The sequence below is a fragment of the Aeromicrobium sp. 50.2.37 genome, assembly GCF_024655735.1.
Taxonomy (GTDB): Bacteria; Actinomycetota; Actinomycetes; order Propionibacteriales; family Nocardioidaceae; genus Aeromicrobium.
In genome coordinates this window covers 57,672-104,959 of record NZ_JANLGG010000011.1, presented here as the reverse complement: position 1 = coordinate 104,959, position 47,288 = coordinate 57,672, and the positions used below count along the sequence as shown (strand labels likewise).

Genomic DNA, 47,288 nt, shown 5'->3' with positions numbered 1-47,288 from the left:
ATCCTCGGCGCCTGAGACCAACCCGTTGCACCCACGACACGAATCCGCCCATCAGCTGATGGGAATCACCGGGACGGGTCAGAGGTCGCTGGAGACGCTCCAGATGTTCACGCCGTCGACGGTGCCGGCGAGGTCGTCGATGCGCGACAGCTCGTCGTCGCTGAAGTCGACGTTCGCCGCGGCGGCGAGGTTCTCGTCCAGCTGCTCGGTCGAGGAGGCGCCGATGAGCGCCGACGTGACGCCGCCGGGCCGCAGCACCCACGAGATCGCGAGCTGGGCGAGGGTCTGGCCGCGCTCCTCGGCGATCGCGTTGAGCCCACGCAGACGCTCCACCATGTCGGGCGTGACGACGTCGTCGGTGAAGGAGCCGCGCTCGCCCGAGCGCTCCGCCGGCTCGTCGCCCAGGTACTTCGAGGTGAGCAGGCCCTGGGCGAGCGGGGTGAAGCCGATCGAGCCCATGCCGTGCTCGTCGAGGACCGACAGCAGGCTCGACCCACCCCCGGCGCCGGTCGCGCCGAACCCGGCGGGGCGCGCATCGGTGCTGCCGGACTCGATCCAGCGGTTGAGCATCGAGTACGACGGCTGGTGGATCACCAGCGGCGTGCCCAGGTCGCGGGCCACCGCGACCGCCTCCGCCGTCATCTCCGGCGAGTACGACGAGATGCCGACGTAGAGCGCCTTGCCCTGGCGGACCGCGGTGTCGAGCGCGCCGATCGTCTCCGCGACCGGCGTGCCGGGGTCGGTGCGGTGGGAGTAGAAGATGTCGACGTACTCGACGCTCATCCGCTCCAGCGACGCGTCGAGGCTGCTGAGCAGGTACTTGCGCGACCCGAGCTTGCCGTAGGGCCCCGGCCACATGTCCCAGCCGGCCTTGCTCGAGAGCACCAGCTCGTCGCGGTACGGCTTGAAGTCGGTGCGCATCATCCGCCCGAAGTTCTCCTCCGCCGAGCCGTACGGCGGGCCGTAGTTGTTGGCGAGGTCGAAGTGGGTGACGCCCTTGTCGAACGCGTGCCGCAGGATCTCCCGCTGCGTCGCGAACGGCCGGTCGTCACCGAAGTTCCACCACAGCCCCAGCGAGATCGGCGGCAGCAGCAGGCCGCTCGTGCCGACCCGGCGGTAGTCCAGGTGGGTGTACCGGTCCTCGGCGGCGACGTACGGACGGTGGGTCTCGGGCACGGCGTCGGCCCAGTAGCGCTCCTCGGTCATGACCCCGACGCTACCGAGGCACGCCACTCCTCACCCGTCGAGCCGATCGTGGGAGGGTGCGGGCATGGTCGTGGCGATCGCGGTGCTGGGCGCGCTGACGTTCCTGGCGGTGGTGAAGGTGCTGCAGCCCACCCTGCTGGCCCACCGTGCACGTGGGCTCGACGACGCCGAGCTGGAGCGTGCGGCACCGTTCCTGCGTCGTGACGACGCGGTGCTGCCCGCGAGCGCCTTCGCGGTGTGCGTGGTCGCCTGCGGTTCGGCCTTCGTGTCGCTCGACGGGTCCTGGGCCCTGTGGCTGGCGGCCGCGGGTGCGGCGGTGGCGCTCGGTGCGGCCGGGCGCGGATCGGCACCACGGGTCGACGCGGTGCTGCGGGCCCGCGGCGTGCCGCTCGGAGGTCGCCCTCGCTACGTCTGGCTCGACCTGACCACGGCGCTCTTCGCGACGACCTGGATCGTGCGGCTCCTGGCCACCCACGCCGCGTTCGAGCCCCTCGCCGTCACCCAGCTGGTGCTTCTGCCGGCCCTCACGGTCTGCGCCGGCGTCGCGGCGTGGGTGGCCCTCCGCGACCCGGCTCGGTGAGCGGCGTCCCAGCGTCTCGGGTGGAACGGGTTCCGACTCGACGTGACGGATCGCCCCCGAGCCGTCACCCTGGACCCATGAAGACGGTGATCGGGGTCGTGGTCGGCACCTGCGCCGTCGCGCTCGTCGCCGCCGCGGCGCTGGGGAAGGCGCCGCTCCTGGTGCTGCCGACCCCGTGGGGCGTCGGCCTCATCGGCGTGGCCATGCTCGCCGTCCTCGCCCAGCCGTCGGCGGCCCGGTCGGCCCGCACGGCCGCCGTGGGCCTGGCCACCGTCGGCTCCGCGGGTGCGGTCGTCGCATGGGTGGCCTGGCTACGCGGCTTCTCGCACGACAACGCGGTCGGTGGCGCTCCCGACGCGATCGACTCCATGGTCGACCTCGGCTCGTCCACCGCTGCGCTCGCCCTCGCCGCGCTGCTGGTGATCGCCGGCTCCGCCTCGTCGATGCCCGGACGCGACCGACCCGACGCCGAGACCACCCCGCTCAACGCCGGCGCCTGAGCTCCTGGACCAGCGGCCGGTCACGACGGGCCGCTTCCGATCAGGCTGGACCGATCAGTGAGGGCGCAGAACGACCAGCGGGACCGGCGTCTCCACACCCGGCCACGTGCCCTCGAGGACCGGCCCGCCCTCGGGCACGGCCTCGTCGAGCACCCGCCGCACGAGCAGGTCGCCGACGGACGTGACCACGACGGTCACGTCGCCCTCCTCGCGGACGTCGACCAGCCCGACCGAGCCGGGATGGGCCTCGTGGCCGGTCCCACGAACCCGGACCGAGGGGTCGACGACGCTCGACGTGCCGTCGGGGAGCTCGCGCACCAGCTCGGCCTGAGTGCCACCGGCGAGGACGGCCGCCGCGAGCGCCGCCACGTGGACGGGGTCGCCGCACCCGTCGTAGACCCACCGCTGACCGAGCACCGAGTGCTCCATGGTGGCCACGAGGTACGGGTCGGCGCCGGCCAGCGGCGCTCCTCGGTACGTCAACGGGACCTGCACGACCGTGCCGTCGGCAGTGCGGACGAGGTGCGTCTCGAGGCCGACCTCGCCGTCGGGATCCTCCAGCCGGTAGGCGCCGAGCACCTCGATCTCGCCGTCACCGGCCCAGGGCCGGTCCGCGAGGTAGGTCGCGAGGACCTCGGGCTTGGTCGGACGGATCTGCGCGCCGCCGTGCAGGAGTGCCATGGGGCGAACCTACGCTCCGGGGCTCACCGCAGGCGGGTGATCTCGACCGAGACGAACAGCTCGGACTCGCCCTGCGTGGAGTAGATGCCGCGCAGCGGGGTGCTGTCGGAGTAGTCGCGTCCACGGGCCACGAGCACGTGGCGCTCGCCGGGCACCACGGCGTTGGTCGGGTCGAAGCCGCGCCAGTCGCCGTCCCAGTACTCGATCCACGCGTGCGACTCGCCCTGCACCGTCTCGCCCACGACGGGCTCGGACGCCGGGTGCAGGTAGCCGGACACGTACCGGGCCGGGATGCCCGCCCGTCGCAGTGCGCCGACCGTCACGTGCGCGAGGTCCTGGCAGACGCCCGCACCGGCCCGCCACGCCTCGGCGGCGGTGGTGGACACGACCGTCGCCCCCGGCAGGTAGCGCAGGTGGCCGTGCACGAGGCCGAAGACCGCGGCCGCGTACTCGCCCGGCGTCGCCGAACCGGCCCGCAGGTCGTCGAGCTGCGCCTCGAGGGCGATGTCGGGCCGGACCCAGTCGTCCAGGACCAGGAACTCGCACCACTCGTCGGACACGGCCGGCAGGGCGTCCCAGCCCACCGTCGGCTCGTCGACCGGGTGCGGGGTGCTCTCGACCGTCGACGTCGCGACCACGGTGAGCGCGTCGTGCGGCTCGTGCACCTCGAACGCGGTGACCACGGTCCCCCAGTAGTCGCGGTACTCCTGCGACCAGGCCGTGGGGGTCACCTCGATGCGCGAGCGCAGCACGAACTGGTCGGACGTCGTCAGCGGCGTCAGGCGCGCCTCGTTGTAGGAGGCCGCCGCACCCTCGTCGTACGTGAAGCCGGTGACGTGGCGGATGCGCAGCTGCATGGGACGACCCGAGCCGCCGCCCTGCGTCTGGGACTGGACCTGACCGTTCACAGCGCCACCCCACCCGTCCACGCGTGGTTCTCCGAGTGCGAGAAGTAGCGCGCCGAGACCGCCTCGCTGGCCGCCCCGCAGGTGCGCTGGAGCCGCTCCATCTCGATCGGCATCGCCTCGACGATCTCGGCCAGGGGCCGGTACTCCAGCTCGGTGCGCGCCCGACCGAGCAGACGCTGCGCCTCGTCGCCGAACCCTGACCGCTGGCCACGGGCCTCGAGGCGGCTCAGTGCTCGTTCGGCCTCCATCAGCGCCGAGACCACCGACCGCGGGAACCAGCGGTCGAGCAGCAGGAACTCCGCCGCCTGGCGGTCGCCGTCGAGCCCGCGGTACGCCCGGATGAACGCCTCGTAGGCCCCGCAGGCGCGCAACGTCGTGGGCCACGCGACCTGGGTGTCCGACGCGAGCGCCGCGGTCGAGAGCAGCCGAGCGGTCATGTCGACCCGCTCGATGCTGCGACCGAGCACGAAGAAGTTCCAGCCCTCGTCGCGCGGCATGGTGCCGTCGGCGATGCCGTTGATCATGGCCGTGCGGTTGCGCACCCACGCGAACATGTCCGGCGGCCGCTTCGTGCGCGCCGACGGCAGCCCACGCCACATGGTGTTGATCGACGCCCAGATGTCGGTCGACAACGTCTCGCGGGCACCGCGGGCCCCCTCGCGCGCGGCCGTGATCGCCGCGGCGATCGAGCTGGGCGAGTCGACGTTGTGGGCCAGCAGGTCGAGGATCGTCCACCGGTTGATCGACCCGGCGTAGTCCTCGACGCCCATGACGCTCAGCAGCTGCTCGCACGACGCGGCCTCGTCGATGGCCGGGTCCTCCACCAGCACCTGCAGCTGGACGTCGAGGATGCGCGCGGTGTCATCGGCGCGCTCGAGGTAGCGGCCGATCCAGAACAACGACTCGGCAATGCGGCTCAGCATCCGCCCGCCACCTCTCGCTGGGGGTCATCGGCGGGCTCGAGGTAGCGGCCGATCCAGGACAACGACTCGGCGATGCGGCTCGGCATCAGGCACCTCCACCGATCTGGGACTGGGTCTGCCCGTCCTGGGTCTGCGTCTGGACGGACCGCTTGGGCACCTTGTCCGACACGTCGTCGTCCTCGTCGACCGTGTCCTTCGGGTCGGCGGGCGTGAAGGGGTCCGCCAGCACCCAGGTGTCCTTGGAGCCACCGCCGCGCGAGGAGTTCACGATCAGCTCGCCCTCGGGCAGCGCCACGCGCGTGAGGCCGCCGGGCAGCACGTACACGTCGTCGCCGTCGTTCACCGCGAACGGACGCAGGTCGACGTGCCGCGGCCGGATGCCCTGCTCCACGAGCGTCGGGACGGTCGACAGCGACACGACCGGCTGGGCGATCCACGCGCGCGGGTCGGCGTGGATCTTGCCGCGCAGCTCGTCGAGCTCCTCGGCCGACGCCGCCGGGCCGATGACGATGCCCTTGCCGCCGGACCCGTCCACCGGCTTGAGGACCAGCTCGTCGAGCCGGTCGAGGACCTCCTCGCGCTGGTCGGCATCGCCCAGGCGCCAGGTGTCGACGTTGGAGAGGATGGGGTCCTCGCCCAGGTAGTAGCGGATGAGGTCGGGGACGTAGGTGTAGATCAGCTTGTCGTCGGCCACGCCGTTGCCCACGGCGTTGGCGATCGTCACGTTGCCCGCGCGGGCCGCGTTCACGAGGCCGGGGACGCCGAGCACCGACTCGGGGACGAACTGCATCGGGTCGAGGTACTCGTCGTCGATGCGCCGGTAGATGACGTGCACCGGCTCCAGCCCGCGGGTGGTGCGCATGGACACGCGGCCCTGCTGGCAGACCAGGTCGCGGCCCTCGACCAGCTCGACACCCATCGTGCGCGCGAGCAGCGTGTGCTCGAAGTAGGCGGAGTTGTAGACGCCCGGGGTGAGCACCACGACGTTCGGGTCGCTCACGCCCGACGGTGCCGACGCCCGCAGCGCGGCGAGCAGGTTGCGCGAGTACTGCTGCACCGGGCGGATGCGGTGGTCCGCGAAGACCTCCGGCAGCGCGGCGGACATGGCCGGCCGGTTCGTCATGACGTAGGAGACGCCCGACGGGACGCGGCAGTTGTCCTCCAGCACCCGGAACCGGCCGTCGCCGTCGCGGATGAGGTCGATGCCGGAGATGTGCACCCGCACCCCGTTGGGAGGCTCCAGCCCGGCCACGACGCGGTGGTAGTGCGGCGACGTCAGCACCGTCTCGCGCGGGACGACGCCGTCGGTGAACACCTCGCCCGGGCCGTAGACGTCGGCCAGGAACGCCTCGAGCGCCTTGACCCGCTGCCGCACGCCCGTGTCGACGTGCGCCCAGTCGGCCGCCTCGATGATCCGGGGGACGATGTCGAGCGGGAAGGGCCGCTCCTCGCCCCCGACGCCGAACGTGACGCCCTGGTCGAGGTAGGCCGACGCGAGCGACTCCGCACGCGAGCGGATCTCCTCGTTGCCCATCTGCGAGAAGGCGGAGTGCACCCGGGCGTACTCGCTGCGCAGGCTGTCGCCGTCGAACATCTCGTCGAACCCGGCCACGGGTCCGTAGCCGTCGAAGAGGTGCGCGTCGCTCACGTGGCCACCCTAGGCAGAGGAGGTGTCGGTCGTGTTTCGTCTCCTGTCTAGCGGACCCGGCCCCGTCGTGCACCCCCGCCGGGGATCGCGCGGACGGCCACCGAGTCGCATCGAGGGCACAGGACTCCTAGGGTCGAGCCATGAGCGACGACGGGGGCGGACCGGACGAGAAGCCCGGCATCAAGGAGCGGATCGCTGCGACGAGCCCGTTCCTGGCCCACGTGATCCGGATGCTCGACCACTACGGACAGCGCCGCGGGAACCTGGCCGCCGGTGGGGCCACCTACTTCGGCTTCCTCAGCTTCTTCCCTCTCCTGGCGGTCTCGTTCGCGGTCGTCGGCCAGCTGGCCGAGGTCTACCCCGACGCCCAGCAGGACTTCGTCGACGCCCTCGGCGGCGTGCTGCCGGGGATCGTGTCGGTCGACCCGGCGCCCGGGCGCATCGCGCTCTCCGACATCGCCTCCAACGCGCCCGCCATCTACACGATCGGTCTGGCCACGGCGCTGTACGCCGGGCTCAACTGGGTCAGCGGGCTGCGCGACGGGCTCAACCAGATGCTCGACCTGCCCACCACGGAGGCCGGCAACATCGTCAAGGCCAAGGGAACCGACCTGGTGACCCTCGTCGTGCTGGGCTTGGTGCTCGTGGCGTCGGTGTCGATCGGTGGTCTGCCGGTCGCGCTCGGGTCGACGATCCTCGACGCGATCGGCCTGTCCGGCGTGGTCGGCACCGTGCTGCTGACGATCGTCTCGGTCGCGGTCGGCGTGGCCGTCAGCACCCTGCTGTTCTGGGCAATCTTCCGCCTGCTGCCGAAGCCCGACCTCCCGGCCGCTGCCCTGTGGCGCGGCGCGCTGTTCTCGGCGGTCGGCTTCGAGCTGATCAAGCAGTTCGCCAGCCTGATCCTCCGTGGCGCGAGCTCGGTGCCCGTCGCCTCGCTCGCGATCGCACTGACCCTGGTCGTCTGGATCTACTACTTCTCCCGGCTCGTGATGTACGGCGTCTCGTGGGCCTGCACCGACGAGGTGACCCTGGCCGAGATCGCCGCGCTCGAGGGCGCGACGCGCGGTGAGGACGGGCGCGACGGGGTGGTCGACGACGACGGGGCGTGGGTCGAGGACGACGTGGTGAAGGTCGAGCCGGCCGACGTCGGCTACGTGCGTCCGCTGGCCGTCGGGTTCGGCCTGGGCGCCCTGCTCGGTGGGTTCCTCGGCCGGTCCACGCGCGACGACTGAGCCGGGCCGTACCCTGGGGCGGTGAGCGACCAGGCCGAGGGCGACGTCCGGCGCGCGGTGTCCCGCACCATGAGCGCCGAGGAGACGGCCGCGCTGCAGAAGGTGCGCCGTCGCACGACCGCCATCTGCTTCTTCGTCGTGGCGATCCACGGCGTCATCGGTCTCGTGGTGGTGGCCGAGGTCATCGCCGGCCAGGACCGCCGCGGCGGGGCGATCGTGCTCGTGGTCATGTCGGCCCTGCTCGCCGTGGGCATCAGCATCGCCACCCGGGCGATCCTCGCCGCGACGCCCTACCTCTCGTGGCCGTGGGCGCTCGTCTCCCTCGTGCCCTCGGCCGCCGGGCTCTTCTGGGTGCTCTGACCACCCACCCGACACGTCGTCCTCGCCCCCCGAAGTCGGGCGCGGCGGCTACGCTGGTCGCGGAAAGGGTGCGCCCATGGCCGACCACGTGCTCGTCCTCAACGCCAGCTACGAGCCGCTGCAACGTGTCTCGCTGCGCCACGCCATCAAGATGCTCGTGCGCGAGGTGGCGGTCATCGAGGAGGAGGACGAGGGCACGTTCGGCCCGTTCCCCAAGCCCAAGGTGCTGCGGCTGGTGCGCTACGTCGTGACCCGCTGGCGACATCGCCGGGGTCACCTGTGCACCAAGTCGGCCGTCAAGGCGCGCGACAAGATGTGCGGGTACTGCGGTGGCCGGGCCGAGACCGTCGACCACATTGTCCCGCGCAGCCGCGGGGGCACGCTCAGCTGGGAGAACGCCGTGGCCGCGTGCCTGCGCTGCAACCACCGCAAGGCCGACCGAACCCCCGCCGAGGCCGGCATGACGCTGCTCGTCACCCCCGCCGTCCCGCCACCGGGGTTCCTCGTCGGCTGACCGGTCGTCCCGTCGCTGCGTGGCGCCCACCGGGCCAGGCGCCGCGTCCTACGATGGGAGCGCACACGGAAGAGGTGGCGATGACCGAGCGGCGGGCCCTGGGGGCCGGTGACGAGCTCGACGGGCGCTACGTGCTGCAGGACCTCGTCACCGAGAAGCTCGGCGCCAGCACCTGGCGTGCGCACGACACCGTCCTGGCGCGCAACGTCGGCATCGAGATGCTGCCGAGCACCGACCCGCGTGCCGACAACTTCCTCGAGGCCGCCCGCCAGTCGACCACCGTCACCGACCCCCGCTTCCTGCGCGTGCTCGACCTCGTGGAGTCCGACCACGACCACCACGTCGTCGTCCGGGAGTGGGCGCGGGCCTTCCCCCTCGACCAGCTGCTGCGGCAGTCGGCGCTGCCGAACCGCCGCGCGGCCACCGTGGTCGCCGAGGTCGCCGAGGCACTGGCCCACGCCCACGAGAAGAACCTCTTCCACCGACGACTGACCCCGCACCACGTGCTGCTCAAGCAGACCGGTGCCGTGCGCATCGTCGGTCTGGGGGTGGCCACCGCCCTCGCCCCCGCCGGTCATCGCGACACCTTCGACGACCTGCAGGCGTACGAGCAGATGGACGTCGAGGCCCTGGGCAAGCTGCTCTACGCCTGCCTGGTGAGCCGGTGGCCCGGAGTCCCCGTCGACGGCCTGCGGTCGGCCCCCGTCGAGCACGGCCGGCTCCTGCGCCCCCGACAGGTGAGGGCCGGCGTCTCGCGCGACGTCGACGCCGTGTGCGACCGGATCCTCGGCCGTCCGCCGATGCACCACCGCACCCCGCTGCGCACGGCCGCCGACATCGCCCGGGCCCTGCGGCTGACCGGTGAGGACGAGTCGGAGGTGGACGACCCGAGCCCGCTGCACATCTCGTCGCCCGACCTGCTGCGGCTCGACCCGGTGATCGTGCCGGCCGGGCCACCCCCGGGCCTGGAGCCGCCACGCCGCCGACCCAAGGCCTTCGAGCCGGCCCCGCCCACCACCTTCGAGCGGGGTGTCTCCCGCGCCAGGCGAGCCACGTCGACCGGTGATCGCAAGCTCGTGCTCGCCGGCATCGCCATGGTGCTCCTGATCGCTGCCGGACTGGCCTTCGTGGTCGGACGGTCCACCGACGACGACGCCCCCGTCGCCGGGACCACCACCGGTGGCGATCGCACCGCGGTCGAGACCCTGCCGGTGGTCGACGTCCGGGACCTCGATCCCCAGGGAGAGGACGGCGAGGAGAACCCGGACGAGGTGGCGCTGGCCGTCGACGGGGACCCCGACACGGCCTGGCGCACCTCGACCTACTTCAACCGCGCCGATCTCGGCGGCCTCAAGGACGGCGTCGGGCTGGTGCTCGACCTCGGTGGCCCGCGGGAGGTCGAGTCGGTGCGTGTGCTCCTCGGCGGTGCAGGCACGTCGCTGTCGGTGTACGCCTCCAGCCCCGGGGGCGACGTGCCCACGCGGCTCGCCGACCTGCAGCGCATCGCGGCGCTCGACGATGTCGGCAGCGACGTCACGGTGAGCTTCCCCGAGGGCACCTACACGCGTCGGATCGTCCTGTGGCTCACCCGGCTCCCCGAGGTCAGGCCCGGCGACTTCCAGGGCGAGGTGCGTGAGGTCACCGTGCAGGGCCGCCGCTGACCCGTGAGGTCGACGGTGCCTGGAATGTTCGGCACCTAGACTGCGTTGCAGCAGGAAGAGACTCGTCTACGAGAAGGCATCCATGAGCACCCAGTCGTCCACCGATGGCGTCCGCAACCTGATCATCATCGGCTCCGGCCCGTCCGGCTACACCGCGGCCGTGTACGCCGCCCGCGCCAACCTGGAGCCCCTCGTGTTCGAGGGCTCGGTCACCGCCGGTGGTGCCCTCATGAACACCACCGACGTCGAGAACTTCCCCGGCTTCCCCGACGGCATCATGGGCCCGGCCCTGATGGACAACTTCCGCGCCCAGGCCGAGCGCTTCGGCGCCGAGCTGATCTCCGACGACGTCACCGAGGTCGACCTCACCGGCGACGTCAAGACCGTGAGCCTGGCCGACGGGAGCACCTACCGTGCCCACGCCGTCGTGCTGGCCATGGGCTCGGGCTACCGCAAGCTCGGCGTCGACCGTGAGGACGAGCTGTCCGGCCACGGCGTGAGCTGGTGCGCCACGTGCGACGGCTTCTTCTTCCGCGAGCAGAACATCGTGGTCGTCGGTGGCGGTGACTCCGCCGTCGAGGAGGCCACCTTCCTCACCCGGTTCGCCTCCAAGGTCACGCTGGTGCACCGTCGCGACGAGCTGCGCGCGTCCAAGATCATGCAGGACCGGGCCATCGCCAACGACAAGATCGAGTTCGCCTGGAACTCCGAGGTCGCCGAGCTGCACGGCGAGGGCCGGCTCGAGAAGGTCACCCTGCGCGACACGGTGACCGGCGAGACCCGCGACCTCGACGCGACGGGCCTGTTCATCGCGATCGGCCACGACCCGCGCTCGGAGCTGCTCACCGGCCAGGTCGACCTCAACGACGAGGGCTACGTGCTGGTCAAGCCCGGCAGCACGGCGACGAACCTGCCCGGCGTGTTCGCCGCGGGGGACCTCGTCGACCACACCTACCGCCAGGCCATCACGGCCGCCGGCACCGGCTGCTCGGCCGCGCTCGACGCCGAGCGGTTCCTCGCCGACATGGAGCAGGCCGGACTGCCCGCTCCCGACGTCGCCATGGCCCAGTACGCCGAGTGACCTGCACGCCCACCGACCACCCCGACCCCACCTGCTGAAGGAGAACCCCATGCCTGACATCACCCCCGTCACCGACGCCGACTTCGACGAGAAGGTCCTCAAGGCCGACGGCCCCGTGCTCGTCGACTTCTGGGCCAGCTGGTGCGGCCCGTGCCGCCAGCTCGCCCCGATCCTCGAGGAGATCGCCGCCGAGAAGGGCGAGGCGCTCACCATCGTCAAGATGGACGCCGACGCCAACCCCGTCACCCCGTCGCAGTACCGGGTCACCGGCCTGCCGACGATGAACCTCTACTACAAGGGCGAGGTCGTGAAGTCGATCGTCGGCGTCCGCCCCAAGTCGGCCATCCTCGGCGAGCTGTCCGAGTACGCCTGACCCGCAGCACGACGCGAAGCCCCCGGTGCCACGGCGTCGGGGGCTTCGTCGTTCCCGGGGGACGTCCGGCAGGGACCTGGTGGACGCCGGGCTGCGCCTCGACCTCCGGATGCGCTGCTCCGGCTGGGCTCTCGCCTGCTGCTGCGTCGCTGTGGCGGCGCCTCGACCTCCGGCTGCGCTGCTCCGGCTGGACTCTCGCCTGCTGCTGCGCCGCTGTGGCTGCGAGCGGGCTCGTTCTCCGAAAGGGCCTCGACCGGAGCAGGGGCTCTGGGCCCGGGTGGGTCTGCGGAGCGCGGCCACGATTCTTCATCTGCGCGGGATCCACGCATGATTCGTCCTTCGCGTCGACCGTGCCTCGCGAAGGAAGCATCGTGGCGACGACCAGGGGCCCGGACGGGTAGGGATTCTCCCTTTCCGTGGAACGGTCCGCGCAAAGGGAGAATCCCTACCCCACCGCCGCGCACCATCGCCCCTACAGACGCAGGATTCTGCCTTCACGTGCACCAACCCGAACGATGCTGCGTTCACGACCGGATCCCGTAGCGAACGAAGCATCCTTCGACCCTTCACGCACGAACGCAGAACCTTGCGTCACCCCGAGCCACGCCCCCGAGAACCCAGCCGACCCCGGACCCATCCGCCGGTCGAGGCCCTTTCGGAGACCGACCCGCCTCGCAACCACAGCAACGCAGCAGCAGGAGAAGACCCAGCCGGAGCGACGCAGCAGTGGCTACATCCAGAGCGCGCCAGGACATCGACGAAACGTTAAAGCAATTTATCGATTTGTCGATTTATAGGCTTGTTGATCGGCAGATCAGTGGTTCCGCGGCGGGTCCATCATCGCCACGATGCGCTCCAGGTCGTCGATCGTCGCGAACTCCACGGTGATCTTGCCCTTGGCCTTGCCGAGGTCGACCTTCACCCGGGTGTCGTAGCGCTCGGACAGGCGGGAGGCGAGGTCGGCCAGGCGGGGTGCCGAGATGCTGCGGCCCTGGGTGCGGGACCGTGAGGACGCCTGGTCGTCCGTGTCGCCGAACTTCACGATCTCCTCGAGCGCCCGCACCGAGATGCCCTCGGCCACCACGCGGGCGGCCAGCCGGTCCTGCACCTCGGGGTTGCTCACCGAGAGCAGCGCACGAGCGTGACCGGCCGAGAGCACACCGGCCGCCACGCGTCGCTGGACCGCGGGCGGCAGCTTCATGAGGCGCAGCGTGTTGGTGACCTGAGGACGGGAGCGACCGATCCGGTCGGCCAGCTCCTCCTGCGTGCAGCCGAAGTCCTCGAGGAGCTGCTGGTACGCGGCCGCCTCCTCCAACGGGTTCAGCTGCGAACGGTGCAGGTTCTCCAGCAGCGCGTCGCGTAGCAGGTCCTCGTCGGTGGTGTCCCGCACGATCGCGCCGATGGTGTCGACGCCGGCGAGCCGGCTCGCGCGCCACCGGCGCTCGCCCATGATCAGCTCGAACGAGCCCGGGGACGCCTCACGCACGACCACCGGCTGGAGGAGGCCGACCTCCTTGATGGAGTGCACGAGCTCGGACATGTCCTGCTCGTCGAACACCTGACGCGGCTGGCGAGGGTTCGCCACGATGGCGTCCAGGGGCAGCTCGGCGAAGCGGGCGCCCGCGACCTCCTTGAGGCCCGACGCCTCGGCCTCGGCGGGGGTCGAGGGGATCAACGACTCCAGGCCTCGTCCGAGTCCACGGCGTGGTGCCATCATGCATCCCCTTCACTGGTGTGGGCGGCCTGCGCGATCTCGCGGGCCGCCTCGAGGTACGACAACGCCCCGGACGAACCGGGATCGTAGGTCAGGACCGTCTGCTGGTAGCTGGGTGCCTCCGAGATGCGCACCGAGCGCGGGATCGCCGTGGCCAGCACCTTCGGTCCGAAGTGCTCGCGCACCTGCTCGGCCACGCCGGCCGACAAGCGGGTGCGGGCATCGAACATGGTCAGCAGGATGGTCGAGATCTCGAGCCGCTGGTTCAGGTGGGCGCGCACAAGCTCGATGTTGCGCACCAGCTGACCGAGGCCCTCGAGCGCGTAGTACTCGCACTGGATCGGGATGAGGACCTCACGCGCCGCCACCAGGGCGTTCACCGTGAGCAGACCCAGGGACGGTGGGCAGTCGATGATCACGTAGTCGATACGGTCCCCCGCACGCTCCCGCTCCTGCAGGTGGGTCTCGAGCGCCCGCTTCAGCCTGGTCTCACGCGCCACGAGCGAGACGAGCTCGATCTCTGCGCCGGCGAGGTCGATGGTGGCGGGCAGGACGGTCAGTCCCTCGAGCTGTGGTGCGCGCTGCACCAGGTCGCTCATCGGCACGTCCTCCACGAGAGCCTCGTAGACCCCCGGTGTGCCCTCGCTGTGCGGGATGTCGAGGGCTGTCGACGCATTGCCCTGCGGATCGAGGTCCACCACGAGGATGCGCAGACCCTTCTGCGCCAGCGCGGCGGCCACGTTCACTGCGGTGGTCGTCTTCCCGACGCCACCCTTCTGGTTCGCGACGACGAAGACGCGGGTCGAGGACGGGCGCGGCAGCTGGCTGGTGCTGCGGGCGCGGCGGGCCAGGTCCACGTGGTCCTGGGCCTCGCGGGCCAAGGGCGTCGAGTCGTCCGGCAGCGGCGTCGCCGCGGCCGTCTCGGCCGCCGTGGCGGCGTAGCTCGATGCGGGGCTCGCCTGCTCGGAGATGCCGTGCAGCGGGTGTGTTTCACGTGAAACGCCACCACGATCGCCTCCACCGTCATGGGCGCTCACCTCGTCACCTCCACCACCGTCGTCGGGACCTCGACCTCACCGTACGTCCGGATCAGCGTATCGGTGGCACCGAGTCGTCCGAGCGTGCGCTTCGCGTCCTTGACCTCCTCGGGTGCCGACTGTCCCTTGAGTGCGAGCAGGACACCTCCCGGCTTCACCAGGGGCATGCACCACTTCGCCAGCTTCTCCAGGGCGGCCACCGCGCGAGCGGTCACGACGTCGAAGGTCTCGTCGACATCCTCGGCACGCGAGCGCAGCACGCGGACGTTGCTCAGACCGAGCTCTGCCACCACCTCGTCGAGGAAGGTCGTCCGACGCAGGAGCGGTTCGATCAGCGTCACGTCCAGGTCGGGCCGGCCGATCGCCCACACCAGACCCGGCAAGCCGGCCCCGGAGCCGACATCGGCCACGGTCGCTCCCTGCGGCAGGCGAGGCAGCACCACACCACTGTTCACCAGGTGCCGGTCCCACAGACGCGGCACCTCGCGGGGCCCGATCATTCCCCGCTCGACGCCGTCGGTCGCGAGGATGCCGGCGTACCGCGAGACCAGAGGCAGCTGGTCATGGAACACCCCCGCAGCCTCGACCGGCGGCGGGGGCGTTTCACGTGAAACAGTCATCCGTGGATCAGTCGTCCGATGCTGGCAGGACCACGATGTGGCGAGATCGATCGGCACCCTCGGACTCGCTCACCAGCCCGGCGGCTGCGACGGCGTCATGGACGACCTTGCGCTCGAACGGGCTCATCGGGTCGAGGGCCACGCGCGGCTCACCGGCGCGGACCCGTTCGATGGCACCAGCGGCCACGGACTCGAGTGCCGTACGACGCTGCGAACGGAACCCGCCGATGTCGAGCATGAGACGGCTGCGCTCACCGGTCTCGCGGTAGACCGCGAGACGCGTCAGCTCCTGCAGCGCCTCCAGCACCTCGCCGTCACGACCCACCAGCTGATCCAGGTCGCCGCCGACGATCGAGACCGACGCACGGTCGTTCTCCACGTCCATGTCGATGTCGCCGTCCAGGTCGGCGATGTCGAGCAGCTCCTCCAGGAAGTCCGCAGCGATGTCGCCCTCGGCCTCGAGCTTCTCTGCATCAGTCATGCGACGGTCACTTCCTCTTCTTCTTGTTCGGGCTGGGCCGAGACCCCGACGCACGCTGGTTGCGGGTCTGCTTCTTGGGCTGGTTGCGCGTCACGCCGGGGTGCGGCTTCTCCAGCTCCTTCAGGGGGTCCTCCGCCACGTTCTTGCCATGCTTGACGTCGCGCTCCTGCTTGGCCTTGAAGGCCGGCGTGCCGGGAGCGGGGTTGTTGCGGATCACGTAGAACTGCTGACCCATGGTCCAGAAGTTCGACGTGGTCCAGTAGATGAGGACACCGACGGGGAAGGCGATGCCACCGATCGCGAACACGAACGGGAGCACGTAGAGCAGCATCTTCTGCTGCTGGGCGTAGGGCCCCGACAGGGCGTCCGGCGGCATGTTCTTGCTCATGAGCTGGCGCTGCGTCAGGAACTGCGTGGCGCACATGGTGATGACCATGACCACGGCGATGATGCGCGTCTCGACGTGCGTCGCTCCCACGAGCGTGTCGGCGATGCGTCCGCCGAGGAAGATCGCGTCCTGCAGCTGCTCGGCGAGCTTCTCGGTCATGAAGCCGCGCGCGCCGTCGGCACCGTTCTTCGCGGCCTGGTCGATCACCCGGAAGAGTGCGAAGAACACCGGCATCTGCAGCAGCAGGGGCAGGCACGACGCGAACGGGTTGGTGTTGTGCTCCTTCCAGAGCTTCATCTGCTCCTGGGCGAGGCGCTCCCGGTCGTGCCCGTACTTCTTCTGCAGCTCCTTGATGTGGGGCTGCAGCAGCTGCATGTTGCGGCTGCTCTTGATCTGCTTGACGAACAGCGGGATCAGCAGCGCACGGATCGTCACGGTGAGGCCGACGATCGCGAGGGCCCACGACCAACCGCCGGCGGGGTCGAGCCCGATCCGGGTGAACAGCTCGTGCCAGACCAGCAGGATGCCGGACACCGCGTAGTACAGCGGCGTCATGATGGCCGAGCCGATCGAGCCTAGGAAGTCGAACATGGTTCTCCAGGGGTGGGGGTGGTCGCCGTCGCGACGGCGAGAGGATCAGGGGTGGTCGACCCACGGCGCGGGGGGACCGGGTCCACACCGCCGGCGGCCCACGGGTGGCAGCGACCGACTCGACGTGCCGCCAGCCAGGACCCGCGCAGCGCCCCGTGCGTCTCGACAGCCTCGAGAGCATAGGCCGAGCAGGTCGGGTAGTAGCGGCACACCTGGCCGTACAACGGGCTGATCGCGAAACGATAGGCCTTCAGCAGGGCCACCAGCACGGTCCTCATCGACCGGCTCCGGCCGGCATCCGCTGCTCGGCCTTGCGCACGGCCGTGGTGAGCGCGACACCGAGGTCGGCACCGAGCCGGACGCTGTCGGCACGGGCCGACGCCGGCAGGGCACGGACGACGAGCTTGGAGCCCTGAGGAACCGACGGAGACGCGCCGTCCACCAGGTGGGGCGCCACCAGGTGGCGCAGTCGACGCTTCACGCGGTTGCGCACCACCGCTGGACCCACGGCCTTGGACACGACGAAACCGACGGAGGTGTCTCCGTCGGTTCCGATCGAGAGATGCGCGACGAGGGTCGGCGTCGAGGCCTTGGCCCCGCGACGGACGGCGACCTTGAAGTCACCTGCCTCACGCATGCGGTGGGCCCGTCGGAGCACGACTCAGGCAGACAGCTTCGCGCGGCCCTTGCGGCGGCGGTTGGCCAAGATGGAGCGCCCCGCGCGGGTGCGCATGCGCAGGCGGAAGCCGTGCTTCTTGGCGCGACGGCGGTTGTTCGGCTGGTACGTACGCTTGCTCACGAGAATCAGGTCCTTCGACGTTTCGGGCCGGGGATCGACGGCCACCGCTTGCCCGCGGTGAGGATCTCGATCCGTGGGCATGCGGCAACGGTCGTGTTGCACGACTGCTCCACGGTACGGGGGCGCCGCACGCCGGTCAAACTGACCTCATAGGGCACGACGACGACGCGGGTCCAACCGACACGCCGCACGATCCACACGAATGTTCCGAAGTCGCTTGATCGAGCCTTGGCCCCGCTGCTAGCGTCGCCCGTCTGCGACTTTTCCACAGCACGCGACCATCGGGGAGCTGGATGCACACCGTGTGGAAAACCTTGTGGACCACACCACCATCCGGGAGAGATGCATGACCGAGGGCTCAGAGCCGAGCAATGAGGTCGGCGACCTCGCTGCCGCATGGGAGCAGGCGGTGTCCACGCTCTCGATGGGCGCCAAGGTCTGGGTCTACAACGCCGAACCGATCAGTCGGCACCCCGGGATCTTCATCGTCGGCGTGCCCGACGACCTGAGCCGCGCGCAGCTGGAGTCGCGGGTGCGGCCCGCCCTGGAGCACGCGCTCTCGGCCGAGCTCGGCGAGCAGGTCCGCCTCGTCGTCACGATCGAGCCGGCGCTGGGCGAGAAGTCCTCGGCGGCCACCGCGCAGCCCGACGAGCAGCGTGATCCGATCGACAGAAGTCCACAAGACGACAAGTCGACATATCCACTCACCTTGGTCAACCCGGCCCCGGACGAGGACGTCGAGGAGATCGACGCCGACGAGTTCAAGCCCAGCTGGGCCCAGGAGCCCGACCCCCACCAGCGACGCACGAGCGTGCACGAGGCGCGGCTCAACGCGCGCTACCTCTTCGAGAACTTCGTCATCGGCTCGTCCAACCGCTTCGCCCACGCCGCCGCCGTGGCGGCCGCCGAGGCGCCCGGCAAGGCCTACAACCCCCTCGTCATCCACGGTGACTCCGGCCTCGGCAAGACCCACCTGCTGCACGCCATCGGCCACTACGTCCTGAACCTCTACCCCTCCTCGCGCGTGCGCTACGTCAACAGCGAGGAGTTCACGAACGACGTGATCAACGCGATCCGCGAGAACCGCACGTCCGCGCTGCGCCAGAAGTACCGCGAGATCGACGTCCTGCTGGTCGACGACATCCAGTTCCTGGAGAACAAGGAGTCGACCCAGACGGAGTTCTTCCACACGTTCAACGCGCTGCACAACGCCAACAAGCAGATCGTCATGACGTCGGACCGCCCGCCCAAGAACCTGCGCACGCTCGAGGAGCGGCTGCGCAACCGGTTCGAGTGGGGCCTGCAGACCGAGATGCTGCCGCCGGACCTCGAGACGCGGATCGCGATCCTGCGCAAGAAGGCCGCCATCGAGAAGCTCACCGCCCCGGCCGACGTGCTGGAGTTCATCGCCAGCAAGGTGCAGACGAACATCCGCGAGCTCGAGGGCGCCCTCATCCGCGCCACGGCCTTCGCCAACCTGCAGGGGACCACGGTCGACCTTCAGCTGGCGCAGATCGTGCTGAAGGACCTGGTCGCCGAGGGTGAGGAGCCCGAGATCACCTCCGGCGTGATCCTCGCGCAGACCGCGGCCTACTCGGAGTTCTCCATCGAGGAGCTGTGCGGCACCAACCGCAGCCGCGACCTCGTGCTCGCCCGGCAGATCGCGATGTACCTGTGCCGTGAGCTCACGGACATGTCGCTGCCCAAGATCGGCGCCGACTTCGGCGGCCGTGACCACACCACCGTCATGCACGCCGATCGCAAGATCCGCAAGCTCATGGCCGAGAAGCACGCCGTCTACAACCAGGTCACGGAGCTGACCAACCGCATCAAGCAGCAGGCCCGCCAGAACTGACCTCGTCGCCTCACCACGGCCGACGCCCTGCACGGGCTCGGTCGCGTCCCGCTGCGCCCGAACGGTTCATGCACACCTGGGGACGACTCTGTGGGAAAGTCTCGACTCGAGGTGGACACACACGACGTCCGTGTGAACGACATGTGAACGGCGCCACGCGCTGCACAGGGCACGGGGAGCCGTCCACGGACCGCGCACAGGCCTGTCCACCGGCCCACACGGGACCTGACCTGCACGAACGACGGTTGTCCACCGAATCCACACCGGCTACGACGACGACGAGAGAGTTACATGTCCGGATGCTCCGCAAGAGTGTCCTGCGGGGTGGGATGTGGACGACCGACCCGACGGCCGAACCCGTCCTCTCCCGACCTACCTGTCCCACCGCGTCCGTGGCAGGATGCAGTCCTAGTCTCTTCATGCCCGAAAGGCCTCGATCCTTGAGATTCCGCATCGATCGCGACACGTTCGCCGACGCCGTGGCGTGGACCGCGCGCAGCCTGCCCACCCGGCCGAGCGTGCCGGTCCTCGCCGGCCTGCTCGTGGAGACGTCCGGTGACGGCCTCACGCTGTCGGGCTTCGACTACGAGACCTCCACGCGGGCGACCCTGCCCGCCGAGGTCGCCGACGACGGGCGCGCGCTGGTCTCGGGGCGTCTGCTCGCCGAGATCGTCAAGTCGCTGCCGGCCAAGCCGATCGACGTCAGCCTCGACGGCACCAAGGTCCAGGTCTCCTGCGGCAGTGCCCGGTTCAGCCTCTCGACCATGCCGGTCGAGGAGTACCCGCAGCTGCCCCAGATGCCCAGCGCGTCCGGGACGATCAAGGCCGACGAGTTCGCCACGGCGGTCGCCCAGGCCAGCGCCGCGGCCGGCCGCGACGAGATGCTTCCGCTGCTGACGGGCGTACGCCTCGAGATCGACGGCTCCACCATCTCGCTGATGGCGACCGACCGCTTCCGCGCGAGCCTGCGCGAGATGCAGTGGTTCCCCGAGGCGGGCGACGCCTCCGGCCACGCGCTGGTCCCCGCCCGCGTGCTCGGCGAGACCGCTCGCTCGCTGGTCTCCGGCTCCGACATCACGATCGCGATCTCCTCGGGCGAGGCCGGCGACGGCCTGATCGGCTTCGAGGGCACCGTGGGCAACGGCACCCGCCGCACCACCACCCGCCTGCTCGAGGGCGACTTCCCGCGGGTGCGCCAGCTGTTCCAGGCGCAGGCCGAGACGGTCGCGTACGTGCGCACGTCCGACCTGGTCGACGCCGTCAAGCGCGTGTCGCTGGTCGCGGAGCGCAACACCCCGGTGCGGCTCACCTTCTCCGAGGGCCAGGTCCTCCTCGAGGCCGGCAGCGGCGACGAGGCGCAGGCGTCGGAGTCGATCGAGGCCACCATCGACGGTGCCGACATCTCGATCGGGTTCAACCCCGGCTACCTGCTCGAGGGGCTCGGCGTCATGTCGGAGCCGGTCGTGCACCTCGCCTTCACCCAGCACACCAAGCCGGCTGCCATCTCGGGCGTCCGCGAGATCGGCGACTCACCCGACGGCGCCTTCCGCTACCTGATCATGCCGGTGCGTCTGCAGGGCTGACCTGCACGCACCACCTCGCACACCACGACTCCTGGGAGGGAGATCCATGCACCTCGGACTCGTCGGACTCGGCAAGATGGGCGGCAACATGCGGTCCCGGCTGCGCGACGGTGGTGTCACCGTCACGGGCTACGACCGCAACCCCGACGTCACCGACGTCGACTCGCTGGAGGCGCTCGTCGCCGAGCTCCCCTCGCCCAAGGTCGTCTGGGTGATGGTGCCCTCGGGCGAGATCACCCGCACCACGGTCGAGGAGCTCGTCGGGCTGCTCGGCGAGGGCGACGTCATCGTCGACGGCGGCAACTCCCGCTGGACCGACGACGAGAAGCACGCGGCCATGGCCGCCGAGAAGGGCATCGGCTACGTCGACTGCGGCGTGAGCGGCGGCGTGTGGGGCCTGGAGAACGGCTACGCGCTCATGGCCGGTGGCGACGCGCACGACATCGCAAAGGTGCAGCCCGCGTTCGACGTGCTCAAGCCCGAGGGTGAGTCCGGCTTCGTCCACGCGGGCCGCGTCGGCGCGGGGCACTTCTCCAAGATGGTCCACAACGGCATCGAGTACGCCATGATGCAGGCCTACGCCGAGGGTTTCGAGCTGCTCGAGAAGGCCGACCTGGTCGACAACGTCACCGAGGTCTTCGACTCCTGGCGGGTCGGCACGGTCGTGCGCTCCTGGCTGCTCGACCTCCTGGTCAAGGCCCTGCAGGACGACCCCGGCCTGTCGAAGATCCGCGGCTACGCCGAGGACTCCGGCGAGGGACGGTGGACCGTCGAGGCGGCCATCGACCACGCGGTGCCGACGCCCACGATCGCGGCGTCACTGTTCGCACGGTTCGTGTCGCGCCAGGACGAGTCGCCGACCATGCAGGCCGTCGCGGCCATGCGTCAGCAGTTCGGCGGTCACGCCGTGCAGGCTGCGTCCGAGGCCGGTCACGACCCGGCCGACATGGACGCACGCCGCTCCTGACGCATGCACGTCGCCCGTCTCTCGCTGCACGACTTCCGGTCCTACCCCGAGGTCGAGATCGTGCTGGAGCCGGGACCCACCGCGTTCATCGGGGCGAACGGCCAGGGCAAGACCAACCTCGTGGAGGCCGTGGACTACCTCTCGCGGCTCGACTCGCACCGCGTCTCGTCCGACACGCCCCTGGTGCGAGCCGGCACGGACCGTGCCGTGGTGCGGGCCGAGGTCGTGCGCGGTGATCGCACCGCCCTGCTGGAGCTGGAGATCACGCCGGGTCGGGCCAACCGGGCGCGGGTCAACCGCGCCGCGCTGCCGCGCACCCGCGACCTGGTCGGCGTGCTGCGCACGGTGACGTTCTCCCCCGAGGACCTGGCGCTGGTCAAGGGCGACCCGTCGGACCGGCGCCGGTTCCTCGACGGACTGCTCGTGCTGCGCACCCCGCGCCTCGCCGGCGTCAAGGCCGACTACGAGAGGGTGCTGCGTCAGCGCAACACCCTCCTCAAGTCGGCCCGCGCCGGACGCTTCTCGAATCGACAAGTCGACTTGTCTACTCTCGACATCTGGGATGACAAGCTGGCCACGCTGGGCGGCGAGCTGGTGGCCGCGCGCATCGCGCTGCTGCACGACCTGGCGCCGTTCCTCGTCGACTCCTACCGGACCGTCGCCACCGAGGCGGCGGCCGACCGGCGCGACGTGACCGCCCTCTACCGTGCGTCCACCCCGGCCGACGACGAGTCGCCCGCCGGGGTCCGGGAGGCGTTGCTCGCCGGTATGGAGGAGCGTCGACGCGACGAACTCGATCGAGCGGTCACCCTCGTCGGTCCGCACCGCGACGAGGTCGAGCTGGCCATCGGTACCTTGCCCGCCAAGGGCTACGCCAGCCACGGCGAGTCGTGGTCGCTCGCCCTCGCGCTGCGGCTCGCGTCGTTCACGCTCCTGCGCGACGACGACGGCGACGACCCCGTGCTGATCCTCGACGACGTCTTCGCCGAGCTCGACCAGGGTCGGCGCGAGCAGCTCGCCGAGCTGGTGGGCGACGCCGAGCAGGTGCTCGTCACGGCCGCCGTCGCCGAGGACGTGCCCAAGGCGCTCGCCGGGCAGCGGTTCGACGTCCACGGCGGACAGGTCACCGGAGCCTGACGTGAGCGGTCCCGACGACGACACCCCCGACGACCACACCCCCGGCGCGGACGGCCGCGACGCCGGCACCCCCGCGGATCCGTCCACGTCCGACGTGCCGGACACCGGGGCGGGCGAGCCCGACCCGCTCAGCCTGGCGCGCGAGATCGCCGACTCCTATCGCGGGACCGGAGCACCGGCTCGACCACGGCGACGTCGTGTCCACGGCTCCACCCCGACCCGGCGCAAGGGTCGCGAGGACCCGTCGTCGGTCGCCGACGCCTTGGGCGACCTCGTGCGCCAGCAGGGCTGGGACGGACGTCTCTCGGCCCAGCGCGTCTTCACCGACTGGGCCTCGATCGTCGGGCCCGAGATCGCCACGCACTCGGCGGTCGACGGCTACGCCGACGGGATCGTGCACGTGAAGACGGACTCCACGGCCTGGGCCACCCAGCTCCGCCTGCTCGCCCCGCGCCTCGTCGCGCGGCTGAATGAGGAGCTCGGCGACGGCTCGGTCCTGCGCATCGACGTGCGTGGCCCCCAGGCCCCGTCGTGGAAGCGTGGCCTCCGCTCGGTGAAGGGCCGCGGCCCCCGCGACACCTACGGCTGAGGCCACCGACCGGCGACGGCCCGCCGCACTACGACGTCGGCGTGACCCGGTTGGCAGCGGCGACGCCGAGGCCGAGTGCCACGCCGAGCGCACCGAGCACGAGGGCGGCGTCGGTGAAGCCGTCCCACCCGTACGAGGGGCGCACACCGATGGCGACGAGCGCGACGATCGCACCGATCGACCCGACGAGCGCGAGCAGCCACGTGCCGGGGACTCGTTCGTGGTCACTGCCCAGCAGCACCGAGACGGCGGCCGTCCAGGCGGTCGTGACCAGGACGGCACCCACGACGTCGGAGGGACGGTGCCAGCCGGCGACCACGGTCGAGGCGCCGGTCAGGGCGACGGCGAACGCGCCGACGGGGACCACGAGCGGGCGCATCCACCGCGGTGAGACCAGGCACAACGCCCCGACGCCCGAGGCGATGACGGTGGTGTGGCCGCTCGGGAAGCTGTTCGACGCCACGACGCCGTCGACGAGGTCGGCACGCTCGAGCAGCAGGCGCTTGAGCACCTGGGTCGTCACGTTCGCCCCGGCGATGATCGTCAGGGCCCCGATCGCCAGGGCAGCCCGCCCCCGCGACAGCGCGAGCGCCACGCAGACGATCGACACGAGTCCGATGGCTCCGATCGACACGTAGCCGAGCACGCTCAGCACCTGCAGCTGCGTCTCGCGCCCGGCGACCACGGTGTTCATGGCGCGCTCGTCGAGGCGCTGGCCCAACGGCGTCAGCAGGACGAACCAGGCGAGGACGCCCCCGAGGACCACGGCGGCGACGGCCACGAGAGCGGCCGGTCCCCGTACCGAGGAGCCGCGGTCCGGACGCTGCGGCGTCGGTACCGTGGTCGGGTCGGGTTCGGTGAGCGCCATGGCTCAACGATGACGCATGGCTGCAACCCCCGTCGAACGACGCCAGATCGGCCGCAGACGCCCGAAAAGGGGCGGCGCGCGATCCGGCCATGGGTGACCACCCTGCGCGAGGCTCCCAGGCGTGCTCTGCGGCCTCCCAGTGGCATCTGAGCGGGAAAAGTCCGCGGCTGACACTGGGGATGGTGCGCTGGGAGCCACAGAATCGCCCGTATACTGGTGTGGTGACCACAACTCCAGACGACGCCGCGACTCCTGAGAACCCAGCGCCGACGCACGAGGCCGCCGCTCCCGACGGCGGGACCGCCCTGCAGCACGGCGGCCCGGTGGCCGGCTCCTACGACGCCAGCAACATCCAGGTGCTCGAGGGCCTCGAGGCGGTCCGCAAGCGGCCTGGCATGTACATCGGCTCCACCGGTGAGCGCGGCCTCCACCACCTGGTCTACGAGGTCGTCGACAACTCCGTCGACGAGGCGCTGGCTGGTCACGCCTCCCACATCGAGGTCACGCTGCAGGCCGACGGCGGCGTCAAGGTCGTCGACGACGGCCGTGGCATCCCGGTCGACATCCACCCCACCGAGGGCATCCCCGCCGTCACGCTCGTGCTCACCTCGCTGCACGCGGGCGGCAAGTTCGGCGGTGGCGGCTACAAGGTGTCCGGTGGTCTGCACGGCGTCGGCATCTCCGTGGTCAACGCGCTGAGCACGACCATGCACACCGTGGTCAAGCGCGACGGCTTCGTCTGGCGGCAGACCTTCGACAACGGCGTTCCCACGGCCGAGCTCGAGAAGGGCGAGGCCACCGACGAGACCGGCACGACGCAGACCTTCTACGCGAACGCCGAGATCTTCGACTCCGTCGAGTACAGCTTCGACACGCTCAAGACTCGGTTCCGCGAGATGGCGTTCCTCAACAAGGGCCTCGAGATCCGCCTGCGCGACGACCGCGACGCCGCCGTCGAGGCCGCCGCCGACGACTCCGCCGTCGACGAGATCGAGCGCGAGGTGCAGTTCCGCTACGACCGCGGCCTCGTCGACTACGTCGAGCACATCAACGTCGGCAGCAAGTCGCCGATCCACCGCGAGGTCATCTCGATCGAGGCCGAGGACGAGGCCAAGGGGCTGTCGCTCGAGATCGCGATGCAGTGGAACGACTCCTTCACCGAGTCGGTGCACACCTTCGCCAACACGATCAACACCCACGAGGGCGGCACGCACGAGGAGGGCTTCCGGGCGGCGCTGACCACCACGGTCAACAAGTTCGCCACCGCGCAGGGCCTCATCAAGAAGGCCAGCGACAACCTCTCGGGCGAGGACATCCGCGAGGGTCTCACCGCGATCGTCTCCATCAAGCTGGAGGAGCCGCAGTTCGAGGGCCAGACCAAGACCAAGCTGGGCAACAGCGAGGCCCGGTCCTACGTGCAGTCGGTCGTCAACGACTACATCGGCGCCTGGTTCGAGCAGAACCCCGCCGAGGGCAAGGTCATCGTGCGCAAGTCGATCGACGCCGCCACGGCACGTCTCGCCGCGCGCAAGGCGCGTGACCTCGCCCGCAACCGCAAGGGCCTCATGGGCGGCGGTGGTCTGCCGGGCAAGCTGGCCGACTGCCAGTCCCGCAACCCCGAGGAGTGCGAGATCTTCATCGTCGAGGGCAACTCGGCCGGCGGCTCGGCCAAGGGTGGTCGCGACCCGTACGCGCAGGCGATCCTCCCGCTGCGCGGCAAGATCCTCAACGTCGAGAAGGCCCGGATCGACAAGATCCTGCAGAACGCCGAGGTCCAGGCGATCATCAGCGCGCTCGGCACCGGCGTCCACGACGACTTCGACATGGCGAAGCTGAGGTACCACAAGATCGTGCTGATGGCCGACGCCGACGTCGACGGCCAGCACATCTCCACCCTGCTGCTCACGCTGCTGTTCCGGTTCATGAAGCCGCTCATCGACGGCGGGCACGTCTACCTGGCGCAGCCGCCGCTGTACCGGATCAAGTGGACGAACTCGACCCACGAGCTGGCCTACACCGACAGCGAGCGCGACGGCCTGCTCGCGGCCGGTGCCGAGGCGGGCAAGCGTCTGCCCAAGGAGGCCCCGGTGCAGCGGTACAAGGGTCTGGGCGAGATGAACGACTCCGAGCTGTGGGACACCACGATGGACCCGGCGCAGCGGGTGCTGCGCCAGGTGACGCTCGAGGACGGCGCCATGGCCGACGAGATGTTCACGATCCTCATGGGCGAGGACGTGGAGCAGCGGCGCTCCTTCATCCAGCGCAACGCCAAAGACGTCCGCTTCCTCGACATCTAGGCCGGTCGCCGGCGCGGCCCCAGCCCCTCTCCGTGACTTCTTCGAAATGAGCACCGACCGATGACGCAGACCCCTCCCGAGCACGACCGCACCGAGCCCGTCGAGCTGCAAGTCGAGATGCAGCGCTCCTACATCGACTACGCCATGAGCGTGATCGTGTCGCGCGCGCTGCCCGACGTGCGCGACGGCCTCAAGCCCGTGCACCGTCGCGTGCTCTACGCGATGTACGACGGCGGCTACCGCCCCGACCGTGGGTTCTCCAAGTGCTCGCGCATCGTCGGTGACGTGATGGGTCAGTACCACCCGCACGGCGACACGGCGATCTACGACACCCTCGTGCGCCTCGCGCAGCACTGGGTCATGCGCGCGCCGATGATCTCGGGCCAGGGCAACTTCGGCTCGCCGGGCAACGACGGCGCCGCGGCCATGCGGTACACCGAGTGCAAGCTCGCGCCCATCGCCATGGAGATGGTGCGCGACATCGACAAGAACACCGTCGACTTCCGCCCCAACTACGACGGCCGCTCCCAGGAGCCGACGGTCCTGCCGGCCCGGTTCCCGAACCTGCTCGTCAACGGCTCGGCCGGCATCGCCGTCGGCATGGCCACCAACATCCCGCCGCACAACCTGCGCGAGGTCGCCGACGGCGCCCAGTGGGCGCTGGCGAACCCCGAGGCTGGCCGCGAGGAGCTCCTCGAGGCCCTCATGGAGCGGATCAAGGGCCCGGACTTCCCCACCCATGGCCTCATCGTCGGCACCCAGGGCATCGACACGATGTACCGCACGGGACGCGGATCGATCACGATGCGCGGCATCGTCGACATCGAGGAGGACACCAAGGGCGGCCTGAGCCTGGTCATCAAGGAGCTGCCGTACCAGGTCAACCCCGACAACCTCGCCGAGAAGATCGCCGACCTCGCCCTCACCGGACGGGTGCAGGGCATCGCCGACGTCAACGACGAGTCGTCCTCGCGCGTCGGTCGTCGTCTGGTCGTCAAGCTCCGCCGCGACGCGGTCGCCCGCGTGGTGCTCAACAACCTCTACAAGCACACCGAGCTGCAGTCGAACTTCAGCGCCAACATGCTGGCGATCGTCGACGACGTGCCTCGCACGCTCACCCTCGACGGCTTCATCACGCACTGGATCAGCCACCAGATCGAGGTCATCCAGCGACGCACCCAGTACCTGCTCGACGACGCCGAGGCGCGCGCCCACATCCTGCGCGGCCTGGTCAAGGCGCTCGACGCCCTCGACGACGTCATCGCGCTCATCCGTCGCAGCCCCACCGTGGAGGAGGCCCGCGACGGGCTGATCGGCCTGCTCGACATCGACGAGCTGCAGGCCCGCGCCATCCTCGAGATGCAGCTGCGTCGTCTCGCCGCCCTCGAGCGGCAGAAGATCATCGACGACCTCGCTGCGCTCGAGCGCGAGATCGCCGACTACAAGGACATCCTCGCCAAGCCGGAGCGCCAGCGGACCATCGTGTCCGAGGAGCTGGCCGAGATCGCCGACAAGTACGGCGACGACCGCCGGTCGCCCATCGTGGCCGCCGACGGCGACCTCTCGATGGAGGACCTCATCCCCGACGAGGACGTCGTCGTCACGATCACGCGCGGCGGCTACGCCAAGCGCACTCGCACCGACCTCTACCGGGTGCAGGGTCGTGGCGGCAAGGGCGTGCGCGGGGCCCAGCTGCGAGACGGCGACTTCGTCGAGCACCTGTTCCCGACCACGGCGCACCACTGGATCCTGTTCTTCACCACGGCGGGCCGCGTCTACCGCACCAAGGCCTACCAGCTGCCCGAGGCCGGGCGCGACGCCAAGGGTGGGCACGTGGCCGGTCTGCTGAGCTTCCAGCCCGACGAGGAGATCGCGCAGGTGCTGGCCATCCGCGACTACGAGCAGGCGCCGTACCTGGTGCTCGCCACGCGCAAGGGCCTGGTCAAGAAGACCCGCCTGGCCGACTACAACAGCCCGCGCCAGGCCGGCGTCATCGCGATCAACTTCCGCGACGACGACGACGCGCTCATCGGTGCCGACGTGGCCGGCCCCGACGACGACCTGCTGCTGATCAGCAAGAAGGCCCAGGCCATCCGCTTCCGGGCCGACGACGACCAGCTGCGGCCCATGGGTCGCGCCACGTCGGGCGTCACGGGCATGAAGTTCCGCGGCGACGACGCGCTGTTGTCGATGACGGTCATCCGTCACGAGCACGCCGACGTCGCCGTCGAGGACGTGCCCGAGGAGGACCGGCTCTACGTCTTCACCGTCACCGACGGTGGCTACGCCAAGAAGACGTCGATCGACGAGTACCGCCTGCAGGGCCGCGGTGGTCTGGGCATCAAGGCCATGCAGATCACCGAGAACCGCGGTGAGCTGGTCGGTGGCCTCGTGCTCAAGGACACCGACGACGTCATCTCGGTGACGGCCAGCGGCCAGGTCACGCGCAGCCAGGTGGCCGGGGTCCCGGCCAAGGGTCGCGGCACGATGGGCGTGACGTTCGTGAAGTTCAAGGGCTCCGACCGGGTGGTCACGATCGCCCGCAACACCGATCTGAGCGGCGCGGCGGAGCCCGACGCAGATGCCGAGGCGGCTGCTCCCGGTACGGTGGAATCCGTGACGCCCGAGGCCGACGCCGCTGGGCCCGACACGACCGACGAGGGGCAGGACGAGTGAGCGATCCGCAGAAGCCTGAGGACCGGGCTCCGCGCCCGGGCGCCGGCGACGCCGCGCGCACCCAGCAGATCCCCCGACTCGGTCGCGACGGCAAGCCCGTCCGTTCGCAGAAGACGGTGGCCGACGCGCTGAGAGAGGCGCGCCAGTCGCCGGAGGCGTCGACCAAGAACGAGTCCAACGGCACGTCCCGCCGTCCGGCGGGTCCGGCCCGTCCTGCCGCGAGCGGTCGGCCGTCGTCGTCCGCGAGCCCGTCGCAGAGCAGTGCCGCGAAGCCTGCACCGAAGACGCCCGCGGCCAAGCCGTCCGAGAAGCCCACCGACACGACCGCGCCGCGCGACAAGGCCGCACCCGGTGCACCGCGATCGGGTGCCGCGTCGGCGGCAGCGAAGCGCGCCGAGGCCAAGAAGGCCGCCGAGGCGAAGAAGACCTCGCAGTCTCCCAAGACCTCGGAGTCCACCCCGGCGAAGCCGCCTGCTTCGGGCTCGTCCACCGCGACGTCGTCCACCTCGTCCCGTTCGTCGACGCCGACGGCGGGCGACTACGCCCGCACCACGCGCCAGAGCCCGGACTCCACGGCCGTCATCCCGGCGGTCAAGGACGACGCTCCCGCAGCGACCAGCTCCGCTCCGGCCGCCTCCGCCGCGTCCACGTCGGGCCGCCAGGCCCGTCTGCGGCTCACGCACGTCGAGCCGTGGTCGGTGACGCGACTGGCCTTCGTCGTGTCGGTCGCGCTCATGATCGTCTCGGTCGTCGCGGTCACGATCTTCTGGGTCGTGCTCGACCTCACGGGCATCTGGGACCAGCTGAACGGCACGGTCACCAACGTGCTGTCCGACAGCGAGGGCAGCTTCGACCTCACCGACTACCTGGGCCTGGGTCGACTCGTGGGCCTGACCCTGGTGTTCAGTGCGATCAACGTGGTCCTCATGACGGCGATCGCCACGATCGCCGCGCACCTGTACAACCTCGCCGCCCAGCTCCTCGGTGGCATCCAGGTGACGTTCAGCGACGACTGACGCCACCAGCCCGGTGACGCTGACCCGATTGGTCCGGCACCGGGGCGGTGGGGTACAGTTCATCGCTGTTGCGGGCCCATAGCTCAGCTCGGTTAGAGCGCTTCCCTGATAAGGAAGAGGTCGCTGGTTCAAGTCCAGCTGGGCCCACCACCGGACGCACGAGGAGGACGCGATGAAGAAGCTTCTCGCTCTCGTCCTCGCCGCGCTCGGGGTGCTGTGGGTCCGGGCCCGTCGCGACGACGGAGTCGCGACCACGCGCACCACCTGGGAGCAGGCGACCGACCCGGTCTGATCCCGCGAGGGGCTGTGGCGCAATTGGTAGCGCACCTGCTTTGCAAGCAGGGGGTTAGGGGTTCGAGTCCCCTCAGCTCCACCACGACGCACCGCGAAGGACCGTGACGATGGCGATGGCGACGCCGGTGGATCTCGAGTCATGGCCACGTCGGACTCACTTCGAGCACTACCGCTCGAGCGTCGAGTGCATCGTGGCGATGACGGTCGAGATCGACGTGACCGCCCTCGTCGCGGCGCTCGCTGCGTCGTCACGCTCGGCCTACGTGACGCAGGTCTGGGCCCTCGCCCGTGTGGTGAACCGCCACGACGAGCTCAAGATGACCCTGCTCGAGGGGGCGCCGGCGGTGTGGGACGTCGTGCATCCCTCGGTCACGGTGCTCAACCCCGAACTCGAGACCTTCGCGAGCGTCTCGATCCCCTACGACGCCGACTTCACGACCTTCCACCGCGCAGCCCGTCGGGTGCTCGACGACCATCGCCACGCCACCGGGCTCTTTCCGCAGGGACCGCCGCCGCCCAACAGCTTCGACGTGTCGAGCCTGCCGTGGACGTCGTTCACCGGCTTCACCCTGAACGTCCGCGACGGCTTCGACCACCTGGCGCCGATCTTCACGATCGGTCGGTACACCGAGCGCGACGGCCGGACCCTGATGCCGCTCGCGATCCAGGTTCACCACGCGGCCGCCGACGGGTTCCACCTCGGCAGGCTCGTGCAGGAGCTGCAGGACCTGCTCGGCTCTCCCGACTGGCTCGACTGAGCCACGGGTCGGGGTCGAGCACCCCACCGACGAGCCGCAGGTCGTCCGCGACCATCACGGCGTCCGCCTCCTGACATCTGTCATGGCGAGGTCCTGACGTGCGGACGGGGTACGGAGGCCGGCACCGGACGATGCTCGGAGCATGAACCAGACCAGCACCGTCCCCCAGCAGGGGACGCCCGGGCACGACGCCGGGCCCGACGCGGTCCACCTCGAGCAGGTGCGCCGTTCGTTCGGCGACGTCGAGGCCGTCCGTGGCATCGACCTGACCGTCCGTCCGGGCGAGGTCGTCGCCTTCCTCGGCCCGAACGGGGCCGGCAAGACCACCACGATCGACATGATCCTCGGCCTCAGCAGGCCCACGTCCGGGTCGGTCCAGGTCCTGGGCCGCGATCCGCGCGACGCCGTCGCCAACGGGCTGGTGGCGGCCGTCATGCAGAGCGGTGGACTGCTGAAGGACCTCACCGTCGTGGAGACCGTCCGGTACGTGAAGAGCCTCTTCACCCACACGCGTCCGGTCGACGACGTGCTCGAACGGGCCGGGATCACCGGCCTGGCCGACCGCACGGTCGGACTCTGCTCGGGCGGTGAGCAGCAACGGCTGCGATTCGCGCTGGCGCTGCTCAGCGACCCCGAGCTGCTGCTGCTCGACGAGCCGACCACCGGGATGGACGTGGAAGGCCGTCGCGCGTTCTGGAACGCGATCCGCGACGACGCCCGCCACGGCCGCACCGTCATGTTCGCCACGCACTACCTGGAGGAGGCCGACGCCTACGCCGACCGCATCGTGCTCGTGAGCCGCGGCCGGATCGTTGCCGACGGCACCGCCGCACAGATCAAGGCACGGGCAGCCGGTCGCACCGTCCGCGCCACCTGCTCCGACCTCGACGACGCCGCCATCGCGCAGATCACCGCGCTCACCGGCGTCGAGGGTGTCGACCTGCGCGGCGAGACGCTGATCGTGCACGGCACCGACACCGACGCCGTGGCTCGTCACCTGCTCACCCGCACCGACGCGCACGACCTCGAGATCGTCGCGCGCGGCCTGGAGGACGCCTTCGTCGCCCTCACCGCCGACCCCGCCGGCGAACCGCTCGCCACCTCGTCCGACAGGAGCCTCGCATGAGCAGCACCGTCCCCACCCTCGACCAGTCCGTCGGCGCGAGCGTCGACCAGCGCCGCGTCCCGCGGCTCGGCGGCTTCAACACCACGCTGTTCGGGCTCGAGCTGCGCAGGATGCTGCGCAACAAGCGCACCCTCTTCTTCACGCTGCTGTTCCCGCCGGCGCTGCTCTTCGCGTTCGGCAGCGGCAGCGACATGAACGAGAGCGTGGGCCACGGCAACGTCTCGGCGTACATCATGGTCTCGATGGCCTTGTACGGCGCGGCGATCACGACGGCCGTGGCCGGCTCGTCGGTCGCCCTCGAGCGTGCGGTCGGATGGTCGCGCCAGCTGCGCCTGACCCCGCTGCACCCGATGGCCTACATCGCCACGAAGGCGCTCTGCGCGCTCGCGCTGGGTGCGCTCGCGGTCGGCGCGGTCAACGTGGCCGGCATCGCCCAGGGCAACGCCGACATGTCCGTCGCCCGGTGGGTCGCCTGCGCGGTCCTCGCCCTGCTGTGCTCGTCGGTGTTCGCCGCGCTGGGGCTGTTCGTCGGCTACGTGGTCCCGGGCGAGAACGCGATGCAGGTGCTCGGCCCCGGCCTGGCCGTGCTGGCCTTCCTCGGCAACGTGTTCATCCCGATCTCCGAAGGCACCGTCATGTGGCACGTGGCGTCCCTGACCCCGATGTTCGGCGTGGCCGAGATCAGCCGGGCGCCGCTGACCGGTGAGCTGCCCTGGTACGCCGTCGTCAACGCCCTCGTCTGGGTCAGCGTCTTCGTCGCCGGCGCGGCATGGCGGATGAGCAAGGACACGGGGCGCGTGTGAGTCGTACGCTGCCCGACGTGAGCACCACCGAGACCCAGCAGTCCACCCCGGGACGGCTGGGTCCGTGGTTCGCGCTGGTGTGGTTGTTCTTCCTGGGCGACCCGCTCCTCGCGGCCTGGGACCGACGCGACGAGCTCGCCGGCGTGGTCGGGTTGGTCGTCACCGTCGCCTTCGCCGCGCTGTACATGCTCACGTGGGTGCGGGTGCGCCGTGAGCGCTGGCTGACCCGGGGGACGTCGGAGGTGGTCGGCCGGTCGGCCCTCGTCCTGTTCGGGGGCCTGGTCGTGCTCGCCGGTCTCGACATCGCGCTGCTCGGCGAGGTCGGCCTGACCTGCGTGGTCTACGTCGCGATCTCCGCCGTCGTGCTCTTCCCCGGACGCATCGCCCTCGGCGTCGTCCTGGTGTGCGTGGTCGGGTCCCTCGGGCTGGGTGCCGTCGAGGACTGGGGCAGCCAGGCGGGCGTCGCGTTCGGCACGCTGGCGGGGTCGGTCGCCATCTTCGGCCTGCGGGCGCTGCTCGGCCGCAACGCCGACCTGCTCGTCGCGCAGCAGGAGAACGCCGAGCTCGCCGTGGAGAACGAGCGCAGCCGGTTCGCGCGCGACCTGCACGACATCCTCGGCCACTCGCTCACCGTCATCACCGTGAAGGCCGAGCTGGCCCGACGTCTGCTCGAGTCCGGCGACGCGGACGACCGTGACCGGGCCCGGGCCGAGGTGGCCGACCTGGAACGGCTCGGCCGCGACGCCCTGGCCGACGTGCGCCGTGCCGTGGAGGGGTACCGCGAGATCACGCTCCCCGGCGAGATCTCCCGCGCCCGCGAGGCGCTGCGGGCCGCCGGCGTCGAGGCGCACCTGCCGGGCACGGTCGAGGAGGTGTCCACCGAGCTGCGCGACCTGTTCGCCTGGACCGTGCGCGAAGGGGTCACGAACGTGGTGCGGCACGCCGACGCCCGCGCGTGCGTGGTCACGGTGGATGCCACGTCGGTCGAGGTGCGCGACGACGGCCAGGGACTGGCGTCCGCGCCGTCCGGCGACGGCCACGGACTCGCCGGGCTGCGGGAGCGCGCCGCGGAGGCCGGGGCCACCCTGGTGCTGCGCGACCTCGGGCCCGGGCTCAGCCTGCGCGTCGTCGCGGGAGGCGAGCGATGATCAGGATCCTGCTGGCCGACGACCAGGCCCTCGTGCGTGGAGCCCTCGCGGCGTTGCTCGACCTCGAGAAGGACCTGGAGGTCGTCGCGCAGGTCGGGTCGGGCGCCGACGTGCTGGCCGCCGTCCGCGAGCACGCCCCCGACGTCGCCCTCCTCGACATCGAGATGCCGGGTCTCGACGGCATCGAGGCCACCCGCGGCGTCGTCGCCGAGACCGCGACGCGCGTGCTGGTGGTCACCACCTTCGGACGGCCGGGCTACCTGCGCCGGGCGCTGCAGGCCGGCGCGTCCGGGTTCGTGGTGAAGGACGTCCCCGCGACGCAGCTGGCCGACGCCGTGCGCCGCGTGCACGCCGGGCTGAGGGTCGTGGACCCGACGCTGGCCGCCGACAGCCTGGTCAGCGGGGACTCACCCCTCACCGAGCGCGAGACGGAGGTGCTGCGGGAGGCGCGCGACGGCGCCAGCGTGGCCGCGATCGCCGCGCGGCTGCACCTGTCGCAGGGCACGGTGCGCAACCACCTGTCCGCCACCATCGGCAAGACCGGTGCGGCCAACCGGGCCGAGGCCGTGCGGGAGGCGGAGCGGCAAGGCTGGCTCTGACGGCCCCCAGCCGCGCTACCGTGTCCCGATCCGACGAGGAGGGGGTCAGTCGTGCAGGTCCGCAACGCCACGACCGAGGACCGGGCGTGGATCCACGAGCTCCGCCACCGGGTCTACGCCGAGGAGCTGGGCCAGCACCCGGTCAACGCCGACGGCGTGCTCGTCGACGCGCTCGACGGTCGCAACGTCTACCTGGTGGCCGCCGACGCCGACGGTCCCGTCGGGTTCGTCAGCCTCACGCCGCCCTGGGCGGGCAGCTTCGGTCTCGACAAGTACCTGACGCGCGCCGAGCTGCCGCTGCTCGAGGAACCCGACGTGTTCGAGGTCCGCATCCTCACCGTCGAGCCCGGGCATCGCTCGGCCGGGGTGGCCACGTTGCTCATGTACGCCGCGATGCGCTGGATCGCCGGCCGGGCCGGGCGCACCATCGTCGCGATGGGGCGCGACGACCTGCTGGGCCTGTACCGCGGCGTGGGTCTGGAGCCGACCGGCCGCGTCATCACGAGCGGGACGGTGCGCTTCGAGGTGATGACCGCGTCCGTGGCCGACCTGACGGCGCTCGCGCTCGGTCCGTTCGCGTCGCTGGTGCAGCAGTGGCACGACGAGGTCGACTGGCAGGTGGACACGCCGTTCGCGCCGCGCGCCGACGGGTGCGAGCACGGCGGTGCCTCGTTCGGCGCGATCGGCACCAACTTCCGCACGCTCGAGCGGCGACGCGAGGTGGTCGTGGCCGACGTCCTCGACGCGTGGTTCCCGCCGTCGCCCCACGCCCAGGCCGCGCTCACCGAGGACGTCGCCTGGATGACCCGCAGCTCACCGCCCACCGACGCCGGCGGGCTGATCGACGCGATCGCCGAGGCACGCGACCTCCCGGTCGAGTCGCTCGCCGTCGGGGCGGGCTCGTCGGACCTGGTCTTCCGCGCCTTCGGCCACTGGCTGACGCGCGACAGCCGGGTGCTCCTGGTCGACCCCGGCTACGGGGAGTACGCCCACGTGACGGAGCGGGTCGTCGGCTGCCGGGTCGACCGGTTCCGGCTGCACCACGCCGAGGGGTGGCGCCTCGACACCGAGCGGCTCGCCGCGACGGTGCGCGACGGGGCGTACGACCTCGTGGTCGTGGTGAACCCGAACAACCCGACCGGCCGGCACGCGCCGGCCGCCGAGCTGCGCGCCGCGATCGAGGCGTCGCCCGAGACGACGCGCTGGTGGGTCGACGAGGCCTACGTCGGCTACGTCGGCCTGCGCGAGTCGCTGGCGCCGTTCGCCGCCACCGACCCGCGCCTCGTGGTGTGCACGTCGATGTCGAAGATGTACGCGCTGTCGGGTGTGCGTGCGGCCTACCTGGTCGCCGAGCCCGGTGTGGCCGCGACGATGCGACGTCTCACCCCGCCCTGGCAGGTCGGCCTGCCCGCCCAGCTGGCGGCGGTCGCCGCGCTGCGCGACGTCGACCACTACCCGCCGCTGTGGCAGCGCACCCACGACCTGCGCGCGGCGCTGGTGGCCGACCTCGCCGTCCTCGACGAGGTGGAGGTCGAGTCGTCGGTCGCCAACTTCGTGTGCCTGCGCCTGCCGGCCGACGGTCCCAGCGCCGCGCGGTTCGTCGAGCAGTGTCGCCGGGACGACGTGTACCTCCGCGACCTGTCGCCGCTCTCGCCGTCGTACGAGGGTCGGACGGTGCGCATCGCCGTGCGCGAGGAGGCCGAGAACGCGCGGATCGTCGCGGCCTGCGTGCGGGCCCTGGAGGTCCTGCGCCCGTCGGTGCGGGCGGGCGCCCCCTGATGGTCGACGTCGTCGAGGTCGCCCCGTGGATCGGGGGCCTCATCGCGGTGGCCGGGCTCGCGATCGCGGTGTCGGGTCGGCGGGACCTGCTGCGCCGGTGGTGCCTGTGGGCGGTGGCGGTGCCGATCGTCCTGGCGCTCTTCTGGTGGGGCGAGCCCGGCCTGGCGCTGCTCGCCGTGGTGGTCGTGGTGGTGGCCGCGCTGGAGCTGGGCGCCATGCTCGACGTCCCGCGGCCCGACCGGCTGGTGCCCGCCGCCGCGCTCGTCGCGGTCGTGCTGACCGCCTGGCTCGCGCCCGAGCACGTCGTCCAGGTGGCGGGAGGTGGAGCCCTCGCCGTCGTCGCCGTGCCGGTCCTCACCGGCGACGTCGAGCACGGGCTGCGCAGGGTCCTGGCCGGGCTGCTCGGCCTGGCGTGGCTGGTCCCCCTGGCCGGGCTCGGGTCGCTCGGCACCACGGCGCTCGCCCTGTTCGTGGCGGTGTCGGTGGCCGACGTCGTCGCCTACTTCGCCGGCCCCCTGCTGAAGGGTCCGCGCCTCTCGCGCCTCTCCCCGGGGAAGCGGTGGAGCGGGACCCTCGCAGGATCACTCGCCGCGGTGGCCGCCCTGGCCGCGTTCGGTGCCCTCACCTGGCCGACCGCGGTCGCGGCAGCGGTGGGCGGACCGGTGGGTGACCTGTTCGAGTCCATGGTCAAGCGCGGCGCGAAGGTGAAGGACTCCGGCACGATGATGGCCGGTGCCGGCGGGCTGCTCGACCGCATCGACTCACTGCTGATGGCCCTGGCCGTCGTGCTGGTGCTGGGCTGATGCGGGGCTGATCCGGCGCTGGGCCGACCCTCGGGCACACTGGACCGACCCCGACGAGAGGACCACCCATGGCCGTCGATCCCACCGGCTCCGACCTCAAGGCGTTCCTGGCCGACGACGACGGTCGGCCGGTCACCATGCTCAACCTGCTGCGCTTCGCCCCCGGCGGCCGCGAGCTCTACGCCGAGTACTCCCGTGCCGTCGTCTCGACCTTCCTTCCGCGGGTCGGCGGTGAGGTCGTGTACGCCGGCCAGGGCCACGCAGCGCTCGTCGCGGAGGACGGTCAGGCCTGGGACGCCGTCCTCCTGGTCCGCTACCCCTCGCGCGCGGCCTTCGCCCGCATGGTGGCCGACCCGGAGTACCAGGAGGTCACCCACCTGCGCACCGAGGCGCTCACCGAGGCCGTGCTGCAGCCGACCTCGGCGTGGGGCTGACGGACCGGCTCAGGCCTCGTCCTCGCCGTCGGCCGACGTGAGGCCGGCCTTGACGATGTAGACGATGAGGGCCGACGAGATCACGAGGAAGCCCAGGACCCACAGCGGCGCCCACTTCTGCGTGGGCTCGTCCTCGACCTCGGTGATGGTCACGTCGTCCTGGGGGCTGCCGGAGGCACCGGCCGACGCCGAGGGCTCCGGGGCGCCCGCGTCGGCACTCAGCGTGAAGCCGACCTGGCCGCTCACGGCGTGGCCGTCGGCCGAGACGACGCGGTAGACGAGCCGGTAGGCGCCGGGCTGGGCGTCGGCGGTGCGCACGCCCACGAGGACCCGACGTCCGGCCACGGTCACCTCGCCGTCGTCGAGCCGGGTGCCCGAGGAGTCGAGCACGCGCAAGACCGCGCCACTGCCGATCTCCTCGTTCAACGTCACCGAGACGGTCTGCGGCAGCGCGCTCAGGGTGGCGCCGTCGGCAGGGTCGGACGACTCGACGGACGCGTGCGCGAGGGCCGGCGTCGGCACGGCGAGCAGCGCGAGGGTCGCGACGAGACCGAGGACGAACGAGCGCACGGGCTACCTCCAGGAGCGGCGACAGGAACAGGGTCGGCTACGACGCACTGTAGTAGCGCTCGCCTGAGCGCCGGGACGCAGTGCCGCTCCTCGTCGGTGGGTCGAGGGTGGCGGATCAGCGCCGTTCGTCGCTATCATCGTCACATGGCGATGAAGCATCATCCGTCCGACGGCCACGTCACCCGGCGGACCGGAGCGGGCGCGCGCACCCACGAGCTGCACCGGCACGCCGACCTCGACGACGGGACCGAGGCGAACGACCTCGTCGCCCGGCTGCTCCACGGCTTCGCCGACCCCGGTCGGCTGCGGATCCTCGAGCACCTCCGGCTCGGCGAGCACCGCGTGGTCGAGCTGACCGCCCACCTGGGGCTCGCCCAGTCCACGGTCTCGGCCCACCTCGCGTGCCTGCGCGACTGCGGCCTGCTCGACGTGCGCCACGAGGGCCGCTCGTCGTACTACCGGCTGGCCCACCCGGAGGCCACCGAGGCGCTCCTGCGGGCGAGCAGCCTGCTGCTCGACCGCACCGTCGGCGGAGCCCCGGGCCCCGACGCGACCGAGCCGACCGGAGTGGCCTGATGGGCCACGGCCACGCGCACGGTCACGCCGGGGGACCCGCCAGCGGTCGGCACCGCGGGCGGCTGACCGTGGTGTTCGTCCTCATCGCCACGTTCTTCGTCGTCGAGCTCGTCTACGGCATCCTCGCGTCGTCCCTCGCCCTGCTGTCCGACGCCGGTCACATGGCCGCCGACGTCGTCACGCTCGGTGCCGCGCTCGCCGCCACCAAGGTCGCCACCCGGCCCGACACGACCGGACGACGGACGTTCGGCTCCTACCGCGCCGAGGTCTTCGCGTCGGGGTTCGCCGTGCTCGTCATGCTCGGGGTCTCCGTCTACGTCGTGGTCGAGGCGCTGGCCCGGGTCGGCTCCACGGTCGACGTCCAGACCCGGCCGATGATCGTCGTCGGGACCCTCGGGCTGGTGGTCAACGTCGTCGCCCTCGGGATGCTGCGCGCCGGCGCCGGTGAGTCGCTCGTGATGCGCGGCGCCTATCTCGAGGTCGTCGCCGACACCGCCGGCTCCGTCGGCGTCGTGGTGGCGGGCGTCCTCGTGGCCACCACCGGACAGACCGGGTGGGACGCCGGCGTCGCGCTGGCCATCGGGGCGTTCGTGGCCGTGCGGGCGGTGCTGCTCGGCCGCCAGGTCCTCGCCGTGCTCGGCCAGCACGCCCCCGAGGGCCTCGACGTGGACGAGGTGGCCACCGACCTGCAGGCCATCGCGGGCGTCGGCGACGTGCACGACCTGCACGTCTGGGTGCTCACCTCCGGCATGAACGTGGCCACCGCCCACCTCGTGGCCGACGGCAGCGCCGACGTCGACGTGATCCTCGCCGAGGCCAGAGCCGCGCTGCGCGACCGGCACGACGTCGAGCACGCGACCCTGCAGGTCGAGGGCGCCCGCGCCCCGGAGTGCCACAGCGTCGACTGGTGAGTCCGTGCCACGCTGGTGGGTACCGCCCGCGAGCCGAAGCCAGGAGGTCTGCCGTGCCGATCTACCGCGCCGTCCTCGACGGCCACGTGGTCGCGGAGAGCGACGCGACGGTCGCGGTCGAGGGGAACCGGTACTTCCCGCTCGACGCCATCGGGCCTGGTGTGCTCGAGCCGACCTGGATGCGGTCGCTCTGCTACTGGAAGGGTGTCGCCCGCTACTTCCACGTGACGGCCGGCGGCCGTACTGTGCGCCACGCGGCCTGGACCTACCGGCACCCGTCCCCGCTGGCCCGGCGGATCAAGGGACACGTGGCGTTCTGGCCCGGCGACGTGCAGGTCGAGGTCGTCGACGGGACCTGAGCTTCAGTGTCAGGGCCAGGGGTTCTTCACGCAGCCCTGCAGGCCCTTGGTCTGCTGCAGCATGACGGGTGCCTTCGCGCCGGGCGCCGGGCAGCCGACGTGGTACTTGCCGAGGGCGTGCCCGACCTCGTGGTTCACGAGGTACGTGCGGTAGCCGCTCAGGTCGTCGCCGTAGTACTCGACGCCGAGCGCCCACCGCTTGACGTTGAGCACGACGCGCGAGCCGCTGCGGCACGAGACCTCGCCCCGGGTCAGCAGCGGGGCGCACAACCGGTCGACGGTGTCGGGGCTGGCCAGCATGACCTGGAAGTCTCCGCCGCCCTCGACCTGCTCGAAGGACCAGCCGTCGGAGCGCCAGCCGCGCTCGTCGCCCAGCACCTGGGCGACCTGGCGGGCGAAGCGAGCTGGGTCCTGGGGCAAGCCCTTCTCGACCTCGATCGAGTAGCGGCGGTTGCGCCCGGACCCGGCGCCTGCGACGTCGGCGACGGCAGCGGTGGTGAACGTGCCGTCACCGCTCTGTGGGAAGTCGGTCGGCTCCGGAGCGGGCGTGGTCCTCGTGGGGGTCGGCTTCGGTGCCGGGGTCAGCGTCGGCATGACCGCGTCGTCGGCCCACGACACGTTCGTGGCGGCCGCGGCGGCGGGTTCGTCCGACGAGGGGCGGACGGCGGCCAGCACCACCACGACGAGCGTGACGAGCACCGATCCACCGAGCGCTGCGGCCCGGCGGCGACGTCGACGCATGGCACGCTGCCTCGCCGCGCGGTGGCGACCCACGGCGGTGGAGCCCACGCGGCGCGAGGGGTCGGGCTCGCGCTCTGTCACCTGCACAGACTACGCGGAGCTACGCTGGCGACGACCGGTGACGCGACACGGCACGGTCACGACGAAGGGGTGGAGCAGCCCATGAGCAACACCGAGACATCGCCCGACGAGATGGTGTGCGGCGAGGACTCCGCGGCCGAGCTGCAGGTCCTCACCCCGCGCGACGTCCCGCTCGGCGGGCCGCGCGCCATGACCGTGCGCCGCACGCTGCCCCAGCGTCAGCGCTCCCTCATCGGCGCCTGGTGCTTCCTCGACCACTACGGGCCCGACGACGTGTCCGAGTCCGGCGGCATGGACGTGCCGCCCCACCCGCACACCGGGCTGCAGACCGTCAGCTGGTTGTTCTCGGGCACCATCGAGCACCGCGACAGCGCCGGGTTCCACGCCGACGTGCGCCCCGGCGAGCTCAACCTCATGACGTCGGGCCGCGGCATCAGCCACTCCGAGCGCTCCACGCGCGACACCACGGTGCTGCACGGTGCGCAGCTGTGGGTGGCACTGCCGCAGGAGGCACGCTTCGTCGACAAGACCTTCGAGCACTACGCCCCACCCACGCTCGAGGGCGGCACCGACGGAGGTGCTTGGCGGGCCCAGGTGTTCCTCGGAAGCCTGCTGGGATCCACGTCCCCGGTCTCCACCCACACCCCGCTGCTGGGAGCCGAGCTGCGCCTCGACGCCGGCACGGTGCTGGAGCTCGACGTCGACCCGACGTTCGAGCACGGCGTCCTCGTCGACACCGGCGCCGTCCTCGCCGACGCCGACCCGGTCGCGAAGGACGAGCTGGGCTACCTCGCCCCCGGCCGTGACCGCATCACGCTGCGCGCGAGCGAGGACAGCCGGGTGCTGCTCATCGGCGGGCCGCCGTTCGGCGAGCAGATCGTCATGTGGTGGAACTTCGTCGGACGCAGCCACGACGACGTGGTGGAGTACCGCGACGCGTGGATGGCCGAGATCGACGGCAAGGCCGCCGGTGCGTCGTCCGACGGTCCGTACGGCCTGCCCGAGGGCGACCCCGAGCGTGCGCTCCCCGCCCCCGAGCTGCCCAACGCCCGCATCAAGCCGCGCAGCTGAGGAGGACCCACCCATGGCACTCGAACCGATCGAGCACCGCGACGACCAGGGGCGGAGCGTCGTGGTGCGCCACGCGCCCGACCGCCACCGCTACGAGCTGGTCGACCCGACGCGGGACGATCTCGTCATCGGGCACACCGACTACCGGGAGCTCGGCGGAGAGGGTGTCCCCACGCACGGAACCGTCACGCACAGGGACTTCCTGCACACCGAGGTCGACGACGCCTACGGCGGGCGCGGCCTCGCGTCGGTGCTGGTGCGCTTCGCCCTCGACGACGTGCGCGACGACGGCCTGCGCATCGTGCCGCACTGCCCCTACGTCGCGGGCTGGATCCGCAAGCACGAGGGGACGTTCGACGACGTCGTCGACTGGCCCGCCTGAGGCGCGGCTCCGGTCTACGTCTCGGCGATCTCGCGCTCGACGTCGGCCATCGGTCGGCCGCGGAAGCGGCGGAAGCTGTAGACGATCGTGGCGAGCGCGATGAGCGCGGAGAAGATCAGCGTGGCGCCGGTGCCCCAGCCGCCGAGCAGCCACCAGGACTCGCGCAGCGGCCACCAGTCGGGCGCGGGCGGACGCAGCCCCCACACGACGCCGAGCCCTGCGAGCCAGACGACGCCGATCAGCGACAGCGCGATCCGCGGCCACGTCTGCACACCCTGCGCGGCCGTGCGCAGTGCCGCGTCCTTGACGGGTTCGACACGTCGTCGAGCCCACTCGTAGCGCTGCGACAGCAGGGCCAGGCCTCCGAACAGCAGCAGCAGGCCGGGGCCGGGCAGGAAGATCGCGGCGATGCCGAGCAGCACCATGATCCAGCCGAGCACCTCGAGCGCGAGGGCCTTGCCGTGGTGGAGGAGGCGCATGGAGTCCTTCCTGTCGTCGCTGGCCGGAGCGTAGCGGGTGGACCTGAACGACGCCCGCGGCCGGACGCGCTAGCGCTTGGTCATCGCCATCCGGACGAGGTAGATGACGGCCACGACCACGAGGATGAGCAGGACGATGCGCATGGAGGGCTCCTTCGCCCCGACACGTCGGTCGCGCCGGTGCCTGAACGGTAGACGGGTCCGGCTCGGTCTGCACGGCAGACGTCGCGCGGGACGGGGCCGAGCGGGGTGCCCATGCCTCCGCTAGCGTCGGCCGTGAGCCACGCCACCCCCCAGGAGGAACCCGATGCCGCAGACCGTCAAGGCCGTCGTCGCCCGCAGCAAGGGCGCACCCGTCACCGTCGAGAACATCGTCGTGCCCGACCCCGGGCCCGGTGAGGCCGTGGTCGCGATCCAGGCCTGCGGGGTGTGCCACACCGACCTGCACTACCGCGAGGGCGGCATCAACGACGAGTTCCCCTTCCTGCTCGGCCACGAGGCCGCGGGTGTCGTGGAGTCCGTCGGCGAGGGTGTCACCGAGGTGGCCCCGGGCGACTTCGTGGTGCTCAACTGGCGCGCCGTCTGCGGCGACTGCCGCGCGTGCCGGCGGGGTCGCCCGCAGTACTGCTTCGCCACCTTCAACGCCGAGCAGAAGATGACGCTAGAGGACGGCACCGAGCTGTCGCCCGCGCTCGGGATCGGCGCGTTCGCCGAGAAGACCCTCGTGGCCGCCGGCCAGTGCACCAAGGTCGACCCCGAGGCCGACCCGGCCGCCGTCGGCCTGCTCGGCTGTGGCGTGATGGCCGGCATCGGTGCCGCGATCAACACCGGCAACGTGGGTCGCGGCGACTCGGTGGCCGTCATCGGCTGCGGCGGCGTGGGCATCGCCGCGGTCGCCGGAGCGCGTCTGGCCGGAGCGGCCAAGATCATCGCCGTCGACCTCGACCCGCGCAAGCTCGAGCAGGCCACGGCCCTCGGCGCCACCCACACCGTGGACGCCTCGAAGGACGACGTGGTGGAGCGCATCCAGGAGCTCACCGACACCTTCGGCGCGGACGTCGTGATCGAGGCGGTCGGCCGTCCCGAGACCTGGGAGCAGGCCTTCTACGCCCGCGACCTCGCCGGCACCGTGGTCCTGGTCGGCGTCCCGACGCCGGACATGAAGGTCCCCGAGCTGCCGCTCATCGACGTGTTCGGCCGCGGCGGCTCGCTCAAGTCCAGCTGGTACGGCGACTGCCTGCCCAGCCGCGACTTCCCGATGCTCGTCGACCTGTACCGCCAGGGCCGGCTCGACCTCGACGCCTTCGTCACCGAGCGCATCGGCATCGACGACGTCGAGGCGGCGTTCGACAAGATGCACGGCGGCGACGTCCTGCGCTCGGTGGTGATGATCTGATGGCCGCACAGGTGACCAAGGTCGTCACGTCGGGGCAGTTCGCGCTCGACGGCGGCAGCTGGGACGTCGACAACAACGTGTGGATCGTCGGTGACGACAGCGAGGTCGTCGTCGTCGACGCACCGCACGACGCCGAGGCCATCGCCGCGGCGGTCGACGGTCGCACGGTGCGGGCCATCGTGCTCACGCACGGACACAACGACCACCTGAACGCCTCGGTGCAGCTGCGCGACCTCACCGGCGCCCCGATCTGGTTCCCGTCGGCCGACATGATGCTGTGGGAGGCCGAGCACGGCACCGACGTGCGACCGGACCACGACCTCACCGACGGCACGACCATCGAGGTGGCCGGCAGCACGTTGCGGGCCATCGCGACGCCCGGCCACTCCCCCGGCAGCACCTGCCTCTACAGCGAGGACCTCGGCGTCGTGTTCAGCGGTGACACGCTGTTCAACGGCGGGCCCGGTGCCACGGGACGCAGCTACTCCAGCTTCGACACGATCGTCGCGTCCATCCGCGACCACCTGCTGACGCTGCCCGACGACACCGTCGTGCACACGGGCCACGGTGACGACACGCGCATCGGCGACGAGGCGCCCCACCTGCAGGAGTGGATCGACCGGGGTCACTGAGCCTGTCGTCGGTTCAGGCGGTCGGCCAGCTGTCGAGCGCGCGGTGCAGCACGTCGACCACTCGGGTCCAGCTCGCGTCGGCCTCGGGGTCGCTGTGGTCGAAGGACCCGGTGGCCTCGAGGGCGATGAACCCGTGGACGGTGCTGCCGACCAGCCGCACGGCGTGCACGTGGTCCTCCTCGGGCACCCCGTAGCCGCGCAGCACCGAGGCGAGCAGCTCGGAGTGCCGTCGTCCCACCCCGACGCCGGTGTGGTCGGGGGCGAGCCGTCGTCGGGTCGCCGCGTACCGGCCGGGGTGGGCCCGCGCGTAGTCGCGGTAGGCGTCGGCGAGCGCGTGCAGCGCCGATCCGCCGGAGCGGCCGGCGACGTTCCTCGACGCGGCGTCGGCCATCTCGGCGAGCGCCAGCACCGTGATGCCGTCGCGGAGGTCCTCGGCGCCGTCGACGTGTGCGTACAGGCTCGGCGTGCGGATGCCCACGGCACGCGCGACGGCGGACGGCGTCACCGCGTCGAAGCCGACCTGGTCGGCCACGTCGGCAGCGGCATCGAGGACGCGTGAGCGGGTGAGTCCGGCGCGGGGCACGCAGTCAACCTATCACCACTAGGTGTATACCTAATAGTGTTAGGAACGATGAAGGGACGCACCATGCAACCGCTCTCCGCCGACCAGGTCCGCGCCTGCTTCGTGAACAGCTCACGCAGCAAGGTCGCCTCCATGACGCTGCCCGCGCCCTGGCCGCCCGACCGCCTCGACGAGCGCGACTACCTCGGCTGGGTCGACGCCAAGGCCCCGCAGCGCGCCTACGTCGTGCTGGGTGAGGACATCAGCGACGAGCCCGTGGGCATCGAGCTTCGGGTCGGGACGTCCGTCGGACCGGCGCGGACCACCCTGTGCGACTGGTGCCGCACCGACGACGGGACGTCGACGGCGCGGCTGCTGGTCGCGCGGCGCGCGGGTCCACGGGGACGCGCGGGCGACACGGTCGGGCAGTACGTCTGCGGCGACCTCGCCTGCTGGAAGCGCGTGCGCCGACCCCTCAAGCCGCACGAGAAGTCGGTCACGGGCGCGCCGGACCTTCGGGTGGACGACCTGCGCTCGCGGGTGCTCGAGTTCGTCGAGCGGGTGCGTGCGGCCTGAACGAGGTGGCTCAGCCGCGACGCAGCAGCACGACGCCGACGACCGCGGCCACGGCGGCCCCGGCCAGCACGGCGATGCGGCCCTTGTCGGCCTCGTCCACGGCGTCCTGCGCGCGCGACTTGACGTCGAGCTTGTCGCCCAGGGCGTCGACCGTCTCGGCCAGGTGCTCACGGGTGGCCGCGATCTCGGCCTCCAGCTGGTCGCGCTCGCTCATGACGGGTTCCCCTTCGCTGCGGCGACGTCGGCCTGCACGCTCTCGACGCGCGCCGCAGGTGCCTGCGCGACCTTCGAGACGTTGCTCTTGCCCAGCAGCGCGGCCACGCCGGCCACCACGAACAGGGCGACCGCGACGATGAGCGCGGCGAGCCACGGGTCGGTCACGTTGGCCAGACCCAGCACGGCGGCACTGAGGAGCACGCCGAGGCCGTAGAGCGCGATCACGCCGGCGGCGCCGAACAGGCCGGCACCCACGCCGACCCGCTTGCCGGCCTGTGCGAGATCGTCCTTGGCGAGGGCCATCTCGGCCCGGATCAAGGTCGAGATGTCCTCGGTGGCCTGCGCGATGAGGCGGCCGGTGGACTCGTCCTGCGGCGCCGCGGTCACGGGCGACCCAGGCGGTCTTCGGCGAGGTCGGCCGCCGTGGGCGGCGTGGTCACCGAGGGCGAGCTCGGGACCTCGGTGTCGGCCTCGGCCAGGTCGGCGTCGAGCTGGGGGTCGGCGACCTCGTCGATCGCGAACGACGGGTCGGCAGGATCGGCCGAGACGCCGTTGGAGGACGCGTCGTCGGACCGGTGGCCCTTGACCGCGTCGACGACCTTGGAGCCGGCGGCACTCGCGGCGCTGGAGGCGGCGTCGGCGGCAGCGCTGCCGGCCGCACCGGCGGCGCTCTTGGCGGCGTCGGCGGCATGGTCCACGCCGCTCTG

The 47,288-nt window shown here is 71.4% G+C and carries 53 protein-coding genes, 2 tRNA genes and 1 pseudogene (1 of these 56 only partly in view); 34 read left to right on the top strand and 22 right to left on the bottom strand.

The features are described from left to right. Window positions 1-78: 78 nt before the first annotated feature. Window positions 79-1,206: an aldo/keto reductase gene (locus NUV38_RS07950; RefSeq protein WP_257728607.1), complete on the bottom strand. Its 1,128-nt coding sequence runs from the start codon at window positions 1,204-1,206 to the stop codon at window positions 79-81. 64 nt (window positions 1,207-1,270) lie between these two features. On the opposite strand from NUV38_RS07950, the gene NUV38_RS07945 reads away from it, so the two are divergent. Both NUV38_RS07945 and NUV38_RS07940 read left to right on the top strand, forming a co-directional pair. After that, window positions 1,271-1,786, top strand: a complete 516-nt coding sequence (locus NUV38_RS07945) for a hypothetical protein (RefSeq protein ID WP_257728606.1) — start codon at window positions 1,271-1,273, stop codon at window positions 1,784-1,786. Between the two features lie 77 nt (window positions 1,787-1,863). Next, window positions 1,864-2,286 (top strand): hypothetical protein, encoded by a 423-nt coding sequence (locus NUV38_RS07940; protein WP_257728605.1) that lies wholly within the window; start codon window positions 1,864-1,866, stop codon window positions 2,284-2,286. Between the two features lie 54 nt (window positions 2,287-2,340). Here NUV38_RS07940 and NUV38_RS07935 read toward each other — a convergent pair whose 3' ends face one another. The 5 genes and pseudogenes from NUV38_RS07935 to NUV38_RS07915 form a co-directional block, all read right to left on the bottom strand. Then, the gene (locus NUV38_RS07935) at window positions 2,341-2,967 is read right to left on the bottom strand and encodes a hypothetical protein (protein ID WP_257728604.1); all 627 of its coding nucleotides are present in this window, start codon (window positions 2,965-2,967) and stop codon (window positions 2,341-2,343) included. A gap of 23 nt (window positions 2,968-2,990) precedes the next feature. Further along, a complete protein-coding gene (locus NUV38_RS07930) occupies window positions 2,991-3,824 on the bottom strand; it encodes a transglutaminase family protein (protein WP_257728603.1) in 834 nt (277 codons plus the stop codon). Between the two features lie 47 nt (window positions 3,825-3,871). Further along, window positions 3,872-4,798, bottom strand: a complete 927-nt coding sequence (locus tag NUV38_RS07925) for an alpha-E domain-containing protein (protein ID WP_055962403.1) — start codon at window positions 4,796-4,798, stop codon at window positions 3,872-3,874. After that, complete coding sequence (locus NUV38_RS07920) at window positions 4,792-4,884, bottom strand: alpha-E domain-containing protein (protein WP_257728602.1); 93 nt, start codon at window positions 4,882-4,884, stop codon at window positions 4,792-4,794. The genes NUV38_RS07925 and NUV38_RS07920 overlap by 7 nt, the downstream gene beginning before the upstream one ends. 131 nt (window positions 4,885-5,015) lie before the next feature. Next, window positions 5,016-6,392 (bottom strand): annotated as a pseudogene (locus NUV38_RS07915) (circularly permuted type 2 ATP-grasp protein); the annotation flags it as partial. A 194-nt stretch (window positions 6,393-6,586) separates the two neighbouring features. Between NUV38_RS07915 and NUV38_RS07910 the strand changes: the two are divergent. The 6 genes from NUV38_RS07910 (at window position 6,587) to trxA (ending at window position 11,667) form a co-directional block, all read left to right on the top strand. Then, window positions 6,587-7,678, top strand: coding sequence for a YihY/virulence factor BrkB family protein (locus NUV38_RS07910; RefSeq protein WP_257728600.1), 1,092 nt, complete (start codon window positions 6,587-6,589; stop codon window positions 7,676-7,678). Between the two features lie 21 nt (window positions 7,679-7,699). Then, window positions 7,700-8,038: a hypothetical protein gene (locus NUV38_RS07905; RefSeq protein WP_257728599.1), complete on the top strand. Its 339-nt coding sequence runs from the start codon at window positions 7,700-7,702 to the stop codon at window positions 8,036-8,038. A gap of 76 nt (window positions 8,039-8,114) precedes the next feature. Continuing rightward, window positions 8,115-8,552, top strand: coding sequence for an HNH endonuclease (locus NUV38_RS07900; protein WP_257728598.1), 438 nt, complete (start codon window positions 8,115-8,117; stop codon window positions 8,550-8,552). A gap of 80 nt (window positions 8,553-8,632) precedes the next feature. Then, window positions 8,633-10,213, top strand: coding sequence for a protein kinase family protein (locus tag NUV38_RS07895; RefSeq protein ID WP_257728597.1), 1,581 nt, complete (start codon window positions 8,633-8,635; stop codon window positions 10,211-10,213). Window positions 10,214-10,295: 82 nt separating this feature from the next. Then, window positions 10,296-11,294 (top strand): thioredoxin-disulfide reductase, encoded by a 999-nt coding sequence (gene trxB / locus NUV38_RS07890; protein WP_257728596.1) that lies wholly within the window; start codon window positions 10,296-10,298, stop codon window positions 11,292-11,294. Between the two features lie 49 nt (window positions 11,295-11,343). Further along, window positions 11,344-11,667, top strand: a complete 324-nt coding sequence (gene trxA, locus NUV38_RS07885; protein WP_055966076.1) for a thioredoxin — start codon at window positions 11,344-11,346, stop codon at window positions 11,665-11,667. A gap of 814 nt (window positions 11,668-12,481) precedes the next feature. Here the strand turns inward: trxA and NUV38_RS07880 are convergent. Genes NUV38_RS07880 through rpmH form a run of 8 tightly spaced genes read right to left on the bottom strand, consistent with a single transcriptional unit; the run spans window position 12,482 to window position 17,297 of the window. After that, window positions 12,482-13,384 carry a ParB/RepB/Spo0J family partition protein gene (locus NUV38_RS07880; RefSeq protein ID WP_374626491.1) on the bottom strand — a complete coding sequence of 301 codons (903 nt, stop codon included), beginning with the start codon at window positions 13,382-13,384 and terminating at the stop codon, window positions 12,482-12,484. Beyond that, a complete protein-coding gene (locus NUV38_RS07875) occupies window positions 13,381-14,418 on the bottom strand; it encodes a ParA family protein (protein WP_374626488.1) in 1,038 nt (345 codons plus the stop codon). The genes NUV38_RS07880 and NUV38_RS07875 overlap by 4 nt, the downstream gene beginning before the upstream one ends. Further along, window positions 14,415-14,990, bottom strand: a complete 576-nt coding sequence (gene rsmG, locus NUV38_RS07870) for a 16S rRNA (guanine(527)-N(7))-methyltransferase RsmG (protein WP_308219668.1) — start codon at window positions 14,988-14,990, stop codon at window positions 14,415-14,417. The genes NUV38_RS07875 and rsmG overlap by 4 nt, the downstream gene beginning before the upstream one ends. 55 nt (window positions 14,991-15,045) lie before the next feature. After that, a complete protein-coding gene (locus NUV38_RS07865; protein ID WP_257728594.1) occupies window positions 15,046-15,519 on the bottom strand; it encodes a R3H domain-containing nucleic acid-binding protein in 474 nt (157 codons plus the stop codon). Between the two features lie 7 nt (window positions 15,520-15,526). Further along, entirely contained in the window at window positions 15,527-16,498 is a 972-nt protein-coding gene (gene yidC, locus NUV38_RS07860) for a membrane protein insertase YidC (protein WP_257728593.1), read from the bottom strand. Then, complete coding sequence (gene yidD, locus NUV38_RS07855; protein ID WP_257728592.1) at window positions 16,483-16,776, bottom strand: membrane protein insertion efficiency factor YidD; 294 nt, start codon at window positions 16,774-16,776, stop codon at window positions 16,483-16,485. The genes yidC and yidD overlap by 16 nt, the downstream gene beginning before the upstream one ends. Next, a complete protein-coding gene (gene rnpA / locus NUV38_RS07850; RefSeq protein ID WP_257728591.1) occupies window positions 16,773-17,156 on the bottom strand; it encodes a ribonuclease P protein component in 384 nt (127 codons plus the stop codon). The genes yidD and rnpA overlap by 4 nt, the downstream gene beginning before the upstream one ends. A 3-nt stretch (window positions 17,157-17,159) precedes the next feature. Further along, entirely contained in the window at window positions 17,160-17,297 is a 138-nt protein-coding gene (gene rpmH / locus NUV38_RS07845; RefSeq protein WP_055962443.1) for a 50S ribosomal protein L34, read from the bottom strand. A 346-nt stretch (window positions 17,298-17,643) separates the two neighbouring features. Between rpmH and dnaA the strand changes: the two genes are divergently transcribed. From dnaA to NUV38_RS07820, 5 genes are all read left to right on the top strand, one after another. Further along, the gene (gene dnaA / locus NUV38_RS07840; protein WP_257728590.1) at window positions 17,644-19,152 is read left to right on the top strand and encodes a chromosomal replication initiator protein DnaA; all 1,509 of its coding nucleotides are present in this window, start codon (window positions 17,644-17,646) and stop codon (window positions 19,150-19,152) included. Window positions 19,153-19,592: 440 nt separating this feature from the next. Further along, window positions 19,593-20,735: a DNA polymerase III subunit beta gene (gene dnaN / locus NUV38_RS07835; protein ID WP_257728589.1), complete on the top strand. Its 1,143-nt coding sequence runs from the start codon at window positions 19,593-19,595 to the stop codon at window positions 20,733-20,735. A 46-nt stretch (window positions 20,736-20,781) separates the two neighbouring features. Next, window positions 20,782-21,702, top strand: a complete 921-nt coding sequence (gene gnd / locus NUV38_RS07830) for a phosphogluconate dehydrogenase (NAD(+)-dependent, decarboxylating) (protein WP_257728588.1) — start codon at window positions 20,782-20,784, stop codon at window positions 21,700-21,702. Window positions 21,703-21,705: 3 nt separating this feature from the next. After that, window positions 21,706-22,839 (top strand): DNA replication/repair protein RecF, encoded by a 1,134-nt coding sequence (gene recF, locus NUV38_RS07825; RefSeq protein WP_257728587.1) that lies wholly within the window; start codon window positions 21,706-21,708, stop codon window positions 22,837-22,839. A 1-nt stretch (window position 22,840) separates the two neighbouring features. After that, window positions 22,841-23,428: a DUF721 domain-containing protein gene (locus tag NUV38_RS07820; protein WP_257728586.1), complete on the top strand. Its 588-nt coding sequence runs from the start codon at window positions 22,841-22,843 to the stop codon at window positions 23,426-23,428. A 28-nt stretch (window positions 23,429-23,456) separates the two neighbouring features. Here NUV38_RS07820 and NUV38_RS07815 read toward each other — a convergent pair whose 3' ends face one another. Next, window positions 23,457-24,296, bottom strand: a complete 840-nt coding sequence (locus NUV38_RS07815; RefSeq protein WP_257728585.1) for a phosphatase PAP2 family protein — start codon at window positions 24,294-24,296, stop codon at window positions 23,457-23,459. 221 nt (window positions 24,297-24,517) lie between these two features. Between NUV38_RS07815 and gyrB the strand changes: the two genes are divergently transcribed. From gyrB to NUV38_RS07750, 13 genes are all read left to right on the top strand, one after another. After that, on the top strand, window positions 24,518-26,593 hold the full coding sequence (gene gyrB, locus NUV38_RS07810) for a DNA topoisomerase (ATP-hydrolyzing) subunit B (protein WP_374626477.1): 2,076 nt from the start codon (window positions 24,518-24,520) through the stop codon (window positions 26,591-26,593). Window positions 26,594-26,653: 60 nt separating this feature from the next. Further along, the gene (gyrA, locus tag NUV38_RS07805; RefSeq protein WP_257728584.1) at window positions 26,654-29,269 is read left to right on the top strand and encodes a DNA gyrase subunit A; all 2,616 of its coding nucleotides are present in this window, start codon (window positions 26,654-26,656) and stop codon (window positions 29,267-29,269) included. After that, window positions 29,266-30,285 (top strand): DUF3566 domain-containing protein, encoded by a 1,020-nt coding sequence (locus NUV38_RS07800; RefSeq protein ID WP_257728583.1) that lies wholly within the window; start codon window positions 29,266-29,268, stop codon window positions 30,283-30,285. The genes gyrA and NUV38_RS07800 overlap by 4 nt, the downstream gene beginning before the upstream one ends. A 72-nt stretch (window positions 30,286-30,357) precedes the next feature. Continuing rightward, window positions 30,358-30,435 (top strand) — tRNA-Ile (locus tag NUV38_RS07795). A gap of 150 nt (window positions 30,436-30,585) precedes the next feature. Continuing rightward, a tRNA-Ala gene (locus tag NUV38_RS07790) sits at window positions 30,586-30,661 on the top strand. 25 nt (window positions 30,662-30,686) lie between these two features. Next, entirely contained in the window at window positions 30,687-31,337 is a 651-nt protein-coding gene (locus NUV38_RS07785) for a CatA-like O-acetyltransferase (protein WP_308219667.1), read from the top strand. A 142-nt stretch (window positions 31,338-31,479) separates the two neighbouring features. After that, entirely contained in the window at window positions 31,480-32,463 is a 984-nt protein-coding gene (locus tag NUV38_RS07780) for an ABC transporter ATP-binding protein (protein WP_257728581.1), read from the top strand. After that, window positions 32,460-33,266, top strand: coding sequence for an ABC transporter permease (locus NUV38_RS07775; protein WP_257728580.1), 807 nt, complete (start codon window positions 32,460-32,462; stop codon window positions 33,264-33,266). The genes NUV38_RS07780 and NUV38_RS07775 overlap by 4 nt, the downstream gene beginning before the upstream one ends. A 17-nt stretch (window positions 33,267-33,283) precedes the next feature. Then, the gene (locus NUV38_RS07770; protein ID WP_257728579.1) at window positions 33,284-34,414 is read left to right on the top strand and encodes a sensor histidine kinase; all 1,131 of its coding nucleotides are present in this window, start codon (window positions 33,284-33,286) and stop codon (window positions 34,412-34,414) included. Continuing rightward, complete coding sequence (locus tag NUV38_RS07765) at window positions 34,411-35,013, top strand: response regulator transcription factor (RefSeq protein WP_257728578.1); 603 nt, start codon at window positions 34,411-34,413, stop codon at window positions 35,011-35,013. The genes NUV38_RS07770 and NUV38_RS07765 overlap by 4 nt, the downstream gene beginning before the upstream one ends. Window positions 35,014-35,064: 51 nt before the next feature. Further along, window positions 35,065-36,792 carry an aminotransferase class I/II-fold pyridoxal phosphate-dependent enzyme gene (locus tag NUV38_RS07760; protein WP_257728577.1) on the top strand — a complete coding sequence of 576 codons (1,728 nt, stop codon included), beginning with the start codon at window positions 35,065-35,067 and terminating at the stop codon, window positions 36,790-36,792. After that, entirely contained in the window at window positions 36,792-37,595 is an 804-nt protein-coding gene (locus tag NUV38_RS07755) for a phosphatidate cytidylyltransferase (RefSeq protein WP_257728576.1), read from the top strand. The genes NUV38_RS07760 and NUV38_RS07755 overlap by 1 nt, the downstream gene beginning before the upstream one ends. A 68-nt stretch (window positions 37,596-37,663) precedes the next feature. Further along, window positions 37,664-38,029, top strand: coding sequence for a DUF1330 domain-containing protein (locus tag NUV38_RS07750; protein WP_257728575.1), 366 nt, complete (start codon window positions 37,664-37,666; stop codon window positions 38,027-38,029). 9 nt (window positions 38,030-38,038) lie between these two features. Here the strand turns inward: NUV38_RS07750 and NUV38_RS07745 are convergent, their stop codons facing one another. Then, window positions 38,039-38,599 carry a copper resistance CopC family protein gene (locus tag NUV38_RS07745; RefSeq protein WP_257728574.1) on the bottom strand — a complete coding sequence of 187 codons (561 nt, stop codon included), beginning with the start codon at window positions 38,597-38,599 and terminating at the stop codon, window positions 38,039-38,041. 144 nt (window positions 38,600-38,743) lie between these two features. Here NUV38_RS07745 and NUV38_RS07740 point away from each other — a divergent pair, with 144 nt between their 5' ends. Genes NUV38_RS07740 through NUV38_RS07730 form a run of 3 tightly spaced genes read left to right on the top strand, consistent with a single transcriptional unit; the run spans window position 38,744 to window position 40,445 of the window. Continuing rightward, window positions 38,744-39,175: a metalloregulator ArsR/SmtB family transcription factor gene (locus tag NUV38_RS07740; protein ID WP_257728573.1), complete on the top strand. Its 432-nt coding sequence runs from the start codon at window positions 38,744-38,746 to the stop codon at window positions 39,173-39,175. After that, window positions 39,175-40,086 carry a cation diffusion facilitator family transporter gene (locus NUV38_RS07735; protein ID WP_257728572.1) on the top strand — a complete coding sequence of 304 codons (912 nt, stop codon included), beginning with the start codon at window positions 39,175-39,177 and terminating at the stop codon, window positions 40,084-40,086. The genes NUV38_RS07740 and NUV38_RS07735 overlap by 1 nt, the downstream gene beginning before the upstream one ends. Before the next feature lie 53 nt (window positions 40,087-40,139). After that, a complete protein-coding gene (locus tag NUV38_RS07730) occupies window positions 40,140-40,445 on the top strand; it encodes a DUF427 domain-containing protein (RefSeq protein WP_257728571.1) in 306 nt (101 codons plus the stop codon). Window positions 40,446-40,454: 9 nt separating this feature from the next. Here the strand turns inward: NUV38_RS07730 and NUV38_RS07725 are convergent, their stop codons facing one another. Beyond that, window positions 40,455-41,267 carry a DUF3152 domain-containing protein gene (locus NUV38_RS07725; RefSeq protein WP_257728570.1) on the bottom strand — a complete coding sequence of 271 codons (813 nt, stop codon included), beginning with the start codon at window positions 41,265-41,267 and terminating at the stop codon, window positions 40,455-40,457. An 81-nt stretch (window positions 41,268-41,348) separates the two neighbouring features. Between NUV38_RS07725 and NUV38_RS07720 the strand changes: the two genes are divergently transcribed. Both NUV38_RS07720 and NUV38_RS07715 read left to right on the top strand, forming a co-directional pair. Then, complete coding sequence (locus tag NUV38_RS07720) at window positions 41,349-42,338, top strand: pirin family protein (RefSeq protein ID WP_257728569.1); 990 nt, start codon at window positions 41,349-41,351, stop codon at window positions 42,336-42,338. 13 nt (window positions 42,339-42,351) lie between these two features. Further along, entirely contained in the window at window positions 42,352-42,720 is a 369-nt protein-coding gene (locus tag NUV38_RS07715; RefSeq protein WP_257728568.1) for a GNAT family N-acetyltransferase, read from the top strand. 14 nt (window positions 42,721-42,734) lie between these two features. On the opposite strand, the gene NUV38_RS07710 is transcribed toward NUV38_RS07715, so the two are convergent. Next, window positions 42,735-43,199, bottom strand: a complete 465-nt coding sequence (locus NUV38_RS07710) for a PGPGW domain-containing protein (protein ID WP_257728567.1) — start codon at window positions 43,197-43,199, stop codon at window positions 42,735-42,737. A 307-nt stretch (window positions 43,200-43,506) separates the two neighbouring features. Between NUV38_RS07710 and NUV38_RS07705 the strand changes: the two genes are divergently transcribed. Continuing rightward, on the top strand, window positions 43,507-44,595 hold the full coding sequence (locus NUV38_RS07705) for an S-(hydroxymethyl)mycothiol dehydrogenase (protein ID WP_257728566.1): 1,089 nt from the start codon (window positions 43,507-43,509) through the stop codon (window positions 44,593-44,595). Beyond that, entirely contained in the window at window positions 44,595-45,227 is a 633-nt protein-coding gene (locus NUV38_RS07700) for an MBL fold metallo-hydrolase (RefSeq protein ID WP_257728565.1), read from the top strand. The genes NUV38_RS07705 and NUV38_RS07700 overlap by 1 nt, the downstream gene beginning before the upstream one ends. 13 nt (window positions 45,228-45,240) lie before the next feature. Here the strand turns inward: NUV38_RS07700 and NUV38_RS07695 are convergent, their stop codons facing one another. Beyond that, on the bottom strand, window positions 45,241-45,810 hold the full coding sequence (locus tag NUV38_RS07695) for a TetR/AcrR family transcriptional regulator (protein ID WP_257728564.1): 570 nt from the start codon (window positions 45,808-45,810) through the stop codon (window positions 45,241-45,243). 48 nt (window positions 45,811-45,858) lie between these two features. Here NUV38_RS07695 and NUV38_RS07690 point away from each other — a divergent pair, with 48 nt between their 5' ends. Beyond that, entirely contained in the window at window positions 45,859-46,365 is a 507-nt protein-coding gene (locus NUV38_RS07690; protein WP_257728563.1) for an FBP domain-containing protein, read from the top strand. 10 nt (window positions 46,366-46,375) lie between these two features. On the opposite strand, the gene NUV38_RS07685 is transcribed toward NUV38_RS07690, so the two are convergent. The 3 genes in view from NUV38_RS07685 to NUV38_RS07675 are tightly spaced (each overlapping or abutting the next) and all read right to left on the bottom strand, a layout consistent with a single transcriptional unit that may run on beyond the window. Next, on the bottom strand, window positions 46,376-46,579 hold the full coding sequence (locus NUV38_RS07685; RefSeq protein WP_257728562.1) for a DUF3618 domain-containing protein: 204 nt from the start codon (window positions 46,577-46,579) through the stop codon (window positions 46,376-46,378). Then, a complete protein-coding gene (locus NUV38_RS07680) occupies window positions 46,576-46,968 on the bottom strand; it encodes a phage holin family protein (RefSeq protein WP_055962510.1) in 393 nt (130 codons plus the stop codon). Before NUV38_RS07680 ends, NUV38_RS07685 begins: the two co-directional genes overlap by 4 nt. Further along, a protein-coding gene (locus NUV38_RS07675) for a hypothetical protein (RefSeq protein ID WP_257728561.1) crosses the window boundary here: on the bottom strand, window positions 46,965-47,288 show its 3' portion. It continues 123 nt past the right edge of the window; only the last 324 of its 447 coding nucleotides appear in the window; the start codon falls outside the window, past its right edge; the stop codon is at window positions 46,965-46,967. The genes NUV38_RS07680 and NUV38_RS07675 overlap by 4 nt, the downstream gene beginning before the upstream one ends.

Bases quoted from the DNA above. Each gene is read 5' to 3' on its own strand.
- NUV38_RS07950 (WP_257728607.1), bottom strand. From the start codon at position 1,206: ATGACCGAGGAGCGCTACTGGGCCGACGCCGTGCCCGAGACCCACCGT.
- NUV38_RS07945 (WP_257728606.1), top strand. From the start codon at position 1,271: ATGGTCGTGGCGATCGCGGTGCTGGGCGCGCTGACGTTCCTGGCGGTG.
- NUV38_RS07940 (WP_257728605.1), top strand. From the start codon at position 1,864: ATGAAGACGGTGATCGGGGTCGTGGTCGGCACCTGCGCCGTCGCGCTC.
- NUV38_RS07935 (WP_257728604.1), bottom strand. From the start codon at position 2,967: ATGGCACTCCTGCACGGCGGCGCGCAGATCCGTCCGACCAAGCCCGAG.
- NUV38_RS07930 (WP_257728603.1), bottom strand. From the start codon at position 3,824: ATGCAGCTGCGCATCCGCCACGTCACCGGCTTCACGTACGACGAGGGT.
- NUV38_RS07925 (WP_055962403.1), bottom strand. From the start codon at position 4,798: ATGCTGAGCCGCATTGCCGAGTCGTTGTTCTGGATCGGCCGCTACCTC.
- NUV38_RS07920 (WP_257728602.1), bottom strand. From the start codon at position 4,884: ATGCCGAGCCGCATCGCCGAGTCGTTGTCCTGGATCGGCCGCTACCTC.
- NUV38_RS07910 (WP_257728600.1), top strand. From the start codon at position 6,587: ATGAGCGACGACGGGGGCGGACCGGACGAGAAGCCCGGCATCAAGGAG.
- NUV38_RS07900 (WP_257728598.1), top strand. From the start codon at position 8,115: ATGGCCGACCACGTGCTCGTCCTCAACGCCAGCTACGAGCCGCTGCAA.
- NUV38_RS07895 (WP_257728597.1), top strand. From the start codon at position 8,633: ATGACCGAGCGGCGGGCCCTGGGGGCCGGTGACGAGCTCGACGGGCGC.
- trxB (WP_257728596.1), top strand. From the start codon at position 10,296: ATGAGCACCCAGTCGTCCACCGATGGCGTCCGCAACCTGATCATCATC.
- trxA (WP_055966076.1), top strand. From the start codon at position 11,344: ATGCCTGACATCACCCCCGTCACCGACGCCGACTTCGACGAGAAGGTC.
- NUV38_RS07880 (WP_374626491.1), bottom strand. From the start codon at position 13,384: ATGATGGCACCACGCCGTGGACTCGGACGAGGCCTGGAGTCGTTGATC.
- NUV38_RS07865 (WP_257728594.1), bottom strand. From the start codon at position 15,519: ATGACTGATGCAGAGAAGCTCGAGGCCGAGGGCGACATCGCTGCGGAC.
- yidC (WP_257728593.1), bottom strand. From the start codon at position 16,498: ATGTTCGACTTCCTAGGCTCGATCGGCTCGGCCATCATGACGCCGCTG.
- yidD (WP_257728592.1), bottom strand. From the start codon at position 16,776: ATGAGGACCGTGCTGGTGGCCCTGCTGAAGGCCTATCGTTTCGCGATC.
- dnaA (WP_257728590.1), top strand. From the start codon at position 17,644: ATGACCGAGGGCTCAGAGCCGAGCAATGAGGTCGGCGACCTCGCTGCC.
- gnd (WP_257728588.1), top strand. From the start codon at position 20,782: ATGCACCTCGGACTCGTCGGACTCGGCAAGATGGGCGGCAACATGCGG.
- recF (WP_257728587.1), top strand. From the start codon at position 21,706: ATGCACGTCGCCCGTCTCTCGCTGCACGACTTCCGGTCCTACCCCGAG.
- NUV38_RS07815 (WP_257728585.1), bottom strand. From the start codon at position 24,296: ATGGCGCTCACCGAACCCGACCCGACCACGGTACCGACGCCGCAGCGT.
- gyrA (WP_257728584.1), top strand. From the start codon at position 26,654: ATGACGCAGACCCCTCCCGAGCACGACCGCACCGAGCCCGTCGAGCTG.
- NUV38_RS07785 (WP_308219667.1), top strand. From the start codon at position 30,687: ATGGCGATGGCGACGCCGGTGGATCTCGAGTCATGGCCACGTCGGACT.
- NUV38_RS07780 (WP_257728581.1), top strand. From the start codon at position 31,480: ATGAACCAGACCAGCACCGTCCCCCAGCAGGGGACGCCCGGGCACGAC.
- NUV38_RS07775 (WP_257728580.1), top strand. From the start codon at position 32,460: ATGAGCAGCACCGTCCCCACCCTCGACCAGTCCGTCGGCGCGAGCGTC.
- NUV38_RS07765 (WP_257728578.1), top strand. From the start codon at position 34,411: ATGATCAGGATCCTGCTGGCCGACGACCAGGCCCTCGTGCGTGGAGCC.
- NUV38_RS07755 (WP_257728576.1), top strand. From the start codon at position 36,792: ATGGTCGACGTCGTCGAGGTCGCCCCGTGGATCGGGGGCCTCATCGCG.
- NUV38_RS07750 (WP_257728575.1), top strand. From the start codon at position 37,664: ATGGCCGTCGATCCCACCGGCTCCGACCTCAAGGCGTTCCTGGCCGAC.
- NUV38_RS07740 (WP_257728573.1), top strand. From the start codon at position 38,744: ATGGCGATGAAGCATCATCCGTCCGACGGCCACGTCACCCGGCGGACC.
- NUV38_RS07735 (WP_257728572.1), top strand. From the start codon at position 39,175: ATGGGCCACGGCCACGCGCACGGTCACGCCGGGGGACCCGCCAGCGGT.
- NUV38_RS07720 (WP_257728569.1), top strand. From the start codon at position 41,349: ATGAGCAACACCGAGACATCGCCCGACGAGATGGTGTGCGGCGAGGAC.
- NUV38_RS07715 (WP_257728568.1), top strand. From the start codon at position 42,352: ATGGCACTCGAACCGATCGAGCACCGCGACGACCAGGGGCGGAGCGTC.
- NUV38_RS07710 (WP_257728567.1), bottom strand. From the start codon at position 43,199: ATGCGCCTCCTCCACCACGGCAAGGCCCTCGCGCTCGAGGTGCTCGGC.
- NUV38_RS07705 (WP_257728566.1), top strand. From the start codon at position 43,507: ATGCCGCAGACCGTCAAGGCCGTCGTCGCCCGCAGCAAGGGCGCACCC.
- NUV38_RS07700 (WP_257728565.1), top strand. From the start codon at position 44,595: ATGGCCGCACAGGTGACCAAGGTCGTCACGTCGGGGCAGTTCGCGCTC.
- NUV38_RS07690 (WP_257728563.1), top strand. From the start codon at position 45,859: ATGAAGGGACGCACCATGCAACCGCTCTCCGCCGACCAGGTCCGCGCC.
- NUV38_RS07685 (WP_257728562.1), bottom strand. From the start codon at position 46,579: ATGAGCGAGCGCGACCAGCTGGAGGCCGAGATCGCGGCCACCCGTGAG.